Here is a 40,974-nt window from a genome sequence, read left to right as displayed (position 1 = left end):
CTGAATACTGAATACTGAATACTGAATACTGAATACTGAATACTGAATACTGAATACTGAATACTGAATACTGAATACTGAATACTGAATACTGAGACATGGGAGACATTTCTAAAGACATAAAATCGAAATTTGAAAGTAATAAGTTAAAGGCTTTAATCAATATTAAATACACTTCAAATTGGTTAAGTAGCAAAGAGAATGAGTTTTTTAAACCTTTCGGAATTTCGCCACAGCAATACAATATTTTAAGAATTTTACGTGGAGCAAAAGATAGAATTAAGGTACAACTTGTGAAAGAAAGAATGATAGAAAGAGCTCCAAATGCCACCCGTTTAATGGATAAATTATGCGATAAAAATTTAATAGAAAGAGAACGTTGTGACGAAGATAGAAGAGTCGTTTTTGTTAAAATAAGCAAAGAAGGGTTAATCTTATTGTCAAGTATAGATGAGAACAATAACCTGTCATTTTTAGAAAATATTACAGAAGAAGAAGCCGCTGTTTTAAGTAATCTGTTAGATAAAATAAGGTAGAAATATTTGGGCGTTACCCTAAAAAGGGGCGGGCTTTCGGCAGTCGCTATTTTCTGAAAAAGAAAATGAGCTCCAACAAATGCCTCAATCCCTAACGCAAAAGAGAGTCTATAAACGAAAAGAATACCTTATAAACGCAAGTATATTTAGAAGCGTAATTTAAAAATATCATTATGAAAAAAATAATTCACAAATCAGCAACAAGAGGTTTTGCCAATCATGGTTGGCTAAAATCACATCATACTTTTAGTTTTGCTAGTTATCAGAATTTAGAAAGAATGAATTTTGGAATGTTACGTGTTTTAAATGATGATGTTGTACAACCAAAAATGGGCTTTGGAACACACCCGCATAAAAATATGGAAATCATTTCTATTCCAATTTCAGGAGCCTTATCTCACAAAGACAGTATGGAAAACAAACGGTCCATTGAAGTAGGAGAAGTACAGGTAATGAGTGCGGGCACGGGTATTACACACTCAGAATTTAATGACAGTAAAATGGCTGCCGTTAATTTTTTGCAACTTTGGGTTATTCCAGAGACAGAAAATGTAACACCTTATTACAATCAAAAAATGTTTGAGGCTGCAGGACGAAAAAATAAATTTCAAGTATTAGTTTCTCCAAAAAACAAGCAAATAGAAGGTTCTTTACCTATAAATCAACAAGGTTATATTTCTATGATTGATTTGGACAAGGAATTTAAGGCAACCTATGAGTTAAAAAATGGAGCTTATTTTTTCTTAATAGACGGAGAAGTTTCAATAGACAATGAACTTCTAGAAAAAAGAGATGCGATTGGGATAACTGGTACAAACCAAGTATCTATAAACGCTACGAAACAAAGTAAATTATTGGTTATTGATGTTCCTATGTCTTAAAGCAAACTTAATGATAAGTTTAGAAGTCAGTATTTAAGTTCATCTCTTTAACATCTACAAATATGCTATTATTATGAATATATTTAAAGATTAAAACCTTTTAGAGTTTGCTAATCGATTTAAAACGGATGAAGATGGTAAGAAATATTGTGCAGATATTAAAAAGAAAGATGGTTTTAAAAGAGTAAAATAAAGTCATAATTAGGCTCAAATAAAAAAGATTTATTACATACTTGTAATATTTGTTCTCATCAGAAATTATTAATGTCAAAACACTTTTTTAAATCAATATAGCACAAATAATGTTGATGGATACAGATATTGGTCTGTAAGAGAAATTTGCTTTGTTTGTGTTTATGAATCTATTCTTTTTTTGACAGATAGTAAAAAAAAGACAAATAATACACCTTCTTTTTCTAAAACAAAAACACGTAATAAGTAAATAATTATTATAAAGATAATACGGAGTTAAAAAGTTAGTGTGTATAAACTAGGTATTACTTTTTTCTAATAATTTACTTTTTATAAAAAAAATATTATACCTTCAATTCCGTTAAAAATTAATGATAATTTATGATTAAAATAATTAATTTTCTTAATGGCTTACCTTTAAAAAAAGTGTTCTTAAACCTTTTTTTTTTATTGATTTTTTGGTTGCCTAATTTAATTTCTCAGAATTTAGATGCAGGAGAAGCTTTTAATAAAGGTCTAGAAATGAGGTTTCAGAATCCAGATAGTTCAATTGCTTTATTTAAGTACAGTTATAAAAAATATATTAAATTAAAAGATACCGTTAATGCTACCTATAGTTTATTAGAAAAAGCATATGTTTTTGAAAATACAGCAAAATATGCAAGTTCTTATGATGCTTTATGGACAGCTTTAATTTTGAATGATAAAAGGGAAGATGATAAACTAAAGTCTATACTTTATATTCGATTAGGTAGAATATATAGTTATAATAAGCGAGAGAAAAATGCTTTTAAGTATTTAAAAAAATCTCTAGAATTACAAAAGAATATCGTAAATAAACTACAACTTAAAAAAGCGGAATTAGTACCTTATTATTATGCTTTAGTAAAAACAAATAGGGAGCTAGAACACACAAAATTGGCGAGTACTTATCTAGATAGTTGCTATATGTTTTTCTCTAAAGAAACCGAAATTTTACCTTTGGCGCATTTAGAATACAGAGGTAAAGCGTATTTAGATTTTGAAAAAGCAATTTTATTAAGTCAAAATAATAAGAATAAAGAAGCGATTAAAATTATGGACGATATTTATCCATGGTTTTTAAAAAATCAACCAACATATCTTGTTTTATTTTACACCTATTTAGGAGATATGAATCTTGCTTTGTTAGATATTAAAAAGAGTGAAGAGTTTTATAGAAAAGCGATTAAAGTTTCTAATGATAATAAGAGTCATGTAGATTTTACTCCTTTAATTTATGAAAAACTAACAAAGCTTTACTTGCAAAAAAAGGACTATAAAAATGCATTTGAAAGTTTAAATATGGCAAAAAAATTAGATGCCTTATTTTTTGATGGAAGAAGTTCTATAAATCAATCTTTATTAGAAATTAAAGACAATTATCGTTTAAAAAAAGAAAAGCAAAAAAAGTTAATACAAGAGCAACGTTTAAAGCAGTTTAAACAAGAAGATAAAATTATTAGACTTCAAAGAATTATACTAATAGGGTCTATTATATTTTTACTTTTTTTAGGCTATTTCTTTTTTAAATATTTAAGAGAAAAACATAGTATCGAAAAAGAGTTGATAAGAAAAACAAAAGAATTAGAAATTGAAAAGACAAAAGAACTTTTAGCATTAAAAAATAAAGAGCTAGCGGCTTCTGCCTTACAGTTAATAGAAAAAGACGAATTTTTAAAAGAATTAAAAACTAGAATAAGAGAAGGTGGAGATAAAGTTAAAGTGCATGAAATAAATAAAGTTTTAAGAACTGTTTCTGTGAATAATAATAAAAATTGGGAAGAGTTTAAAATGCGTTTTATAGATGTAAATAAAGAGTTTTACGATATTATTTTCAAGAAGTTTCCAAAACTAAGTCAAGGAGATCAAAAGATATGTGCCTTAATTAAATTAAATTTTTCTAGTAAAGATATGGCTCGTTTGCTTGGTATTTCTGTAGAATCGGTACATACCGTTAGGCATAGGATTCGTAAAAAAATGAGTCTCGAAAGAAATGTTAACTTAGAAGATTATATCAATTCGTTGTAGTTTATTTAAAGAATTAACTAAAAAAGGTAATTTAAATTACCTTTTTTAGTGTGTTATTAATACTGTAATATATGCTATTTTAAATATGGTTGTACTTTTTATTTTTTAGAATCACTCTTTATAGCATATAAATTATGCGTGCTATTATTGTTTATTACTAGTAATTTTTTTCCTTTTTTAGTTTTTAGAATTAACATATTTCTTACATCTTTATCCGCAAATAAACCTGTAGAAATATTAGGTACGTATTTATAGGTCTCTTTTTTATCGCCTAGTAATAAAACACCTGTTCCTGCATCTGCTCTGGTAGTTTCTACTTCAGACATGTAATTATTTCCTGCTAGAATTAAGTCATTAATATTGTCTCCATTTACATCTTCAGAAATAATACTATTTATAAGAGATTTTTGAACATGATTAGAAAATGGCTCAAATTTAAATTTACCTGTTCCATCATTTTTAAAAATACCAGATTTAAATTGATTTACCTGATAGTGTAAAGCACTTTTAATTCGTGAGCCTAAAATTCCTTCTAAATCACTATTGGCAAATTCATTGTAAGATTTTATTTTATTTTTTAAATGCGGTAATTGTTGTGCTGTACATCCTTTACCACGAACAGGAACTTGTTTGTTATTATAGTATTTTGCTAAAAAAATATCTTGAACACCATTAAAATCAAAATCGTTTGTATAAATATGAAATGGTTTTTCTTTAGATGCATGAAACTTATAGTTTGTACCTAAATTCCCTGCAATAATGTCTTTATTTCCATCATTATCAACATCAGAAACTAAAATTTTATTCCACCAACCTTTGGCATCTTTTAATGCTGGATACTCGTTGCTTTTTATAAGTTTGCCATTTTTATTGATGAAAACTTCAATGCCCATCCATTCTCCAGTAACAATTAAGTCCACTTGATTATCATTATTTATATCTGTCCAAACGGCATCTGTAACCATACCAATAAACTCTAAATCTGTTGCGAGACTTGACGTTTCAATAAAAAATTTACCATCATTATTTACCAAAAGAAAACTTTTTGGAGTAAACGGATATTTTTCAGGAATTACTCTTCCTCCAACAAAAAGATCTTGGTCACCATCATTGTCATAATCATTAGCGATAACAATAGAACCTGCGGAAATCATGTCTGGTAAGGCTGTTGTAGATTTGCTGAATTTTCCTTTTCCGTTATTAATATATAATCTATCTAATAACATTTTTGGCAAACGAGCAAATTCATAACTACCACTTACTACATATAAATCTAGGTCTCCATCACCGTCTGCATCAAAAAATGTAGCACCAACATCTTCTTGGTTTTGATCTTTAATAAAATCAGGAATATTAGCAGTTTTAAAGCTTCCGTTTGCGGTACTTAATAATAATTTCCCTGCTTGTTTTCTTCCTCCACCAATAAAAACATCATCAAAACCATCATTATTAATATCCACTTTAGCTACAGCTGGTCCTGTTTGAGATAATTTGTGTGGTAATAATACTTGCTTGTGATAATCATTAAAATAAGGATCGTTGTGAGCATACTTAAATTTTTCTTCTGAAAATAAAGTAGGTGATTTTGTTTCTTTTGATTCGACAGTATTTGTAGCGTTTGAATACTCTAAAATAATAGCTGTATTTATAGTAGGGTTCTGTATTTCTTGGCGTTTACCATCTTGCCAAACTACTTCTGCTTTTTTAATTTTAGTATCTTTCTGTACACCAAAATGTAATTTATTAGAAACGGCAGATAAAAAACCACGGGTATTAATTAGTTGCCTAGTTTGTATAGCTCCATCATTCATATATAAATTAACAATTGTACCAACTCCAAATTTATTATGGTTTGGACCTTTGATAGAAAATTGTAAAAAGTTACCATTTTCTATTTCTCGAGCATTGTTTTTTAGGATAGTTGCAGGTTCGTTAATATTATTTATAATTAGGTCTAAATCGCCATCATTGTCTAAATCTGCGTATGCAGCTCCATTAGAAAAAGTTGGTTTTCCGTTACTCCATTCTTCAGAAGTGTTTTTAAAGGTGAGGTCTCTATTATTTTTGAAGAAATAGTTGGTTAGTTTTTGTTGTGGCAGCATTTTAGCATATTCAAAGAAATCTTCTTTGGTAGGTTTTCTTCCTTTAGCTCGTAAAGCAGCTAAAATTTTATTGTTAGAATCTCTATCAATTACATCTCTAAAAACGCCATTTGTTACAAAAATATCATTGTGCCCATCTAAATCGAAATCGGCTGATAATAAGGACCAACTCCAATCGGTATCTCCAATTCCTGCCATTTTGCTGATTTCACTAAATGTACCATTGCCATTATTAACCTGTAACATATTGTGCATGTATTGGTAATGATATCCAGACTTTGTCATAGATTCAAAATTTTCAATAGAAGTCATACCCATTGTAGTTTTAGAACGAATATAATCTTCCGGATTCATGTCTAAAGTCATTAAATCTAAAAGACCATCGTTATTAATATCCGCTATATCTCCGCCCATGGTATTAAAAGCCATGTGCTTCATTACTTTGTCTCTACCTTCAGAAAAGGTGCCGTTTCCATTGTTTAGATATACGTAATCTGGTATGTTAAAATCGTTATTCACATAAATATCTAAAAAACCATCATTATTTAAATCGGCAACTTGCGGGTTTAAACCAAACCCAGTTTCTGGTAAGATTCCAGATTTTATAGAAACATCGGTAAAATGACCAGTACCATCATTATTATATAAACGATCGCTTCCTTTTAGAGCGATGGTTTTTGGATCTTTTTGTAAAGCTAAAAGATCTATAACATCTGTTTGACTTCTATTAATAATATCTCCTGCATTAGAAACAAAAACATCTAAATCGTTGTCATTATCATAATCAAAGAAGATGGCATTTATGGTTCTGTTTTCATCATCTAAACCCAATTCTTTTGCTTTCTCTGTAAAGGTTAAATCGCCATTATTAATATATAACATGTTTGCAAATTGATGGTTTTCATCAATCCAACCACCTCTAGATAGATAGATGTCTAGATAACCGTCATTATTAACATCAGCTATAGTTACACCAGTATCAAATCCTGTTCTTTTAATAATTCCGGCTTTTTTTGAAATGTCTTCAAATTTAAAATCGCCTTTATTTATATATAATTTATTGTCTGATGTATTTGAAGAAAAGAAAATATCTACTAATCCGTCGTTATTAAAGTCTGCTGTAGCAACACCAGCACCTATATACATGTAGTTGTATTGAAAATAATTGGCATCTGGACTCTCTATTAATGAATTTTGAAAATCGACTCCAGAATCTTTGGATAGTACTTCTGTAAATAGTTTTTTTTCTGTTTTTTCTGACGTCGTTATTTTTTGTTTTTCTTCACAAGAAATCAATAAAAAGAGTATTGATATAAATAAAGATTTAACTAAAATAGCGTTGTTTGATAAATGAATTTTTGACATTATTTTTCAGTATAATTAGTACAATATAAAATTACGTAAAAACTCTTATTATTAAAGATGAAAATAGATGAATAAAAGTTTTTTACATTAAAAACGGTAAGACATAAAGTGTATCTTACCGTTTAACTCTAAAATTATTTTAAATTTAATTTCCTAAATTTGGATTCAATTCAATCTCAATTTGAGGAATTGGAGCGTAATAATTATCCGAAGATAATGAACCTAATACAGGGTTTGCTATTGGAATATTTGTATCTAATGGAGTACGGGCTTCATTACTTAATGCTTCCGCAACTTTTTCCATTCTTACTAAATCATTATAACGTAAAAATTCTCCTGCAAATTCCCATTTTCTTTCTGTAAATGCTAATTCGGCTAAATCACCTGAAGTAATATCTACACTTGGGTCTGGTGTATTAAATGGATTTCCGGCCGCTCTTCTTCGTATTTTATTTAAAGCTTCCCAGGCGTCTGTGCTATTTGTTCCAGCTCTTCCAGATGCTTCAGCGTAGTTTAATAAAACTTCAGCATAACGCATATAAAAATCGTTTCTATCTGTAGACCATTGACTTGGAAGGTCTCCTATAGGACCAGCAACTTTTGCAAATATAGGTTGCACTTGGTCTTTAAAGTTTTTCCAATCTAAATCTGTTCTGTAAGTAGCTTCTTTTCTTGGACCTTCTGGGAAATCTTCAAAGAAACGAACTTCAGCAAAAACTTCAGACCAACCACCTTGTACATCAGAAGGGTATCCTAAAATACCATATTTTCTATTACCCAAGCCTGCAGGATTATTGTAGGCTATTGTCCATACAGATTCTTCGTTAAATCTATTTTCAACTTTCCATAAATCATTTAAATCACTTAATAATTCAAAACCATGCGCAGCGTGATTGTCTATTACTTTTTTAGAAATATTAGCGGCATCTGTATATTTAGAGTTGTCTTTTACAGGAAAACCAGCCCAATTCATATATAAACGAGATAACATTGCTTCTGCACTTCCTTTGTTAGGACGCGGTGCTCCTGGTAATACATCAGGATAAATAACAGGAAGTAAACTTTCTGCTAGTAATAAATCAGCTTCAATTTGTTCGTAAACCTCTATTTGTGTTGCTAATTTTATATCAAAATCTGGAGTAGAGGTTAAAGGTAAAGGGATTCTACCATGAATTCTAGACATGTGTAAGAATAGTGTTCCTCTTATAAAGTGAGATTCTCCTAAAAGAGTATTGTAACCATCTTTATCTGCAACTTCTAATCCTTGAGCACTTTCTATAACCGCATTTACTGCACGAATCATAGAATAAACATCTTTCCAGTTACTTAATGATCTTGGATTGTCTCCAGCAACATTCATTTGATCATATTCTCTAAATGGTGCTTTATTTAAAGCTTTGTGTGTGGTTATATCATCTCCAGCCCAACCAAAAACATTAAAGGTTGTCCATTGTGCTGCAGTACGTAATTTTCCATAAACACCTGTTACACCTAGATTAAAATCTTCTAAGGATGAAAATTTCCCCGGAGCTAATTGCGATTTAGTAGGATCTTCATCTAAGTTAACACAGTTTTGTAACGAAACGGCAATCACTAATAATATTATAGTGATGCTGCTACTGCTTAAATATTTTATAAATTTATTTTTTGTATACATAGTTTTATCAGTTTTTATTTATTAAAAGTTCAATTTAAAACCTAATGAAAAAGTTCTAGGATTTGGATATGCTCCGGCATCAATACCAGCGGCTACATCTCCATTACCTCTAGATTCTGGATCTGCAGCAGCAGAAGTAAGTTCTGGATCATAACCTTGGTAATCTGTAATTAAAAATAAATTTTGACCACTAGCATATAATCTCAAAGAATCAAAATAGCTGCTATCACTTATTGTATATCCTATAGCTAAGTTTTGTAATCTAATAAAACTTCCGTCTTCTACAAACCTAGTAGAACCAATAATAGTTTGTCCACCGGCAGGGATATCTGTTTCGTTTGTTGGTGTCCATTGATTTAATTGATCTGGAGATAAAAAACTTTTTGCAGGACCATTAATAGTACCACGCATTGTATTATAAACATCAAAACCATGAACTCCTTGTACCAATACATTTACATCCCATTTCTTATAGGTGAATGTATTACTGAAACCCCAAAATGTTGTAGGAGTTCCATTACCTATTGCTTGATAAAGAATCTCTCCATTATCATCTCTTAAATATTTTGGATCTCCAGGAGCTCTGCCATATACTGCAGCTTCGGTTGTTTCTGCTGTTTTCCATGTACCTAAAAAAGTAGCCCCTAAAAATTGACCTAGTGGTTCTCCTTTTTCAATGATATTCCAATAAGACTGTGTACCATCTGTTGCTTCAAAAGAACCTTGTAAAGAATTTACACCTCCTAAATCAACAACTTTGTTTTTAACAAATGAGAAATTAAAATTAGAGTCCCAATTAAAATTATCAGTTCTAATAACACTACCTCCTAAAGAGAGGTCTACACCATAGTTTTCAACTTCTCCAATATTCTGAGTTATGACACCACCACCGTTTGTACCAGGTACAGGAACATCTAATAAAAGATCTGTAGTGTTTTTTTTGTAAGCATCAAGTGTTAAGTTAGCTCTTCCATTTAAAAAAGCAAAATCTAATCCGATATTGGTTTGTGTCGTAGTTTCCCAAGTTAAATCTTCGTTTCCATAGCCAGCTGGTATCGCACCAGGTTGTGGTGTTCCTCCTGTAAAAGGATAAGAAGCATTGGTTCCGCCAATTTGAGAACTAGGATATGTTACATATGGAGTTACGTTTTGGTTACCTACTTGTCCCCAACCACCTCTAATAGCAAAATCAGTAAGAAACTCATTATTGCTAATAAAGTTCATTTTTTTGAAGCTATATTTTAAAGCAACAGAAGGAAAATACCCCGTATTTTGATTACTTCTAAATCTAGAAGATTGATCCATTCTTACTGTGGCAGTTACAAATAAATTCTCATCGTACACATAGGCAGCTCTAGCCATAAGAGATTGGATGCTAGACTTATTATATGCATTTGTAGCGCTAAAAGCACTACCTAATTCTGCTAGATAATAGTTTCCTGAAATAATATAGTCTTTAGATGAATACCCATTTTGACTGTATTCATTTTGAGAAAACTCGAATAATCCAGTAGCAGAAATATTGTGCTTGCCGTAAGTATTTGCCCAATTTACAACATTACTAACTTGATAGCTATTCGTTTTTGTACCATTGTAAGTTGCATCTGGTAAAGTGGTACTAACAACATAATTTTGTTGCGTAGTGTTTATGGAATTAGTACCTACTACTAGTGAATAAGTTAATTTGTCTGTAATGCTGTATGATGCATTAAAATTAAGGTCAACTCTTTCTTTAACATTCTGTAAGTTTGATTCTTTCATGTCTGCTATAGGGTTGTATGTTCCACTAGCCACACCGTATAAAGAGTATAGGTTGTATTCTCCATTATCATTATAAATTGGTGTTGTTGGGTCCCAAGTAGTTGCTTGAAATATCTTACGTCCTTCAAATAAATTAAATTGATCTAAATTGTTTTTAGTTTTTGCTCTTAATAAAGATACATTTAAACCAATTTTTAGTTTATCATTAATTTGTGCGTTTACATTAGAACGAAGAGAATATTTTTCATAGGCAGTTTCTATTGCCATACCTTCTTGGTTTACATAGTTTCCAGAAAGGAAATAATTAATTTTACCATCTTCAGAACCTCCGCTAGCAGAGAGTTGAACGTTTTGAGTAAACCCTTGTTGACCCAATAATTCTTTTTGATAATTTGTGCCACCATTTGCTTCAAAATCTGCTATTTGCTGATCTGTGTATATAGCAGGAGAATTTACTCTAGCTCTACTAGCGTTTTCTATTCTTGCAAAATCTGCAGCTCCTAGAGTAGGTAAATATTTAGGAACATTATCAAAAGAAACAAAATAATCTACATTTATTTTTCCCTTTCCTTTTCCTTTTTTGGTAGTAACTAAAATAACACCATTAGATCCTCTAGAACCATAAATAGCCGTTGCAGAAGCATCTTTTAATACATCCATAGATGAAATATCATTAGGGTTAATAGTACTTAAATCACCACCAATAACACCGTCAATTACAATTAAAGGACTATTGTTACCCGTAATTGAGTTAACACCTCTAATACGTACTTTAATTTCACCTCCAGGTTGCCCAGAACTTCTTGTAACTTTTACCCCAGAAGCTCTACCTTGTAAGGCATCTTCTACACGGGTAACAGGTTGTTTTTCGAATGACTTAGCTGTAACTTGAGAAACAGAACCAACTACATCACTTTTTCTAGCCGTTCCATATCCAATTACTACAATTTCGTCTAATTGACTTGCATCTTCAGACAGTTTTACATTAATAGTTGTTTGTGTTCCAATAGTAATACTCTGTGGAGCATATCCTAAATATGAAAAAATAATAATGTCTCCGCTAGAAGCTAAAATGGTGTATTTACCATCAAAATCTGTAGTAGTACCAGAATTAGATCCTTTTTTAAGAATGCTGACACCGGGAAGTGGGATGTTGTTTTGGTCATTTACAATCCCAGTAATTGTTTTTTGGGAGTATGAATTTTGCATACTTACTAGTGTTAGTATAAAGGCCAACGCTAAACTCCTGCTTAATAGTTTAGTAATTTTATTTTTCATAAATAAATAGGTTGTTAATTGTTAATTGTTTTTCTGTTCTAGGTAATTTGTTCTAATGAATTTGGTTACTAAGGTTTGTGTTTTGTCATGGATAAAGTTTGGTGTTTATTAAATTATTATAATTTATATACTTTAATTATCATATTGTAAATAGTATCTATATAATTTACAAATATGACAAATCAAATATAACTTTTAATTTAGAAGATGAATATTTGTGTACTTGACAAAAACTTGACAAGGTTAAAGTTGTTTTTTTAATTTGTTGATTTGTAATTGTTTAGGTATTGTGTGTATTTGTTTAAATAGATTTTATATTTTGATTAGGAATTATTTTAATCGATCTATTGAGTAGAACAAATACCCTTTTTAAGGAAGTTTATAAGGTGAATTTACCTTATAAAATCTGAATAGGGTATAAGTAGTACATAAAAAAAAGCCTCTGAGAATAAACTCAAAGGCCTTAATTATTATGCTAATTTTATATTGACACTTTCCTAGAAAGTATTTAGGTGAAATTTTATGGATTATTTTTCTCTTTAAAATCCAGCTGCTTTTCTAATTTTTTTAGGAAACTTTTTTATTGGTCGTATAAAAACCTCTTTTACATAGGCTTCAGCTCCTTCAGATTGAATTTGAATCTGGCCAGAGGTTAGTTTATTTCCATTTTTATCTTTTGCATCTGTTAAGGCTAATACCACCTCTCCGTTTACAACATGAATAGCCGTATCATCTAATACATATAAATCTATTCTTGTCCATTTTCCATGAGGACTTTCCGTATCTATAGACCTTTTTGCTCTTTTAGAAATAGTCTTACTTTTAGGATCCCAACGATTATTTGTTTGAGGAACTTTAGCTTCTGTACCTGCTAAAATATATAAATCTCCAAAATCTTCTTCTTGAATTTGTAATTCCAAACAACTTTTCCAAACATTCCAAAAAGCGCCATGTTCTCCATGACAATGGTATAATAGACCATTATCTCGTTTTGCATTTAAACGAGGAGCCCACTTTTTTTCACCCCATTTAAACAGCATTGTTAAATGATAATTGCTATATGATTTCTTACTTGTTAAACCCGCGTAAGCTTCACCAGATATTTTCATAACAAGTGCATCGTTTGCTTCTTCAGAAACTTTAAATATACCTAAAGGATCTCCCAAACCGATAGCTTCAACAGGTTTTCCGTCTGCAGGTACCACGTATGTGTCTGGTATGTTTTTTAATGATTTATCAGGTACCCCTGTCCAAACTTCCCATTTAGTTAAATTTTTATCTAACATCGTTTCCCATTTAGAAGAAGAAACCATTTTAGACGGACCTGTTTTTAATTTCTGACTGTTTGCTGAAAAAGCAACACATACACCGAGTAATATTGTAGTAATAGTTTTCATTGTAATTAGTTATTTTTTTAGTTCAAATTTTCTTTTGGATGATTTTGTTGCAGTTGGGAAATCTGTAGGGATTTCTTGGGTAACCTTTCCGGTTGCTGCCCATTCTACACCTCTTAAAAAAGAAACTTGAAAACCTACACTTTCAAAAGATAATTGATCATGTCCTAAAGTTGTATGAAATACTTTCCCTTTTCCGTATTCTAAAGCCATTAATATAGGCTCATGTCTATCTGTAGGTGCTTTACCAGAAGCATCTTTTCCGGTAGCTAAAATCACCATGTTTTCTGCAGGACCACGTAATTTTGAATAACATTCATCTTTTGTGGTTAACCAAACTTTAGGCATCCCTTTTGTTATTGGATGATCTGTAACTCTTATGGTTATTGGGAATTCATTTTTTGGTCCGTGAGCGCCACTTCCGCCTGTAGAAGTGTCTCTAACCAATTCGCCTTCATTGGTATAATACACATAAGGTCCATCTTTTTCGCTACGATTTCCCCATCCGCCTAAACCAATCATTTGGTTGTAAGCATTCCATTCAGGAAAAGAATTATCGGCAGCATGTACAGAAACAAATCCACCACCTTTTTTCATGTATTTCTCGAAGTTTTTCTGAGTTTTTTCTGACCAACTAGCAGCTTTCCAACCAAAGTTGGATACAATTACATCGTATTTTTTAAATTTCGGACAAAAATCTGGGTCTGTCTTTGGGGTTTTAGAAATCGTACGTTCTCCAACACCAGCAAGTGGTAAATATTCTTTTTTACCTTCAGATTTCCAAATATAATTAGAGCGTGCAATGTCTACAGTAAATAAACCAGAATCTTCTAAATATTGTTTCATCATAATTGTAGACATTGGCCAAACACCATGATTATTTTGTCCGTCTATAATCAATACTTTAATTTTAGCATGTATACTTATTGAAAACAAGATACAAATAGATAACACTATAATTTTTTTCATATTCTAATAATTTTGTTCTTAAAAAAGTGAATTTACTATTTTCCTTTCCAAATTAGGTTCAATTTATTTCATAACGGTATTTTAAACATAAAAAGAGAATTAGTACACTATTTATTGGTAATAATTCTCTTTTAGTACATTTTATAATTCACCTTGTGTGTTTATTACGGTGTACATTGTTAGTCTAAAGGTTGTATAGAAAAACCATACTCGTACTTTTTTGGTTTTACAAGATATTCTGCATGTGGTTCTGCTCTATGAGACCAGGTATTATCGCCACCAACACCCATTTGAATAAGGTCTACATTTACCGTTAATTCCTTTCTGTCTATTAGTTCGTTGGTGTGTGTTGCTTCTTCTATGTTTTTTGTGGAGTATTGTAATACACTAAAATTTAATGGCTGATTTCCTGAAATATGGATTCCTTTTTTAGCAGCGTTTTCTAAAGAAAACCATTTTGTACCCATATGATTCCCATATTCTTGCGGAACAACATAATCATAATTCATGGTAGTAGCATTTGCCTTATAAAGTCCGAAGAATGCACCAGTTTCTCTATCTTGATAATTGGCTTGTGGTCCTTTACCTAAATACGTTACATTTTTATATTGATTAGAAATATCAAATTGCATTCCTATTTTAGGAATATTTGGTGCAGATGCATCAATATCCGCTTCATAGGCAACTTGTAATTTTCCGTTACCAAAAAAGGTGTATTGTAAACTAATTGCTGTTTTTGGGTTTTTAATATAACCGTGTACGTTTATAATTACCTCTCCGTTTTTAGCGGTTTTTGTTGTAATGTTTTCAACTATAAAATGATCAGCAGCCGTTAGCCAATCTCTTTCATTTGTTTGTTTTTTTGCTCTTCTGTAAGCAGCATCATTTTCAGTTTCTGGTCTCCAGAAATTCAATTTTAAAGGCGATTTTAAAAGAGCCGTACCTTTAAAACTATAATCGGTGATATAACCAGAATTTTTATCAACTGTAAAAGAACTTTTTGTATTTTTTATATTGATGTTTTTATCGGATTCTGTTACAAGTAGTGCTTTATGTTTTTTTGATTTTGTTACTTTTTCTTTCGCTTCATTATTGATGTTAAATTGCTCTTCAAAAACAACAAAGCCTTTATCCGCATAAAAAGTAGAATTCTTTAATTTTCCTTTAAAAGTGATATAATAGGTACGACCAGCTTTAAATTTTACTTTTTTAAGGTTGATGTTTATTTTACGAGTAGCCTTTGGTTTGGTTGCAATGCTTTCTATAGAACCCGATAAAATAGATTTTCCATTTTCTTCTAATTGCCAAACAATATCATAAGTAGCAAGATCTAAAACTTGATGTCTATTTAAAATTTCAAATGCACCTTTAGAGGCATCAATAGCTTTTATAACCACTGGCTGGTTTACTTTTTTACATTCGTAAATTTCTGGTTTTGGTGTTCTATCTGCGGCAATAATTCCGTTTATACAAAAGCTACCATCATTTGGTGTGTCTCCAAAATCGCCTCCATACGCTAGAAATTCTTTTCCATTTTTATCTTTTTTTACAATTCCTTGATCTATCCAATCCCAAATGTAACCACCTAAAGCTCTATCATTATTATGAATAACATCCCAATATTCTTTCATATTCCCAACAGAATTTCCCATTGCATGGGCGTATTCACACATAATTACGGGTCTTTTGTCAAAACTGGTGTTATCAATAAGTGCTTTGTATTCAAATGGCTGTGGATACATTCTGCTCAACATATCTACCCATTTAGGATCTGTAGGATTCCCTTTACTAAGTTTAGCAAATTTGTTTTTGTAACGAGCATCTGTTGCATCACCTTGTGCACCTTCATAATGTATATATCTTGTAGGATCCATTTCTTTTATCCAACCCGCCATTGCTGCGTGGTTTGGTCCCATTCCAGATTCATTACCCAAACTCCAAAATACAATACTCGGGTGATTCTTATCACGTTCAACCATTCTAATTCCACGTTCTAAAAACGTTTTTCCCCAAGATGGTTCGTTAGATAATTTACCTCTAACTCCATGTGTTTCTATATTTGCCTCGTCCATAACATACAAGCCATATTTATCGCATAATTCATAGAAATATGGATCATTAGGGTAGTGAGAAGTTCTAACAGCATTAAAATTAAACTGTTTTAACAATTTAACATCTTCTTCCATATCTGCTCTAGAAACTACTTTTCCGTTATTTTGGTTGTGGTCATGTCTGTTAACACCAATCATTTTAACAGGATCTCCGTTCACTAAAAATCGGCCTCTTTCATCAATTTTAAGGGTTCTGAAACCTACTTTGGTGCTTGTAAATTGTATGTTTTTCCCGGTATCATCTTTTAAGGTAAATAATAAGGTATACAAATACGGCGTTTCTGAAGTCCATTTGTTTGGAGATGTAACTGGTATTTCTATCATTTCGAAAGCAACATTATCGCGTTGCGGATAAGATTCTCCAAAAAACTTTTTAAGTTCTATGGTGTTTTCTTTCCCGACAGGTTTTCCTTCAGCATTTAATAATTTACTAGTAAGCGTCCAATTATCTACAGTTGTATGTAATGGTTTTGTACCAAAATGCCCAATTTTTTCTATGTATTTATTTTTGATGTTGGCAATAAACTCAGGTCTAATTTGTAAAGTACCGTCTTTGTAATTGCTATCAAGTTTTGTTCTTACTGTAAAATCAGATAATCTTACTTTAGGCACTGCTTGTATATACACATCTCGTTCTATACCGCTCATTCTCCAATGATCTTGAGCTTCTAGATAACTACCGTCACTCCATCTAAAAACTTTTACAGCAATTTTATTCGCTCCTTTTTTAATGTGTTTTGTAATATTAAATTCTGATGGAAGTCTGGTGTCTTCAGAATACCCTACAAATTCACCATTTATCCAAACATAAAAAGCAGACGATACGCCACCAAAATGAAGAATAATATCTTTTTCATCCCAATTTTCATCAACCGTAAACGATTTTATATAATGACCAACTGGGTTATCATGATGATTTATAAACGGAAAATCGCTAAAAAAAGGATAGGTTGCATTGGTATAAATTGGTGTTCCGTAACCACGCATTTCCCAATTAGAAGGAACGTCGATGTTTTTCCATTTTGAAGCATTAAAACTTACACCTTCAAAATTTTCAATACTTTCAGATGGTTTTGCTACCCAGTTAAATTTCCAATCGCCATTTAAGCTTTTAAAATACTCAGATTTTTCTCTTACATTTTTAATCGCTAAATCTTCATTTTCATAAGAGTAAAATGTAGCATGTGCTTCTAGTCTATTAATTTGATTCACATTTTGGTTTTCCCAATCATTTTGTTGGGCAAATAGGAGGGAAGAAATAAAAAATAGGGTTAACGTTAAAATGTTCTTCATAATTAGAATACTTAAAATTTGTGTTAGAATTTTAACAAATATCCAATATATAAATGATAGGTATAATTACAAATGGGTGTTTGAGTATAACAGATGTTTTAAATGATGGTTATTGAAGATATTTTAGTCCTAAAATAAATAAGTGACTGCGTATGGATTTCTGAAATTTAGAGATAAGGAAATTATCAACTGAATAAGTTTAAGTTGTTTTAGAACCTTTTAAAACAAGCATGATTTTATAGTATATAGCTTATGAAAACCATTTGTTCTATATTTTTAGACATCACTTATTAAATGAAGTATATCATCAATTTATATTTACACTATTAATTAAGAAAAAAGCAATATCGATTTGAAAACTCACTTAATCAATAGTCTTAGAGAATTAAAAGAGGGTACTATTAGGCAATCAATACATGTAAAAAGGTAAAGCTTGGTTTTTTGAATATGGATATTAATTACCTTATTTCTGTTTAGTTTGATAATTAATAATTAGCAAATGTGTAAAGTTTTAGTCAAGTTGATAAAAACTGTTGTTAAGAACTATTGTACTAGTTTTAACTCAAAAATTAATTATAAAAGTGTATTTAAAATGAGAAAGTGTTTTCAATTATTATTTATAGTAAGTTTCTTTTTCTATAATTGTGATAGAGATTTGGTGAAAGATGAAATTCATGAAACGGATTTTAACTTAAATTGGTCTTTTTATTTATCACAAGAAAATAAAGAGATAGCTACAGTTTTAGATAAAGACTATAAAGCAGTAAATCTTCCTCATGATTGGGTTGTAGAACAATCTTTTGATTCTACTATGGTTAAGGATGCTTTTGCAACCGGCTATTTAAAAGGTAAAGGCTATGGTTTTTATAAAAAAACGTTTGATGTTTCTTCTAACGAAAACCAAGAAACCTATATTCTTTTTGATGGTGTTTATAACAATTCTGAAACTTATATAAATGGTAAAAAGTTAGGTGTTCATCCATATGGATATTCTCCTTTTTACTACAATTTATCGCCTTATTTAAATAAAAATGGCAAAGACAATGTTATTACAGTTAAAGTGGATCACTCACGTTTTGCAGATAGTAGATGGTATACCGGTGCAGGAATTTATAGAAATGTAAAATTAATTACTGTAAATAAATTGCACATTCCTATTTGGGGAACTTTTATAACGACACCTAAAGTATCCAAAGAAAATGCTACTGTTAACGTAAAAATAAATATTGAAAATAATTTTTCTTCGGATGAAAAAGCAATCTTAAAAACAGTACTTATTGATGCAAATAACAATCGAGTAGCAGAAGAAGTTTCTCAAATTGAAATTCCTAAAAATTCATCAACAGAAATTATACAGAATATTAAGGTTTTAAACCCTGTATTATGGAACATAGAAAATCCTCATTTGTATAAAGCAATTACATCGGTAGAAAAAGATGGAAAATCGATTCAAAATTATACAACTTCATTCGGAATTAGAACCATAAAGTTTGATGCTGATAAAGGCTTCTTTCTTAATGGAATTAACTTGAAGATAAAGGGTGTTTGTTTACATCACGATGGTGGTTTGGTAGGTACAGCAGTACCAAAAGGTGTTTGGAAAAGACGTTTGCAAATTTTAAAAGATGGTGGTGCAAATGCCATTCGTATTTCTCACAATCCTGCATCTACAGAGTTTTTAGACTTATGTGATGAAATGGGCTTTTTAGTACAAGATGAGTTTTTTGATGAATGGGACAATCCTAAAGACAAACGTTTTAATCAGAATGAATCTAAAAGCACAGACTATATTACAAGAGGTTATGGTGAGCATTTTCAGGAATGGGCACAAAAAGATTTAAGAAATGTTATGTTAAGTCATAGAAATCATCCTTCTATTTTTCAATGGAGTATTGGTAATGAAATTGAATGGACATATCCTAGAAACGCAAAAGCTACCGGTTTCTTTAATAATATGAGTTGGAGCGGAAATTACTTTTGGTCAGAACCACCATATTCTATAGAAGAAATAAAGCATCAATTAGCAACACTGCCAACAGAGAAATATGATATTGGTAAAACAGCTCAGAAACTGTCTAAATGGACCAAAGAATTAGATACAACAAGACCTGTTACGGCTAATTTAATTTTACCATCTGCAAGTCATTTATCTGGTTATACAGATGCATTAGACGTTGTTGGTTACAGTTATAGACGGGTTTTGTATGATTACGGACATAAAAATTATGCTGATAAACCTATTATGGGAACAGAAAATTTAGCGCAATACCACGAATGGAAATCTATTATGGAGCGTCCTTTTATTTCTGGAACGTTTTTATGGACAGGAATTGATTATATGGGAGAAATTAGAGATCCTTGGCCTGTTAGAGTGCAACCTTCTGGAATGCTAAATTCAGCAGGATTTACAAAAGGTTCTTATCATATGATGAAAACTCTTTGGAACGATGAACCACATATTCATATTGCAACTCAAAATATCCAAAAATCTTTGAATAAAATTGATAGAAAGGGAAATATTGTTGCGAAAGACCCAGAAAAATGGAAACATGCATTGTGGGAATGGCAAGACGTAAACGGACATTGGAATTACAAAAAAGACGAAATGATTTCTGTAGAAATCTATTCTAATTGTGATGAAATTGAATTGTTTTTAAATGATACATCTCTAGGTAAGAAAAAATTATCTGATTTTGAAGACCATATTTATAAATGGGGAATTCCGTTTACTGAAGGTAAATTGGTTGCCAAAGGAATAAAGGACGGTAAAGAAATTTCAGAAGAGATTATAACGGCTAAACAAGCAACTAAAATTACACTATCATCAGAAGAAAAAAATATAAAAGCAAATAATTATGATGTTGCCCATATTGTACTTCAATTAACAGATAATGCAGGGAATCCTGTGAAAACGGATAATAGAAACATCACTTTTAAAATTGAAGGGGAAGCAAAATTACTAGGTATTGATAATGGATGGAAAAAAAGTGTAGAGAAATTTCAGTCGAATATTGGTACAACTTATAAAGGTAGAACTCTTTTAATAATTCAGGCAAAAGATAAAAGTAGCGAAGTAAAAATTACTGCGTCTGCAGAAGGAATACAATCGGAAACAATAATAATAAACATTCAATAAATATGAAATTTAAAACATCAATAAAAGGATTTTCATTTATTTTACTTCACTTAATAACAGTCTCTTGTGCATCTTCTCAAGATGCGGGATTAGATGTAGAGTTGGATGTGAAAGTTGATAAAATAAAAAACATTTTAGATAATAATCGTCCAGAATCCAATGAATATTGGGAATATTTAAAAGATTTTTCAGATGAATTTAATTATGTAGGAAAAAACACAGACTTTCAAAGTAAATGGAAGGACACTTATTTTAATGGATGGAAAGGACCTGGATTGACAGAGTGGACTACAAATAATTCTGATATTAAAGATGGTAATTTAGTAATAAGTGCATCACGAAAACCGGGAACCAACAAAGTGTATTGTGGTGTAATTTCATCAAAAAAACAAATTATATACCCCATATATACAGAAGTTAGAGCCAAAATAGCGAATCAAGTTTTATCCTCTAATTTTTGGTTTTTAAGTGATGATGACAAACGTGAATTAGATATTTTAGAATGTTACGGTGGAGACAGAGAGGATGAAAAATGGTTTGCATCCAATGCTTCTTCTAATACACATGTTTTTGTTAGAAACGAACAAACCAATACAATTATAAAAGATATAAATAAACAAGATCATCATAATAATGAAGAAGGAAAACCTTGGAGAGAAGAGTTTCATACCTACGGTGCTTTTTGGAAAGATGCCAACACTATTGATATCTATTATGATGGAAAATTAGTAAGTGAAATAAGAAAAGAACAGATTCAAGATCCAGAAAATCTAGGCTTGGATAGAGAAATGTTTCTAATCATAGATTTAGAAGACCATGATTGGAGATCAAGTCAAAATCCACCAATTACACCTACAGATGCTGAACTTTCAGACCAATCTAAAAATAAATATTTAGTAGATTACGTAAGAACATTTAGACCAATTATAAAATAATATAAAACATGAAATTAAGAATTTATTTAGCTTGCTCAATTATAATAATGAGTATAATTAGTTGTAAAAACGAAACAAAATCAATTTCCAATTCGCAAGAAATTGAAATTACAGATGCGCAACAAGATTTTTTAGGAATTACAAATAAGAAAAAATTAAGTGCAGCCTCTAAAAGAGCTTTAAAATGGCCAACAGATTTGGGTAATGAATGGTTTTTTGAGTATTCTGTGTATGATTTAAAAGGAGATTTAGCCTATGAAGAAGGTGTTGTCAGAAGAGATCCAAGTGCCTTAATTAAGTACGATGGTAAGTATTATGTTTGGTATTCTAGAAGTGTTGGGCCTTCGCAAGGTTTTGGTGGCGATGTTGTAAAAGACAAAGTTTTCCCTTGGGATAGATGTGATATTTGGTACGCAACTTCTACAGATGGTTTAACTTGGAAAGAAGAAGGATTAGCAGTGGCTAGGGGAGAAGCGGGAGAATATGATGATAGATCTGTGTTTACTGTAGAAATTATGGAAACTGGTGGGAAGTACTATTTATGTTATCAAACCGTAAAGAATCCTTATAGTGTAAGAGTTAAAAATCAAGTAGGTTTGGCTTGGTCTAACTCACCAAATGGACCTTGGGTTAAAAGTAAAGAACCAATTTTAAGTCCGGCAGATAACGGAGTATGGAAAGGTGAAAAACAAGACCGTTTTGCAGTAGAAAAGAAAGGAGATTTTGACAGTCATAAAGTACATGATCCTTGCATTATTCCTTTTAATAATAAATTCTATTTGTATTATAAAGGTGAACAAATGGGAGAAGCAATTACATTTGGAGGTAGACAAATAAGACATGGTGTTGCTATAGCAGATAATCCTGAAGGACCTTATGTAAAATCTGAATACAATCCTATTTCTAACAGTGGACACGAAATCTGCGTTTGGCCTTATAATGGCGGAATTGCTGCTTTGATTACTACTGATGGTCCAGAAAAAAACACAGTACAATGGTCTCCAGATGGAATTAATTTTGATATAAAATCAGTTATAAAAGGAGCACCACATGCTATTGGATTAGATAGAACTGCAGATAATGAGAAAGAACCTACACAAATTTTACGTTGGGGATTAACTCATGAATATATGAATTCTGATTATCAATATATACGTGGTTTTAAAACATGGAGAATGGCACAGCATAAGGCAAAAGGAGTAAAGTAGTCTAGTAATTACTGCAAGGAGTTTATTTTTAACTCTGTAGAAATATGTTTTATATAAAATAAGATATATTTCTACAGAGTTTTATTATTTTATAACATTATTGTCAGATAAAAGACCTCGTTGCTTTTATAATCAAGACTTGATTCTAATTAACTGACAAACAGGAGTAACTTAAATCAAAAATACAACTCATTTAACTCTCTTTTATTAATTATAATAGTAAGGTGTCATTTTCAAAAACTCTTGAAACCTGATACTTTATTAATGTTTCTAAAACCATAACGACTTTTAATTGGACACCAATGATTATAAAAGTATAATAATTTCAGAAATGTCTTTTAAGAAAGGAGAGGAGTTCTTATAACGTTAATTGATGCTCTAAAAAAAACGTTAACAATAGAAAATATTTAAGCATTTTAGAGTAGTAAATTATTGATGGTTTTTAATAAACAGTAAGTTTTTAAGACAACGTACTCATTAATAATCCATTTTTTTTAAAAAATTTCCCATTTTTATTTCTTTACATTAGGGACTTTACAGCGTTACTTACAATAATGTTTAAATAGTACCAGAACGCTATGATTGGGGAGAAAATCAACGTGCTAAAAGAAGCAATGGGAGATACTTTTGAGCTTTATATGGTATCCAAAGATCAAGATGCACGTGTTGGGCACATATCAATAAGATTCTAAGTTTTTTTGGATACAAAATGCACATTGCAATGACGAGGAGTGAATTATTACCAGCGCAATTGTAACTTTGGGAAAAAAAGGAGAATGACCTCTATTACAAGCGTTAATTGAAGACGCTATAAAAAATTGATGGAAAGTAGAAACTGTAGTCGGTTATGAAGCCTACTCAGGAAAAAATAATTTAATCTATGCTATTTATTTAAATATGATTTTTTAAGTCGCTGCAAGCTCTTTAAAAATACTGTAAAAACAAAAAAAGCTTGTAACAGAATTATTAATTAATCCGTTACAAGCTTTCTTTTTAAATGCTAAAAAAGCATCTTGTCTAAATTAGCTCTAGTTTTCAGTACTCTCGAGTAAACAAAAGAACTTTTAACTAAATTATTACATGGTGTTATGGTCTTTTCTCGTTAGATACAACAACTATATCATCAATATAGAAGTCTGCATAAGCACCCCAAGCAGACAATATGCTAAATTTACCATAATGTGTGGGTAATGCGGTAAATTCAAGTTCACCTTCTTTCCATCTATCTACATTTTCAGCAACTCCGGCTGCAGGATTAAAATTAAGTTGGTTTCCACCTCCTAAATTTGAAAATCGGAATAAAAAATTAGGAGAACCTAATCTTGCAAAATATTTAAATTTTACTATATACTTTCCTCCTGGAGTTAAGTTTGCTTCAATAACGGACTCTGCTCTTACATTATTTTGTATTGTACCAGCTTTAGTTCTATTAAGAGCTAAATTTATAACGTTACCTGTTGGGCTAACAGCTGATGCAGTACCAACTGGTGGAGCAACAATAAGCACTTCAGTAATTGCTTCAATTGATTCATTAAGGAAAGGTTTAGTCCAATCCACTCCTAAAGTATTTTCAAACTTTCCAATTGAAAGGAAATACTCCTCAGAAAATGTTTTAACAACCTCATCTGTAAACACTACTGGTTCTCTAGTATCTGTAGATGTAATTCCACTTCCTGGTAACAATGACACCGTAATTACATCGTCTTGATAGATTGGATCTTCCAAGTTAATGAGTAAAAAAGTGGCGTCTGTAGGGTCAATGGAAACGGAAGCGATATTAAACAATTCGTTATTTACTTTTACTTCAAAGAAAGAGTTTTTATCCACAAACTCCACAAACTCACCATTAAAAGGAATTCTAATAGTTTCATCTTCTAGCTCTGCAATTGTGCCTGCAAGAATAAAAGGCTGTGATGATGGAATTACTTTAAAAGGAGTTGTTAAAACGTATTTTGTAGAAGCTCCTGGTGTATTTTGACCTGTTCTATTAGCAGTTAAACTTGCTGTGAAATCACCTAACTTTTTAAATACAATATCAGCAACTTCTGCACTGCTTGAAGCAACTACATCACCTTCTGAAGCAACCGCTCCAGGAGCCAATGTTTTACTGATAGACCAAAATCTACCTGTTGGTTCTCCAATAGTTGTTTTGTCTATAAACTGAACTTTGTCACCAGCCTCTACATAAATAGTATCTGTAGTTGTATGATCTACAGTAGCACCAAATTGTTTTACTTCTATTTCTGGTACAATTTTAGCATATACTTTAACTACAATTGTAGTATCAAGAACCCAAAGATCACCTTCCTTTACTGCTGCCTTAATATAGTCATCGCGCAGAAAACTATTTCCTCTAAAGGCTACAGAATCTTTAAATACATTGCGTAGTCTTACCTTTTGATATCCAGGATTATTAAACAAAACATGTACTGTTTTATCTTCAGTAATAGTATCTCCATCATAAATAATAAATTCATTAAAAATTGAATCTCTACTAGCAATTGGACCTTCTAGGAAATTATTTCCTTTATTAATACTCCAGTTGTGTTCTATGTATCCTTGAGATAAATCTGCGAATGATAAGTAATTAGAAATATTTAATTCCAATGTGTCGCTTTGTTGCCCTGCGCCTGTATAGAATCCAAAATCTGAGAATGAATTTGGCGCATCATATTCGTCATCTTTGCAACCAATTAAGACTGCTAAAAATACGAACGCTATTATAAATTTATTTTTCATGTTTTTCATTTTATTTAAATATAAAAATTATTTTAAACAAATCTTTATAAGATTAGTTTTCACCAATTACTGGATTAGTAATTGCCTCGCTATTTGGTATTTTCCAGTAAGCGTGTTCGCTTTCAACATAATTTGCAGCTGCTTCTTGGTATTCATTCCAACCATCATCAGCAGTAGGGTCACTTGGGTCTACACCTACAACAATTGATCCCCAACGTGTAGCAGTTGTTCCGTCTTCTTTTGTATATAGATAATCCGTTGCTGTATATCTTTTTGCAGCAAGTTCCATAAAACGTTGTTTTTTAATTCCCCATCTTCTTAAGTCTGTATTTCTTGTAGCTCCATGGCCTTCACACGATAATTCTAATGGGTATTCTTTAAATCTTAAGTGATCCATTAAGCTTGTAGCATCGTATGAGATATCATTATGGTCATTTGCGGGGTATTCTCCAGTTCCTGAAAGGCCTAATAATTGAACACCAGAACGTCTTCTAACTTTGTTAATATACATCATAGCTTCATCAACATCACCCATTTCTATCAAACATTCTGCGTATTGTAAATAAATTTCTGCCAATCTTATTAAACGTTGGTTTACACCACTTCTAACTTTACCTGGTGATAGGGCTTGTTCACTTTCAACCCCTAAATCCCAATTGGTATGTTTTCTCCAGAAACATGTCATTTTAACGTTAAACGGAGCAGCTTCTGCAGTAGTTTTATACCCATAGTACTCTAAATCGGGATCGTCAACAATTGCTACAGAATAAGAAGTTCTTAAACTAAATTTTCTAAAACGCTCTGTACCATCTTCTTCAATAACTTTATTTCTAGGATCTGAATAGTCTAACGGATCATTTCTGTATTCTAAAATTAACCAGTTAGCGGCAACACCACCCCACCATCCTCCAACACCAGTAAGTTGTTGTTGAAGTGAAGAAGCTCCTGTGTCTCTCCAATCCCATTGGTTTAATTCACTTTTATAATCTGTAGAACGTACAATTTCTAATATAGATTCTTCATTTAACTCATCCATAGTAGTAAAGTTACTACCAATATTAGGTGTTAAAGCGTACCCATAATTATTAATTACGTTTTTAAAATATTCTGCTGCTGTTGTGAAATCGTTATCAGCTAAGTAAGATTGTCCTAAAACGGCTTCTGCAGCTCCGGCTGTAGCGCGTCCTTTTTCTCTAGCTTCCCAAACTGCAGGTAATTTAGTTTTTGCATATTCTAAATCTGCACGGTAAAAATCTTTTACGTCTTGAGCAGGACTTACATCTCTGTAAAAACCATCTTCTCCACCTGGAACTTTTTCCCAAATTACAACTTTACCATTGTTAAAAGTTGTACTTAATATAAAGTAAGAAAAACCTCTTAAAAATCTAGCTTGTGCGCCAATTACTTCAGCTTCATCTTCATCTTTTTGACTGCTAAAAGTTCCTTTTAATCTGTCAACCGCTTCAATAACTTGGTTGGCTCTAAAAATGGTTGTATATAATTGAGACCACTTATCACCAGGGCTTTTAGAAGCTTCGTTAAAATTTTGTAAATAAAATTCATTTGTGTTAAAAGGTCTTTGGTATCCAGTTCCCCAAGCTAAATCACTTCTAACTAATTCGTCTAATAATTTATAATTATTGTCACTTCCATACGATTTGTAGGTTGCCACCAAACCGGTGTTTAAATCTCCTACAGTTTTCCAAAAACTATCTGTAGATAATTCATTTGGATTTGTTTGATCCAGAAAATCATCTGAGCAACTAACAATTGCTAAAGTAAATAACAATATTAAAGTTAGTTTGCCTATTCTTGTATTTTTCATGTTTAAATATTTTTTTTGAATTTTTGTGTCTAATACGTTCATAATAAAGTTTTTAGATTAAAATTCTAGTTGAATACCCGCTCTTACTTGAGAACTTACCGGATATGTACCTTTGTCTATACCTCTTGTACTTAATCCGTTGTTTCCTACCTCAGGATCGTACCCTGTATACTTGGTCCATGTTACTAAATTTTGACCAGCTACGTATACTCTTAATTTAGTCATCCCCATTTTTTCGACTAGTGTTTTAGGTAAAGTATATCCTAAAGATATATTACGTAATCTAATATATGTTCCGTCTTCTAACCAAAAATCACTAAATCCTCTTACGTTATCATGTGTTTGAGATCCTCTATACACAGGAATTTCTGATGTTGGATTTTGAGGAGACCATTGGTAAACTTGATCTTGGTGGTTACCGTATTGGTATGCAAACGCTTTACTACCATTCATTATTTCTCCACCAAATGCACCATAAAATTGTGCAGAAATATCAAAGTTTTTGTAATTAGCAGAGGTGTTAAAACCAATTTCAAACTCAGGAGTACCACTACCAGAATATTGTCTGTCATTAATGTCAATAACTCCATCACCTGCATCTGGAATTCCATCATTATTAGTATCAACTGTTAGCGCATCTACCAATTTTAAATCTCCAATTTTTGCAGTACTTGTTGGTAATCCGCCTAAATAAGTTGCTAATTCTTCTTCAGATTGAATAACTCCATCTGTTTTTATTAAGAAAAATGCACCACCTTCATAACCTTCTGCTAATACAGAAACATAGTCTCTATCATTACTAGAACCGGCAATATTACTATCATTAAAGTAAATAATTTTATTTGCACCAGTCATTTTGGTTACTTTGTTGGTGTTTTTAGTGAAATTTATACCAGCATTCCAACTTACTTTTCCTCTGCTTTTATAGTTTAAAGCAAATTCAACACCGTTGTTTTCCATATCACCAACATTTAAAACTACAGAAGAATCATTTCCAGAACCAGCACCAACGGTAGGTGGTAAGTACACAGGGAATAACATGTCTTCTTTGTTTGTTTGGTAATAATCTCCAGTAAACGTTAATTTATTTTGTAAAAATGACATATCAAAACCAATATTTTTTGAAATAGAAGTTTCCCAAGATACTAATTCATTTGCATAGCCTTGTTGTATGGCTCCTAATTGTAAATTTTGATCAGCATCATTACCAAAAACATAATCATTTTCTAAAGTGATGGTTGGTGAATATGCATAATCTGCAATACCTTGGTTACCTGTAGTACCATAACTAGCTCTTATTTTTAAGCTTCTGATAGTATTTTTAATAGGTTTCCAAAAGTCTTCATCAGAAACATTCCAACCTGCAGAAAATGAAGGGAAAACACCCCAAGGTTGACTTTTAAATCTTGAAGATCCATCTCTACGAACACTAGCACTAAATAAATATTTTCCTTTATAGTTATATTGTAAACGAGCTAACATACCAATAAGTGTATTTTCTCTATCTTGATTCCATTGTCCGGTTCCTGAACCAGCAAGTGAATCTCCGGTAGCACCATTTAATACAGTAACTTCATTACTATTGATGTCAAATTTTTGTGCATAAAATGACGTGTAGTTATATCTTTCAGCAGAATAAACACCCACAAAGTTAAAATTGTGTTTTCCAAAAGATTTTTTATAGTTTATAATATTTTCCCAAGAAAATCTTTTTGAAGTTGAGCTAAAATTATAAATTTTAGATTGTTCACCTGGTAATGGTTCACCTTCCCAGTCATAAGCAATAAATTCAGGATTAATAACTCTTCTGGTAGCATTTTCCCATCCTGCAGCTAATCTTGAAGTAAATTTTAAATTTTTATTAAAATTGTATGCAATACTAATATTACCATCAAAATATTGTCTTTCTTCATTATCCTCTTGTAATAATTTTCTACCTAAATAAGATAAGTTATTAGCGCTACTTCCGTCTCCAGCATCACCAATTGATTCTAAGTTATCTTCCAAATCTACTTGTAATGCTTGGTATCTATATGCATCTCTTAAAATTCCCCAAGGTCCATTTTGTTTATCTTCAACTCTAAAAGATAATCCACTAGTAACATTCCAATTTCCTTTTTTCATTTGAGCATTTGTTCTAACGTTAAATCTTTCGTATGAAGAGTTAATTACAGTACCATCTTGAGAGAAAAAGTTCCCAACAATATTGTATGTTAAACCATTCTGACCACCAGATAATGTTAAACTATAGTTTTCTATTGGTGCAGAATCATTAGTAACATAATTTATTAAATTAGTGTTATTGGTTAACTGTGTAGGGTTTTGTTCAGCACTGTGCCAAGTATTTCCGTATACATTTCCGTTAACAGCCCAAGATTGTAAGAAGTGAGAATACAATCTGTCGTTTGCATCCATAATATATGTACTTGAAGTAATATTTTGTACACCATAGTAAGATTCTGCTCTAATTTTCATAGTACCTTCTTTCCCTTTTTTAGTGGTAATTAAAATTACACCGGCAGCACCACGAGTACCATAAATTGCAGCAGAAGCGGCATCTTTTAGTACATCTATACTTTCTACCTCACTAGTACTTAATTTAGGATCGCCTTCAAAAGGAATACCATCTACAACATATAAGGGTTTGTTACCACCATTAATAGATGTTAAACCACGAATCATTACGTTTGCCTCAGATCCAGGAGCACCATCACTGGCAACAACCGTTACCCCAGCAATTTGTCCTTGAAGAGCAGAGCTTAAATCGGATGTTGCAGTTTTCATAATCTCATCAGATTTAATTTGAGAAACAGCACCTGTTAGTTCCTTTTTCTTTTGAGTACCATAACCCACTACTACAATTTCATCTAGTACTGAGGTATCATTTTTTAAGGTTACATTAATTTTAGATTTGGATCCTACTATTATTGATTTTGTAGCATATCCCATATAACTGAAAACTAACATGTCTGTTGGAGCTGCAACAATCTTATAATTACCATCAAAATCTGTAGTTGTACCATTACTGGTTCCCTTAATGACTATAGATACGCCAGGTAGAAGTTCTCCTTCACCAGTAACGGAACCTTTAACCGTTATTTTTTGGGCTTGTGAAAAACTAAAACTTAACGTACAGATAAAAACTGCAAGAAAGGTCTTAGATTTTTCATTCAAGAATTCTTTTAATTTCATAATTTTAGTTATTTAAATTTAGATACTACAATTTTATGATAATTTTATGTTAAAAAAGAGAACAGATGTCTAATTGTAGGCATCATATCGTGAATTGGAATAATAATTAGGTTTGAAATATGTAATCAAATATTTTAGTACAATTAAGTTGTGTTTGATTCATAAAATATAAGTTAATTTGTCTTAAAAGGTTTATGTTTTTTTAGATAAGAAGCTATATATAGTAAGGTTTACTGCTGTGTTTGGTAAAATAAAGTGAGGTTTTTAGAACTTGACTGTTCAATCAAACAAATGTTATTAAGTTGGTCGTTAATAGTACCTATATTTGAACGTATTTTGAGTGAATCTTTATCATACATAGTCCTCAAATGAATTCTTTATGATTTTTATTTTGAATGATTAAAAGAAGTAGAATCTATTGTAATAATCCGTTTGTGAAAACCAAATTTTATATGCTTTTTCATGTGAAAAAAACTACCTATTTTGGAAATGAGTAGAGGATAAGAGAACCGAAGTTGATTCTAATAATTTTGATATTTAAATTCATTCTTTTTTATTAGAATAAAAATATTTTGTTGATGTAAATGTGTTTAAAATCAAGGGAAAAAATATTTAATTTACTTCTTTAAATTCTGATGGTCATTTAAGTTTTTTAATACTAAACAAAGAAAAAAAAAAGACAATTAACCATCTGTTCTGTAAAATAAATCATTTAATTATAAAAAATAATCTAAAAAGAGCATTCTTTGCAGTATTGATTAATTATAAAATAAATCCGAATGAATCTTAAAATTTACATCCTAATTTTATTTGTATGTACTGTCTTAACTTCGTGTAAAACAGAAAAAAAAGAAATTGTTGCTAAGACAGCAACCACAAAAGAGTTATATGAACCTAATTGGGAGTCTATAAAAAAACATTATAAAGATCCGGCATGGTTTAATAATAAGAAATTCGGGATTTTTATTCATTGGGGTGCATATTCTGTTCCTGCTTTTGGTTCTGAATGGTATCCTAGAAATATGTATATGGATACAGCTCAGTTTACGGCGCAGTTAAAATTACAAAGAAAAGGGCCTTCTAGAGAGTTTACACATCATCAAAAAACTTTTGGAGATCAGAAATCATTTGGATATAAAGATTTTATACCAATGTTTAAAGGTGAAAAATTTAATGCCGCAGAATGGATAGATTTATTTAAAAAAGCAGGTGCTAAATATGTGGTTCCTGTTGCAGATCATCATGATGGTTTTGCCATGTATAAATCAAACACAACACGTTGGAATGCTTTTAATATGGGGCCTAAAAAAGATATTTTAGGAGAGTTGATGAAAGAAGGTCGTGCTAAAGGAATGATTATGGGAGCTTCTTCTCACTATGCTTTTAATTGGTCTTTCTACAATAAAAAAGATCATTTTGATACTACAGATCCTGCGTATGCAGATTTATATTCGGCAAAAGGGAAAGACATTAATGAGCCAGTTTCTGCAGCTTTTAAAGAATTATGGTGGAAAAGAACAAAAGATTTAATTGATAATTATCAACCAGATATTCTTTGGTTTGATTTTATGCTAGACACTCCAGAATGGAGAGAATACCGTCCTAAATTAGCAGCATATTACTATAATAAAGGAATAGAATGGGGGAAAGAGGTTGTATTACAAGATAAAAATTTCTATGAAGAGGCGTTCCCAGCGGGAACTGTTGTGTACGATTTGGAGAGAGGTAAATTACCAGGAATAAGAAAATTACCTTGGCAAACGGATACTTCTGTAGGTAAAAACTCATGGTCTTATGTTACTAATTGGAAATCTAAAACAGCAAATTCTTTAATAGATGATTTAATTGATATTGTTTCTAAAAATGGAAATTTACTTTTAAATGTTGGACCGAAATCAGATGGAACAATTCCTGAAGATCAAAAAGAAATCTTGTTACAAATGGGAGCTTGGTTAGACATGAATGGAGAAGCTATTTATGATACAAAATACTGGAGAACTTTTGGAGAAGGGCCAACAAAAGTTGGTACAGGTCATCATTCAGAAGGAAAAAACAAAGCTTTTACGGGTCAGGATATTCGATTTACACAAAAAGAGGGTAAAATCTTTGCTATTATGATGGAATGGCCAAAAAATGCGGACGTTTTAATAAAGTCGATTACAAAAGACGATAAAATATCAAAAGTAAAAATGTTAGGTTCTGATGCCAAATTAAAATGGTCTCAAAGTGATAAAGGTTTGTTGGTTACAATGCCGAAAGAAAAACCAGGGAACTTTGCATTTGTATTGGAGTTAACACTGTAAAATATTGTTTGAATTGGGTTTGATTGGAAAAGGAGCTTATCTATTGTTAGATATGCTCCTTTTTATTTTTATAGACATAAATGAAAACACCAAAAAAAACAATTATAAAAAGAATTTAATGTATTAACCTAATCTAAAAAACATTGTTTCCTTTTAACTGCATGTAATAACGTATATAAAATAAATTTGGTTAATGAATGTATAAGTTTATGGTTGTCTTCATTCATTACTAAAGGCTAGCAATAGATACTTAGATTCCTTCTAATTGTTGCTAATAGATTTTATAATGGGTACCTAATTAAGATTATCTGTTAGAGTAAAAGCTAGAGCGATTATAAGGTAAAACAGATTGAAATTACTCTTTGCAAAAATGCAAATCACATTTTCACTTTCAAATCTAGAGATCTTAATTTTCTACTCTCTTTAAAAAAAAATTACGCTTTCTTTATTGGTTTTCTAACATAATCACTAGGTTTTACACCAAACTGTTTCTTAAAGCATTTAGCAAAGTAAGAAGCTGTGTTAAAACCAGTCATGTACATAATTTCCTTTACAGATAAATCAGTAGATTCAAAAAGTTGTACAGCCCTTTTTAATCGAATACTTCGTATAAATTCACTAGAAGATAACCCTGTGATTTCTTTAAATTTTAGATACAGATTACTTCTACTATGCCCCATTTCTTTTACAAGCATTTCTACACTAAAATCAGTATTCATCATGTGTTTTTCTACAATTTCTATGGCTTGCTGTAAAAAACGTTCATCAGATGATGTTACCGTAACTTCTTTTGGCTGTAATGTTATTTCTTGATTAAAACGGACTCTTAAATTTTTTCTTTGTTGAAGAATATTTTTTAATTTTAAGTTTAATAATTCAATATCAAAAGGTTTTCTAATATAATCATCTGCACCTAGTTTTACACCTTCTAATTCACTTTCTTGTGATAGTTTAGCCGTTAATATTAAAACAGGAATATGACTTGTTGTTTTGGTTGTTTTAATTTTTTTACACAACTGTAATCCGTCCATTATAGGCATGGCTAAATCGGTAACAATAATATTTGGCGTTATTTTTTTTGCTATTTCAAATCCTTCCTGACCATTTTCTGCTTCAAAGATGGTATAGTCATCTCCTAAGGCTTGTTTTATAAATGTTCTAATATCCTTATTGTCATCCACCACTAGCAATACAGGAGATTTAGATCTGTCTTTAGAAATACTTTCATCAGTTGTTTCATCATCTAAATCTATTGCAAAAGATTCATTTTCCGAAGATCTTCTTACATAATCTAGATCGGTACTTTCTTTACAACTTATTTCAGGCAGGTTTTCGTATGCCTCTTTATTAGCGGGGATTTTAACTATGAATAATGCTCCTTGACCAGGTTCGCTAGATACTTTAATTGTACCTTGATGCAATTCTATCAAACTTTTTGTAAAAGACAATCCAATACCTATCCCTTCTGGATTATTGTTCTTATTAGCATCTTTTTTAGTATTAAATCTTTCAAAAATAGCTTCTAATTTGTTACTAGGTATTCCAATTCCAGAATCCTTTACTTCAATAATAATATACTCTTTATTTACGATACCATTGGCGACTTTTTCGTTGGTTATATTCACATCTATAGTTCCATTTTTGGGAGTGAACTTAAAAGCATTGGAGAGTAGGTTATTGATTGTTTTCTCAAGAGCTTCGTGATCAAACCAAGATTTTAATAACGGATCTGTCGTATTAAAACTTAGTTTAATATGTTTCTTGTGAGATAAAAATTGAAAGGGCTCTGCCACTTCTTTTATAAAAGCAGAAATATTACTATTACGCATCACCAATCGCATTTTACCTTGATTTATTTTTCTGAAATCTAATAGTTGGTTTACCAAACTAAGTAAGTAGTTGGCATTTTTTCTCATAAGACCAAATTGTTCTTGGGCTACCTCTGGCTTCACAGCTGCACCTTTTTTCTGTAAATACTCTAAAGGACCTTTTATTAAAGTAATTGGTGTTCTTAATTCGTGAGATATGTTTGTAAAGAATTCTAATTTTATATGTTGTAATTCCTCTTCTTTTTGTTTCTCTAAATTAGCTAATTCTAAATCATGTTTTTTTCTGGCTTTCGTTACAGTATTGCGCCAAAAACCAAAGAATATGGCTAGAATTAAAAAGATATATAGAAAATAGGCTAGCGTAGTTTTCCAAAACGGCGGTGTTATATTAATATGTAATTTGGTTTCGCTATTTTCCCAAATACCATCATTATTAGATGCTTTTAATAGTAAAGTATAATCACCAGGAGCCATATTTGTATAGGTTGCAAAACGTTTAGTTGCGTTTGTATAGACCCAATCTTTATCGAAACCTTCTAATTTGTAAGCAAATTTATTTTTATTAGGAGCGGAATAGTGAATGGCTGCAAATTCAAACGAGAAACTATTTTCGTCATATTTTAAATTAATTTCGGACGTTTCATTAATAGGTTCTTTTAAAATGATGTGCCCATTAATTTCTTCGCCCCTTTTAATTGGTTTATTTGAAATAGAAAAACTGGTAATTACAGATTTTGCTTTGTACGGATTGTCTTTAATATCTTCTGGATAAAAAGCATTGAACCCGTTTATACCGCCAAAAAGCATTTCGCCATCTCTACGTTTTAAACTTGCTAATTCTTGAAATTCGTTATCTTGTAAACCATCATTAACATCATAATTTTTAAAGGTGTTGTTTTCTGGGTTAAATTTTGAAAGCCCTTTGTTTGTAGATATCCATAAATTATTTTCAGCGTCTTCTAAAATTGCTTTAATTACATTGTTTGGCAGTCCATCTCTTTCTGTGTATGTTTTAAATGTAACCGTATTATCCTTTTCATTGGTTTCCATTTTATTTAATCCGCCACCAAAAGTTCCTACCCATAAATCACCTTTTTTACTTTCATATAAGGCTAAAATATAGTTGTGAGAAATACTATTTTTATCCTTAGGATCATTTTTATAAACTTCAAATTTTGGATTATTTTTTTCTATTTCAGTAGGTTTTAATTTACATAATCCATTTGAAGTAGCAAACCAGATATTATGATCACTATCTTCATAGATATTTCTTATAATATTGCTAGAAAGGCCAGTATTATTTGTACTCCTATAAGACAAAACATCTTTGGTGTATGCTCCTGTTTTTTTGTTTAGAAGCCATCTGTGTACACCACCACTATAGGTACCAATCCATATGTTTTTATTACTATCTTCAAGTATAGAAAATACACTATAACTTATTTCAGGTATCGGTTTTATATCGCTTTCTTGTATGTTTTTTAGGTTATCGAGGTCTATTTCATACAAACCGGGTGTATCTTCTGCACCTACAAAAAGGCTGTTTCTATGTGTAATTTCTGCAATAGCAAATGGTTTTTTAATTTTTTGTAGATTTGTAAAATTTGCATAACTACCATTATCATTCTCCTTAAAAAGGATATTAAGACCGCCGCCTTCTGTACCTATCCATAAATTATTACTACTGTCTTCAAAAATAGATCTAATTTTGTCATAACTAAGACTTTTAGTATCTAAGGTTTTTTTAATATGTTTAAATTGTTTTCTTTCAGGATCCATTTTGTTAACACCACCACCATTTGTACCTATCCAAAGAATGCCTGTGTTATCAATATAAATTGTTTTTACAATATTTTTGCTAATACTTTTGGTGTCTTTAGGATCATAAACAAAACGTTTGGTTAGTGAAATATCTTTCGTGTTTTTTTTATTCTCAAAATATAAGAGTCCGTTATTTGTACCTGCCCATAAATTATCATTTTTATCAACTTTAAGACCGTTAAAAAAACCATTTTGTAGTTTATAAACCTTATTTTTATTAAAGTTAGCCTTAAAAACATGCAAACCATTACCAGTACCTATAAATAAATTTCCCTTACTATCTTCTGCTATACAATTTACTGGAGAATTCACTAAATTAATACGATTATTTACCGACCTAAAATAAAATTCTCCGTTTTTAGCTCTAGTTCGTTTAAACAAGCCTTTAGTACTGCCTATCCATATTTGATCTTGACTATCTTCAAAAATGGAATAAATTTTGTTTGTAGCGAGGCTATTCGATATTTTGTTATCACCTAACTTATAGTGCTTAAATTTTAAAGAATCTAGAGGTTGTTTTAAATCTACCAAATCAAGTCCATCAGCAGTACCTACCCAAAGTTGGTCTTTTTTATCCTTATAAATACTAATTACATGGTTATTAGTAATACTGTTTTTATTATTTTCATCATGAATAAAATGTGTAAACCCTCCTGTAGATTTGTTATAGTAGTTTAGACCACTACCAGTTGTTCCAATCCATAAATTTCCTTTTTCATCACCTGTAACTGCATAAATAAGATTACTACCTATACTGTTTTTTAGGTTGGCGTCTGGTTTGTATATGGTAAACTCATAACCATTATATTTATTTAAACCATCGTGTGTGGCAAACCACATAAAACCTTTAGGGTCTTGATAAATGGCATTAACATCTCCTTGAGACAATCCTTTGTCTGTAGAAATATGATCGAAATAAAAAGAATTCTGGCTTATTGTAGTTTGATAAACCCCCAGTAGAAGTATCAGAATTATTTTTTTTATAAAGAAAATATTTGAGTGCATACTAAAACTAAATTTAGAAAAAAGTTATTGTTGTTAATTAGGTGAATTTAAAGAATAAGAAGCTTATTTCCTAAGAAAAAGCCATAAGTACTTTAGATAAAACCATATGTTTATAAGCTTTAGTTGTTATTTGTAATTTAATTAGAGCTTATTTTTTGTTGTATATTGTTGGTAATTAAGGTGTTAATCTACCTTTAGTAGCCTGCTTTAAAAAAAGCAAAGTTGTCTTGCTTATAGTAACTGTGTTAACTTTTAAATCAATATTACTTATCTTCGTTTTTCTTTAAAAAAATTTCTAAACTATCTAAGGTGAAAAGTATAATTAAAATTTCTACATTCCTGTTTTTATTCTGTTTAATAGCATGTAATAATAAACAATTTGATGAACCCAAAGTATCTTTGGATAGCTATAAAGTAGAGAACGGTTTTAAGTTAGAAGTGGTTACTTCAGAACCATTTATTGAAGCTCCGGTTACTATGGATTTTGATAACAAAGGACGTATGTGGGTTGTGGAAATGCGTGGTTATATGCAGAATTTAGAAGGCACGGGAGAGGATATGCCTAATGGTAGAATTACTATTTTACAAGATTTAGACAATGATGGCGTTACAGATCATGCAAAAGTATTTTTAGACAGTTTGATAGTACCAAGAGCAATTGCTCATGTTTACGGCGGACTTTTATATGCAGAACCACCTAATTTGTGGTTTGTAGATATTGAAAATGATAAGCCAGTAAATAAAACCTTGGTAGATGGGCAGTACACTCACGGTGGTAATATAGAGCATCAACCAAACGGATTGATGATGCATTTAGATAATTGGATTTATAATGCAAAGTCTAATTTTAGATATCAAAAACGTGGTGATAAATGGATAAAAGAAAGAACTTTTTTTAGAGGACAATGGGGTATTTCTAAAGACAACTTTGGCAGGTTGTATTACAATAACAATTCAATTCAGCTTAAAGGAGATCTTGTATTGCCTAATACAAATTCTAAAAACGAATATTTAGATACTAAAGCATCTTTAGGTAAAAAACTAACACCAACTCAACGTGTTTATCCTTTGCATGCAACATCTGTAAATCGTGGGTATATAAAAGGGAGGTTAGATAAAGATAGTTTGCTTATTAATATAACTTCTGCTTGTGGTCCTGTTATTTATAGAGGAAATAAATTTCCATCAACATATTTAGAAAATGGTTTTGTTTGTGCTCCGGAAGCAAATCTTATCAAAAGAAATGTTCTTTCTTTTAATTCTTATGATATTTCTGCAACACAAGCAATAGAGAAAAAAGAATTTATCGCATCTACAGATGAAGGATTTAGACCTGTAAATTTATTTAATGGTCCGGACGGAAACCTGTATATTGTAGACATGCATCGTGGAATTTTGCAAGACAAAGCTTTTTTAACCCCGTATTTAAAAAATCATTACGCTAAGAAAAAGTTAGATACAATTATTGGGATGGGGAGAATTTTAAAGGTGTCATCAGAAAATACAATTAGCAATTTAATTCCAGATTTCAATAATTTAAATAACAGAGAGTTAATAGCATTATTTCTACATCCAAACGGATGGCATAGAGATAGAGCACAACAAATTTTAGTAAAAAAACACGATCAATCTGCTATTCCGTTGTTAAAAGACTTTTTGATCAGTTCAGGTAATTCTATAGCAAAGTTGCATGCACTTCATACTTTAAATGGTCTTGAAGCTCTAAATTTTTCATACTTAAATAATATTTTGGTTACTTCAACAGAAAAGGATTTAATTGTTCATTCGTTAGTTTTAATTGAAAATTTTGCTTCTGAAGAATACATCCCTACATTTTTAAAAACAATTGAGTTATTAAGTGAAAAAAATAATTCTTTAATTGATTTGTATCTTACTAATTCTTTAGGTAATTGGACATTAATTAATAAGGATTCCTTTTTTCCGATGTTAGAAACCTTGTCTATTAAATATAAAGAAAATAGAGTTTTTTTAGAAGGAATAATAAGTAGTTTAAGAACAAATGAAATCAGTTTTCTAAAATTCTTAAACAAAAAGAATGAACATCTAGTTTTAAAGGAATTAATAACTGCTACGATTGATAATAAAACGAACCAGGGTAAAAAGAAAAATAAAAAACTAAAAAAGAGTTTAGAAAAATCTATTAAAGCGGGGCAAAAGATTTTTGATAACATTTGCGCTACTTGTCACGGACAAAACGGACAAGGAATAGATAATTTAGCACCTCCTTTTCAAAAATCAGAATATATTTCAGAATCCGCAGAAAGACTTGCTTTGGTTCTTTTACATGGTTTATCAGGACCTATTCATGTTAATGGTAAATTATATGAATTGAGCGCAACAATGCCAGGTTTAAATAATAATCCTGATTATTCTGATAAAGACATACAAAATCTAATTCAGTATCTACAAAGTGATTTTTCTTCTATTCGTAAAAATATAAGCACTTCTCAAATTAAATCTTTGAGAAGTAAAACACCAAAAACGGGTGTTTTTACAGAGGCGGAATTATTACTTATAAAATAGTGTATTGTCCGTTTTAATGTATGTTATATCGCTTACCCATAATGTATTATACTGATATAGGTTGACCTTTTTTTAGGTATAATTTATACCGTTCAAACTATTTTTTTAGCCGTTTAGAAGGCAAAAAATATTTTGAACTATTTTTGTTTTTAAATTGTTAGTTCAGTCAAATTTACATTATTTCTTCGATATGATTTGTATTTGATGTTTGGGTTTAAATGTACTTCTGCTGGTTTTCTTAATTCTAAGCTAAAATGGGTTCTTAAATTGTTGTAAATATATACTGCTTGTTTTGTTACTTCTTGAGCAATGGCAGTGTTTTTAATACAGTTTCTAAGTCCGTATTCATATTTTAAAGTTCTATTAATTCGCTCTGCAATTGCGTTTTCATAAGGATCATATTGTTCTGTCATACTCATCATTATGCCATTTTCTTCAGCAAAGGCTGTGTATTTCGGGTTACAGTATTGAAAACCTCTGTCAGAATGATGTATTAATTTTTTATCAGGGTATTTTCTATTTTTAATAGCCATTTCCAGCGCTTCTGTACAAAGTGATGTCTTCATATGATTATCGAGATTATACCCCATAATTTGCTTAGAATATGCATCTGTAACGATTGCTAGGTAGTTGTGTCCATTGTCCGTTTTACTGTATGTTATATCGCTTACCCATAATTGTTTTGGTCTAGTAGGAACTTGGTCTTTAATTAGGTTTTTATGTTTTCTAAATTGATGATTAGAATTTGTTGTTGTTAGTTTAGCCCCTTAAAAGTTCGGAGTGCTATTTTAAATTTCAAAACTAATATATTTGAGATATGAAATACAAGAAATGGAGTTTAGACGAAAA

At 30.8% G+C, this 40,974-nt stretch carries 18 protein-coding genes and 1 pseudogene; 8 read left to right on the top strand and 11 right to left on the bottom strand.

From position 1 onward, the window contains the following. Nucleotides 1-98 precede the first annotated feature (98 nt). The 3 genes from MPF19_RS16800 (at nucleotide 99) to MPF19_RS16790 (ending at nucleotide 3,658) form a co-directional block, all read left to right on the top strand. Nucleotides 99-536: a MarR family winged helix-turn-helix transcriptional regulator gene (locus MPF19_RS16800; protein WP_249989409.1), complete on the top strand. Its 438-nt coding sequence runs from the start codon at nucleotides 99-101 to the stop codon at nucleotides 534-536. Nucleotides 537-709: 173 nt separating this feature from the next. Then, nucleotides 710-1,417, top strand: a complete 708-nt coding sequence (locus tag MPF19_RS16795; RefSeq protein WP_249989397.1) for a pirin family protein — start codon at nucleotides 710-712, stop codon at nucleotides 1,415-1,417. Nucleotides 1,418-1,990: 573 nt separating this feature from the next. Then, entirely contained in the window at nucleotides 1,991-3,658 is a 1,668-nt protein-coding gene (locus tag MPF19_RS16790) for a tetratricopeptide repeat protein (RefSeq protein ID WP_249989396.1), read from the top strand. Nucleotides 3,659-3,756: 98 nt separating this feature from the next. Here the strand turns inward: MPF19_RS16790 and MPF19_RS16785 are convergent, their stop codons facing one another. From MPF19_RS16785 to lacZ, 6 genes are all read right to left on the bottom strand, one after another. Then, a complete protein-coding gene (locus MPF19_RS16785) occupies nucleotides 3,757-7,125 on the bottom strand; it encodes a VCBS repeat-containing protein (protein WP_249989395.1) in 3,369 nt (1,122 codons plus the stop codon). Nucleotides 7,126-7,270: 145 nt separating this feature from the next. Next, nucleotides 7,271-8,782: a RagB/SusD family nutrient uptake outer membrane protein gene (locus tag MPF19_RS16780; protein ID WP_249989393.1), complete on the bottom strand. Its 1,512-nt coding sequence runs from the start codon at nucleotides 8,780-8,782 to the stop codon at nucleotides 7,271-7,273. A 21-nt stretch (nucleotides 8,783-8,803) separates the two neighbouring features. Beyond that, nucleotides 8,804-11,821, bottom strand: coding sequence for a SusC/RagA family TonB-linked outer membrane protein (locus MPF19_RS16775; RefSeq protein WP_249989391.1), 3,018 nt, complete (start codon nucleotides 11,819-11,821; stop codon nucleotides 8,804-8,806). A gap of 539 nt (nucleotides 11,822-12,360) precedes the next feature. Further along, nucleotides 12,361-13,218, bottom strand: coding sequence for a 3-keto-disaccharide hydrolase (locus tag MPF19_RS16770; RefSeq protein ID WP_249989383.1), 858 nt, complete (start codon nucleotides 13,216-13,218; stop codon nucleotides 12,361-12,363). 9 nt (nucleotides 13,219-13,227) lie between these two features. Beyond that, complete coding sequence (locus tag MPF19_RS16765; RefSeq protein ID WP_249989376.1) at nucleotides 13,228-14,184, bottom strand: ThuA domain-containing protein; 957 nt, start codon at nucleotides 14,182-14,184, stop codon at nucleotides 13,228-13,230. 179 nt (nucleotides 14,185-14,363) lie between these two features. Then, on the bottom strand, nucleotides 14,364-17,588 hold the full coding sequence (gene lacZ, locus MPF19_RS16760) for a beta-galactosidase, LacZ type (protein WP_249989374.1): 3,225 nt from the start codon (nucleotides 17,586-17,588) through the stop codon (nucleotides 14,364-14,366). Between the two features lie 592 nt (nucleotides 17,589-18,180). Between lacZ and MPF19_RS16755 the strand changes: the two genes are divergently transcribed. The 3 genes from MPF19_RS16755 to MPF19_RS16745 are packed head-to-tail and all read left to right on the top strand — an operon-like array spanning nucleotide 18,181 to nucleotide 22,867. Continuing rightward, a complete protein-coding gene (locus tag MPF19_RS16755) occupies nucleotides 18,181-20,724 on the top strand; it encodes a glycoside hydrolase family 2 TIM barrel-domain containing protein (protein WP_249989372.1) in 2,544 nt (847 codons plus the stop codon). 2 nt (nucleotides 20,725-20,726) lie between these two features. Next, entirely contained in the window at nucleotides 20,727-21,659 is a 933-nt protein-coding gene (locus MPF19_RS16750) for a family 16 glycosylhydrolase (protein ID WP_249989370.1), read from the top strand. A gap of 8 nt (nucleotides 21,660-21,667) precedes the next feature. After that, on the top strand, nucleotides 21,668-22,867 hold the full coding sequence (locus MPF19_RS16745; protein ID WP_203395010.1) for a glycoside hydrolase family 117 protein: 1,200 nt from the start codon (nucleotides 21,668-21,670) through the stop codon (nucleotides 22,865-22,867). A gap of 1,086 nt (nucleotides 22,868-23,953) precedes the next feature. Here MPF19_RS16745 and MPF19_RS16740 read toward each other — a convergent pair. Genes MPF19_RS16740 through MPF19_RS16730 form a run of 3 tightly spaced genes read right to left on the bottom strand, consistent with a single transcriptional unit; the run spans nucleotide 23,954 to nucleotide 30,623 of the window. After that, nucleotides 23,954-25,606: a hypothetical protein gene (locus MPF19_RS16740; RefSeq protein ID WP_249989368.1), complete on the bottom strand. Its 1,653-nt coding sequence runs from the start codon at nucleotides 25,604-25,606 to the stop codon at nucleotides 23,954-23,956. A 52-nt stretch (nucleotides 25,607-25,658) separates the two neighbouring features. After that, the gene (locus MPF19_RS16735; protein ID WP_249989366.1) at nucleotides 25,659-27,473 is read right to left on the bottom strand and encodes a RagB/SusD family nutrient uptake outer membrane protein; all 1,815 of its coding nucleotides are present in this window, start codon (nucleotides 27,471-27,473) and stop codon (nucleotides 25,659-25,661) included. A gap of 15 nt (nucleotides 27,474-27,488) precedes the next feature. Further along, complete coding sequence (locus tag MPF19_RS16730) at nucleotides 27,489-30,623, bottom strand: SusC/RagA family TonB-linked outer membrane protein (RefSeq protein ID WP_249989364.1); 3,135 nt, start codon at nucleotides 30,621-30,623, stop codon at nucleotides 27,489-27,491. 779 nt (nucleotides 30,624-31,402) lie between these two features. Between MPF19_RS16730 and MPF19_RS16725 the strand changes: the two genes are divergently transcribed. Next, nucleotides 31,403-32,926: an alpha-L-fucosidase gene (locus MPF19_RS16725; protein ID WP_249989362.1), complete on the top strand. Its 1,524-nt coding sequence runs from the start codon at nucleotides 31,403-31,405 to the stop codon at nucleotides 32,924-32,926. A gap of 434 nt (nucleotides 32,927-33,360) precedes the next feature. On the opposite strand, the gene MPF19_RS16720 is transcribed toward MPF19_RS16725, so the two are convergent. Then, nucleotides 33,361-37,581 (bottom strand): hybrid sensor histidine kinase/response regulator transcription factor, encoded by a 4,221-nt coding sequence (locus MPF19_RS16720; protein ID WP_249989360.1) that lies wholly within the window; start codon nucleotides 37,579-37,581, stop codon nucleotides 33,361-33,363. 309 nt (nucleotides 37,582-37,890) lie between these two features. Between MPF19_RS16720 and MPF19_RS19440 the strand changes: the two genes are divergently transcribed. After that, nucleotides 37,891-40,125, top strand: coding sequence for a DUF7133 domain-containing protein (locus tag MPF19_RS19440; RefSeq protein ID WP_249989358.1), 2,235 nt, complete (start codon nucleotides 37,891-37,893; stop codon nucleotides 40,123-40,125). 149 nt (nucleotides 40,126-40,274) lie between these two features. On the opposite strand, the pseudogene MPF19_RS16710 reads toward MPF19_RS19440, so the two are convergent. After that, nucleotides 40,275-40,871, bottom strand: a pseudogene (locus MPF19_RS16710) (IS3 family transposase); the annotation flags it as partial. Nucleotides 40,872-40,974 lie beyond the last annotated feature (103 nt).

Source organism: Polaribacter sp. Z014 (assembly GCF_023555435.1).
Lineage (GTDB): Bacteria > Bacteroidota > Bacteroidia > Flavobacteriales > Flavobacteriaceae > Polaribacter.
The sequence above is the reverse complement of the archived record's forward strand: the minus strand, read 5'-3'. Positions and strand labels throughout refer to the sequence as shown.

What these genes read in the sequence shown, in the direction of transcription:
- MPF19_RS16800 (WP_249989409.1), top strand. Translation starts at nt 99, where the DNA reads ATGGGAGACATTTCTAAAGACATAAAATCGAAATTTGAAAGTAATAAG.
- MPF19_RS16795 (WP_249989397.1), top strand. Translation starts at nt 710, where the DNA reads ATGAAAAAAATAATTCACAAATCAGCAACAAGAGGTTTTGCCAATCAT.
- MPF19_RS16790 (WP_249989396.1), top strand. Translation starts at nt 1,991, where the DNA reads ATGATTAAAATAATTAATTTTCTTAATGGCTTACCTTTAAAAAAAGTG.
- MPF19_RS16785 (WP_249989395.1), bottom strand. Translation starts at nt 7,125, where the DNA reads ATGTCAAAAATTCATTTATCAAACAACGCTATTTTAGTTAAATCTTTA.
- MPF19_RS16780 (WP_249989393.1), bottom strand. Translation starts at nt 8,782, where the DNA reads ATGTATACAAAAAATAAATTTATAAAATATTTAAGCAGTAGCAGCATC.
- MPF19_RS16775 (WP_249989391.1), bottom strand. Translation starts at nt 11,821, where the DNA reads ATGAAAAATAAAATTACTAAACTATTAAGCAGGAGTTTAGCGTTGGCC.
- MPF19_RS16770 (WP_249989383.1), bottom strand. Translation starts at nt 13,218, where the DNA reads ATGAAAACTATTACTACAATATTACTCGGTGTATGTGTTGCTTTTTCA.
- MPF19_RS16765 (WP_249989376.1), bottom strand. Translation starts at nt 14,184, where the DNA reads ATGAAAAAAATTATAGTGTTATCTATTTGTATCTTGTTTTCAATAAGT.
- lacZ (WP_249989374.1), bottom strand. Translation starts at nt 17,588, where the DNA reads ATGAAGAACATTTTAACGTTAACCCTATTTTTTATTTCTTCCCTCCTA.
- MPF19_RS16755 (WP_249989372.1), top strand. Translation starts at nt 18,181, where the DNA reads ATGAGAAAGTGTTTTCAATTATTATTTATAGTAAGTTTCTTTTTCTAT.
- MPF19_RS16750 (WP_249989370.1), top strand. Translation starts at nt 20,727, where the DNA reads ATGAAATTTAAAACATCAATAAAAGGATTTTCATTTATTTTACTTCAC.
- MPF19_RS16745 (WP_203395010.1), top strand. Translation starts at nt 21,668, where the DNA reads ATGAAATTAAGAATTTATTTAGCTTGCTCAATTATAATAATGAGTATA.
- MPF19_RS16740 (WP_249989368.1), bottom strand. Translation starts at nt 25,606, where the DNA reads ATGAAAAATAAATTTATAATAGCGTTCGTATTTTTAGCAGTCTTAATT.
- MPF19_RS16735 (WP_249989366.1), bottom strand. Translation starts at nt 27,473, where the DNA reads ATGAACGTATTAGACACAAAAATTCAAAAAAAATATTTAAACATGAAA.
- MPF19_RS16730 (WP_249989364.1), bottom strand. Translation starts at nt 30,623, where the DNA reads ATGAAATTAAAAGAATTCTTGAATGAAAAATCTAAGACCTTTCTTGCA.
- MPF19_RS16725 (WP_249989362.1), top strand. Translation starts at nt 31,403, where the DNA reads ATGAATCTTAAAATTTACATCCTAATTTTATTTGTATGTACTGTCTTA.
- MPF19_RS16720 (WP_249989360.1), bottom strand. Translation starts at nt 37,581, where the DNA reads ATGCACTCAAATATTTTCTTTATAAAAAAAATAATTCTGATACTTCTA.